Genomic DNA, 57671 nt, shown 5'->3' on the forward strand with positions numbered 1-57671 from the left:
CCCCAGGCGCTAACGGACCAGGGTGTGATTTGTTGCGGTTCAGCTTATTTAGGGTGAAGTAAATTAATCGGGTCGATTGATGGTAAGTCGCTTAATACATAGGTAGCAGATAATTTTTAAAGCTTTGCATTCCGCCGCCGATAGAGATTAGGCCAGCAGTAATGCTAATGGTTTTATTGTCATAACGTTACCCACTGCTATTTAAAGGAAACTGCTATGTCCCAGGTAATTAACACCAATATTCTTTCTATCACCGCGCAAAATAATCTGAATAAGTCACAAAACTCGCTGAGCACCGCCATTCAGCGGCTGTCGTCCGGGCTGCGAATTAATAGCGCCAAGGACGATGCCGCCGGTCAGGCCATCAGCAACCGTTTTACATCGCTAATTAACGGTTTAACCCAGGCATCGCGCAACGCCAATGACGGTATTGCCGTGGCGCAGACCGCGGAAGGGGCCATCAATGAAGTGAATGAAAACCTGCAGGCGATTCGCCGCTTAACGGTGCAGGTAAAATCCACCGCTTCGATTTCCGATGCCGATAAAAAATCCATCCAGGATGAGATCGGCAAGCGTTTGGAGGAAATTGACCGTATTGCTGAACAAACGGAGTTCAACGGTATAAGAATATTAAGTAAAGATCAGAAACTGGCTATTCAGGTCGGCGCCAATGATGGCCAGACCATTGATATTGATCTGTTTGATATGGGCATTGAAAAGCTGGGCATGAAGGATTTTAACGTCAATGATTCTGTTGAGATTCCCGGCAAATTAGGCGCAGAAGTAACAACCGTAACGGGTAAATTAACGCCTTCGCTCAGCGGAGAAGATGCGGAGATAAATAAAACTGACAAAAAAGTTTATGTTGATGACGACGGTAAAAATTATGTTAAGGCAGGGACTAAGTTTTATGAAGCGAAACGTGTAGGTAATACGAGTCATTTTACCTTCGACTTAACCGGTGCTGAGGGCAAGCCAACAGGAACCCCTACGGAATTAACTGAAATTAATGCCACCAATTCGGTAACAGGCTTGGAATCGGGTGAAACCCTCTATAAGTATACCGCAGAGAATGGTGCTGAGGGCTACGCAATCAAAGGTTTGGATGACAAGGGTAATGTGGCTTATTTTACGGCGACATTGAATGAGAAAACCGGCGCTGTGACCAAAAATAGCCAAATTCCCTCTGAGGGCGAACCTGCCACGGCCGATCCGTTGAAAACCATCGACCAGGCCATTGCCATTGTCGATGAAGCCCGCGGCGCCCTGGGCGCGACCCAGAACCGTCTGGGTTCGGTTATCAACAGCCTGAGCACCACCGTGGCCAACCTGAGCCAGTCGCGTTCTAATATCGAGGATGCTGACTTCGCCACCGAAGTCTCCAACATGAACCGCGCCAATATCCTGCAGCAGGCGGGTACCGCGGTATTGGCGCAGGCCAATGCGGTACCTCAGGGTATTCTGTCGCTGTTGCGTTAATCGTTGCCCCCTCTGTATGTGCCAACCCCGGCTTGCCGGGGTTTTTTGCGTTAATTCACGCCAAATAACCGCATATTCACCGTATTTTGCCCCCTTTAACCGCCGACGCGCGGCTGATAATGACGTTTCACCGAACGGCCCGCGCGAGGTAAATGTGGAAGTCATATACAATCACCAGGGAAGACTGGCCGACGATCGCGGCCTGTGGCAGCAGTATGCGCCCATCATCCGTCATGAGGCGCTGCGATTACAGGTTCGTCTGCCGGCAAGCGTAGAACTTGAGGATCTTATCCAGGCGGGGATGATCGGTTTATTGGCGGCTATCGACAGCTTCGATGCCACGCAGGGCGCCAGCTTCACCACCTACGCCCGATCGCGTATCCGCTGGGGCATGCTGGACGAACTGCGGGAGCGGGATTGGGTGCCGCGCAGCGTGCGGCGCAATGCGCGCGAGATCGCGGCGGCCATCCAGCGGCTGGAGCAGCGGCTGGGCGCCAGCGCCAGCGAACAGCAAATCGCCGACGAACTTGGCGTGCCGCTGTCGGCCTACCAGACCATGCTGCATGAAACCAACTGTAGCCAGCTGTTCTCGCTGGATGAGTTAATGGCGCAGGAAGCGCAGGGCACCGGTCCGGCGCTTCCCGCCGACGCGGATCAAGATCCTTTCCAGCGACTACTGGCCGGCGGGTTGCGCAAGCGGGTGAAGGATGAAATAAGCCGGCTGCCTGAACGTGAACAGCTGTTGCTTAACCTTTATTACCAGCAAGAGCTGAATCTTAAGGAAATCGGCGAGGTCCTGGGGGTTGGCGAATCAAGAGTGAGCCAGTTGCACAGTTTGGCGATAAAACGGCTGCGCGCGCGGTTACAGGAAAGCGTCTGACTAGGGTTAATCTGATAAAGGACCGCGGCGGGGCGCATCGCTATTTTTTACCGGACATATAGCGTAAGGTAAAAGCGCTAAACGACCGTTTAAACGGTTATCCGCCCCGAGGTCTGGCAGCATTTTACCCTGCACAATGGGCGAGATCGCCACATTACCGTTCATATATTCGCCATTCGGAAAGAAAGTTTTTTAGTTTTTTAGCAGTATAACCGACCATTAAAATCTTGTTACATAGTGTAAAGATGCACTGTAGTCCCTTCTTGCCTGCCGATCGTGCTTTATTTTCGCCTCGGTACCTCACTTTTATGTTCGTTTGCCGGCTCACAAAAAACATGTAAATCCCCACGGGTTATATTGACGTCTTGGCAAACTGTTGCCAAATTGGGAGCCTCGGAAGTCAGGGAGGCAAAGGATTGTTTGAATGTTTTTGCGCATTCAACCCGCCGGTCAATGCTTTTCCAACGGCAGTCCGTTTTGTCTCCTCCCATTTCCTACTGATGCCGCAGGGCATACTGCACAGACCGCAGTCCCAAAAAAAAACAGCGTCTGGCCGTGCAACACACAACATCACATCACATATTGGAGCAGAATAATGACAATTTCCTTGACGAAATCAGGGATTCTGAAGGTCGGTATCAGCCTGGCGGCATTAGCCGTGGCGGCCAGTGTGCAAGCGAAAACGTTGGTGTACTGTTCCGAGGGGTCGCCGGAAGGGTTTAACCCGCAGCTGTTCACCTCCGGCACGACCTTTGACGCCAGCTCGGTGCCCATTTATAACCGTCTGGTAGAATTCAAGCTGGGTACAACGGAAATCACGCCCAGCCTGGCGGAAAAATGGGACGTGAGCGACGACGGCAAGGTGTATACCTTCCATTTGCGCCACGGGGTGAAATGGCAGGACAGCAAAGATTTCAAACCGAGCCGTGATTTTAACGCCGACGATGTCATCTTCTCCTTCACTCGCCAAAAAGACGCCAATGCGCCTTATCATAAAATCTCCGGCGGCAGCTACGAGTATTTTGACGGCATGGGCATGGGTGATTTGATCGCCAACATCGAGAAAGTCGACGACTACACCGTCCGCTTTACCCTGACCCGCGAAGAAGCGCCGTTTGTCGCCGATTTGGCCATGGACTTCGCCTCTATCCTGTCGGCGGAATATGCCGATAAAATGATGAAAGCCGGCACGCCGGAGAAGCTGGACCTGAATCCCATCGGCACCGGCCCGTTCCAGCTTTTGCAGTATCAGAAAGATTCCCGCATCCTGTATAAAGCCTTCCCGGGCTACTGGGGCACCAAGCCGAAAATCGATCGTTTGGTGTTCTCCATTACCCCCGATGCCTCAGTGCGCTATGCCAAAATGCAGAAAAACGAATGCCAGGTCATGCCTTATCCCAACCCGGCCGACATCGCGCGCATGAAGCAGGACAGCACCATCAATCTGCTGGAGCAGCCGGGGCTGAACGTCGGCTATCTGGCCTATAACGTTGAGAAGAAGCCGCTGGATAACGTTAAAGTCCGTCAAGCGTTGACCCTGGCGGTAAATAAAAAAGCCATTATCGACGCCGTTTACCAGGGCGCCGGTCAAGCGGCCAAAAACCTGATCCCGCCGACAATGTGGAGCTACAACGACGCGGTACAGGATTACCCTTACGACCCCGCCAAGGCAAAAGAGCTGCTGAAAGAAGCGGGCTTGCCTGACGGCTTCACCATCGACTTGTGGGCAATGCCGGTGCAGCGTCCTTACAACCCCAACGCGCGCCGCATGGCCGAGCTGATCCAAGCCGACTGGGCGAAAATCGGCGTGAAAGCCAATATCGTGACCTACGAATGGGGCGAATACCTCAAGCGCGCCAAGGCCGGCGAACATCAGACCGTGATGATGGGCTGGACCGGCGACAATGGGGATCCGGACAACTTCTTCGCGACCCTGTTCAGCTGCGACGCGGCCAAAGACGGTTCCAACTACTCTAAATGGTGCTCCAAGCCGTTCGAGGATCTGATCCAGCCGGCGCGTAGCGAGTCCGACCACGCCAAACGTATCGACCTGTACAAGCAGGCCCAGGTGGTGATGCACGACGAAGCGCCGGCGCTGATAATCGCCCACTCGACGGTGTATGAGCCGGTGCGTAAAGAGGTGAAGGGCTACGTGGTTGACCCGCTCGGCAAACACCATTTCGATAACGTTTCTTTAGACTGATGATCTATTAACCCCCTTTATCCCTGCAGGGAGCTTCCGCCAGCCAGGCGGAAGCGGGAGTATTCCCCGGTGCCGCATCGGGGAACGGCCGCGCGCCAGCGGGGCCACGGGGGGAAATCCTGAAGACATGAGCGTTAATCACCCGGACGATATCCACTGCGTCCGGGTCAATTTTTTACAGAAACAGAGATTACGGAATATGTTGCAGTTCATACTCCGACGTTTGGGTCTGGTGATCCCGACGTTTATTGGTATTACCTTGCTGACCTTCGCCTTCGTGCATCTGATCCCAGGGGATCCGGTGTTGATCATGGCCGGGGAGCGCGGTATTTCCCCCGAGCGCCATGCGGAATTGATGGCCCAGATGGGGCTGGATAAGCCGCTATTTCAGCAATACTTTCATTATATCGCCGGGGTGCTACAGGGGGATCTGGGCACCTCGCTTAAAAGCCGGCTGCCGGTATGGCAGGAATTTGTCCCGCGTTTCCAGGCGACCTTGGAGCTGGGGATTTGCGCCATGATTTTCGCCGTGCTGGTAGGCATTCCCGTAGGGGTGCTGGCGGCGGTGAAGCGCGGTTCGATTTTCGATCATACCGCGGTGGGTATCTCGTTGACCGGCTATTCGATGCCCATTTTTTGGTGGGGCATGATGTTGATTATGCTGGTGTCGGTGCATTTGAACCTTACGCCGGTGTCCGGCCGGGTGGGGGATACGGTGTTTCTCGACGACAGCCAGCCCCTGACCGGTTTCATGCTGATTGATACGCTGATTTGGGGCGAGCCGGGGGATTTTAAAGACGCCGTCATGCATATCATCCTGCCGGCCATCGTACTGGGTACCATTCCGCTGGCGGTCATCGTGCGTATGACCCGTTCGGCGATGCTGGAGGTGCTGAGCGAGGATTATATCCGCACCGCGCGTGCCAAAGGGCTGAGCCGCCTGCGGGTGATCATCGTCCATGCGCTGCGTAACGCGCTGCTGTCGGTCGTAACGGTTATCGGCCTGCAGGTGGGGACGCTGCTGGCGGGCGCTATCCTGACCGAAACTATCTTTTCCTGGCCGGGCATCGGCCGCTGGCTGATTGAGGCGCTGCAGCGCCGCGACTACCCGGTGGTCCAGGGCGGCGTATTGCTGGTGGCGACATTGATCATTTTGGTCAACCTGCTGGTGGACGTCCTGTACGGGGTGGTGAACCCGCGTATCCGGCATAAGAAATAGAGGAACGGAAAATGACTCAAGTCACAGAGCCGGTGACGCTGACCGGCGCGCCGAAGCCGATGACCCCGCTTCAGGAGTTTTGGCACTATTTTAAGCGCAATAAAGGCGCCGTTATCGGGCTGGTCTATATACTGCTGATGTTCATCATAGCCGCCGGCGCCGGCGTGCTGGCGCCCCACGGTCCGGCGGAGCAGTTCCGCGACGCGCTGCTGCGGCCCCCGGTCTGGATGGAAGGCGGCAGCTGGCAGTTTCTGCTCGGCACCGACGATGTGGGCCGCGATATTCTCAGCCGCCTGATGTACGGCGCCCGCCTGTCGCTGCTGGTGGGATGCCTGGTGGTGGCGCTGTCGCTGCTGCTGGGGGTGATCTTCGGCCTGCTGGCCGGCTATCTCGGCGGTATGGTGGACACTATCATCATGCGCGTGGTCGATATCATGCTGGCGCTGCCGAGCCTGCTGCTGGCCCTGGTGCTGGTGGCGATCTTCGGCCCGTCCATCGTTAACGCCTCGCTGGCGCTTACCTTTGTCGCCCTGCCACACTACGTGCGTTTGACGCGCGCATCGGTGCTGGGGGAAGTCAACCGCGATTACGTGACCGCTTCGCGGGTGGCCGGCGCCGGTACGCTGCGGCAGATGTTCGTCAATATTTTGCCCAACTGTCTGGCGCCGCTTATCGTTCAGGCCTCGCTGGGGTTCTCCAATGCCATTCTGGATATGGCGGCGCTCGGCTTCCTGGGTATGGGGGCGCAGCCGCCTACGCCCGAGTGGGGCACCATGCTGGCGGACGTGTTGCAGTTCGCCCAGAGTGCCTGGTGGGTGGTGGCGTTCCCTGGATTCGTCATTCTACTCACCGTGTTGGCGTTCAATTTAATGGGGGACGGCCTGCGTGACGCCCTCGACCCCAAACTCAAGCAGTAACGAGGATGCAATGGCGTTATTATCCATAGACAAACTGTCGGTCCATTTCGGCGATGAGGGTACCCCGTTTCGCGCCGTTGACCGAATCAGCTACCAGGTGGAACAGGGCCAGGTGCTGGGCATCGTCGGCGAATCCGGCTCGGGTAAATCGGTCAGCTCGCTGGCCGTGATGGGATTGATTGATTATCCCGGCAAAGTGATGGCCGACAATCTGGTGTTCAACGGCCGCGATCTGCAGAAAATTTCCGACAACGAGCGCCGCCAACTGATCGGCGCCGATATGGCCATGATTTTCCAGGATCCGATGACCAGCTTGAACCCCTGTTACACGGTGGGCTTCCAGATCATGGAAGCCATCAAAGTTCACCAGGGCGGCAACCGCCGGACCCGCCGCCAGCGCGCCATCGATCTGCTGACGCTGGTGGGCATTCCCGATCCGGCCTCCCGGCTGGACGTGTATCCGCATCAGCTATCCGGCGGTATGAGCCAGCGCGTGATGATAGCCATGGCCATCGCTTGTCGGCCCAAGCTGCTGATTGCCGATGAACCGACTACCGCGCTGGACGTCACCATCCAGGCGCAAATTATCGAGCTGTTGCTCGATCTGCAACAGCGCGAGAACATGGCGTTGGTACTGATTACCCACGATTTGGCGCTGGTGGCGGAAGCGGCGCACCATATTATCGTGATGTACGCCGGACAGGTGGTGGAAACCGGCAAGGCGACGGAAATTTTCCGCGCGCCGCGTCATCCCTACACCCAGGCGCTGCTGCGCGCCCTGCCGGAATTTGCCGCCGATAAGGCGCGTCTGGCGTCGCTGCCGGGCACCGTACCGGGCAAATATGATCGCCCGTCGGGCTGTCTGCTTAACCCGCGCTGCCCCTATGCTACCGACCATTGTCGCCAGTCGGAGCCGGCGCTGCGCACCTTGCCGGACCGTCAGTCCAAATGTCACTATCCGCTGGATGATGCCGGGAGGCCCACCCGATGAGCGAAATCATTATCGATAACCGGTCCACCTCGCTACTGCATGCCGTGGATCTGAAAAAATATTATCCGGTCAAGAAAGGGCTGTTTGCCGAAGAGAAACTGGTGAAAGCGCTCGACGGGGTCTCTTTTACCCTTGAGCGCGGGAAAACCCTGGCGGTGGTCGGCGAGTCGGGTTGCGGTAAGTCGACCCTGGGACGTTTGTTGACCATGATCGAAACGCCGAGCGGCGGCGAGCTGTATTACCTCGGGCAAGATCTGCTCAAGCCTGACCGTACCGCCGAGCATCTGCGCCGCCAGAAGATCCAGATAGTTTTCCAGAACCCCTATGGATCGCTGAATCCGCGTAAAAAAGTGGGACAAATTCTGGAGGAGCCGCTGCAGATCAATACCTCGCTTAGCCGGGCGGAGCGCCGGGAAAAAGCGCTGGCGATGATGGCGAAAGTGGGGTTGAAAACCGAACACTATGATCGCTATCCCCATATGTTTTCCGGCGGCCAGCGGCAGCGCATCGCTATCGCCCGCGGTCTGATGCTGGATCCGGATGTGGTCATCGCCGACGAACCGGTGTCCGCGCTGGATGTTTCGGTACGGGCGCAGGTCTTGAATCTGATGATGGACCTGCAGCAGGAGATGGGGTTGTCCTACGTGTTTATCTCACACGATTTATCGGTGGTAGAGCACATCGCCGACGACGTGATGGTGATGTACTTGGGCCGCTGCGTCGAGAAGGGCAGCAAAGACGCGATTTTCAACAATCCGCGTCATCCCTACACCCAGGCGCTGCTGTCCGCCACGCCCCGGCTCAATCCCGATCTGCGCCGCGAGCGGATAAAGCTGACCGGCGAGCTGCCGAGCCCGCTAAACCCGCCGCCGGGCTGTGCCTTCAACGCACGTTGCCGGCGCCGATTTGGCTCCTGCACCGTGCTGCAACCGCAGCTGAAAGGCTACGGCGATCAACTGGTGGCGTGTTTCGCCGTTGATCAGGATGAAGCCCAAACGGGCCGCTAACCACCGACTCAGGGGACCCTGTCCCCTGATATACCGCCTGTGTCCCCCCGTGAGATAAACAAGCGCCCGTCTCCCTCAGGGCCAGAATAGCCCAGATACCCCGTCGTTCCGCAACGAACCGAACCGGGCTACCTTGGCGCCCTTATCGCTGGTTGGCTAGTCGATCAATTGCACTCCTTTGCGGATAAAATCCAAAGGTATGTATTTATCAAGGCCGGTATGCCGGCAATATTCAATAAGCTGAACCAGACTGTGCACGCCGGCCTTGTTGTAAATATTCATGAGGTGCACTTCAACCGTTTTATAGGAAATAGCGAGTCGTTTAGCAATTTCTTTGGCGCTAAGCCTCTGTTGCGCCCAAAAGATAATTTCAAGCTCCCTTTTGGTGAAAAGTTCATTGTCAGCATCTATTTGAATGGTCTTTTTATTAAGCCGATTCATATAATAAAGTAATTCAGGTACGTCAAGACGCCTTCCATGCGTAACGATACCAATGAGTTTGTTATCGTCATCATAAAGCGGTGCTCTTTCAGCATAATGTGGCACAAGCGTAGTGGTATTACCTTTACCATAATGATGAATGGCTATAGATATTATTTTTCTATTTTCTTTGATCACCTTTTCGTCGCTGGCGATAAATTCGGGCCAGAGTTCTTGGCAAATATCTGTAGGAACTTCTTTATCTGTCCTTCCTTCCGCATTGAATTTCTTGGGAAATCGAAAGAACTCAGTGGCTGAATCGTTTACGAAGACGTATTTTGCCTCATTGTCTTTAATCAGCCAATGATCCGAGCTGTTTTTAATGAAGGAGATCAACGACTGAGGTGATTTTAAGTATGATTTTAAATGATTCTTACGATTTCCCATGATATTAATTTCCTCGTGAAGCTTAAAGAGAAAAGTGTTGAAGTGTGAAGCATATAGAATAATGACCTGCAAAAACATCAAGAACAGTTCTCGATAAATGGGTTCAATGCAAGAGATAAATCTGTTCAAGCTTATAGGATAGTCTTTCCGTCAGCAGGATTTTGTCAAGTTTAATCATCACAATTAACCGTTTTATCTTGTAGAATGAAAATGAAATCAAAAAAGGAGAGATTATTTCATGGAAGAAAATAAACGTGATGCCTATGCTTTCAATAGAGTGCCAATAAACGAAAGAGTTAGTTTATTTAATGTGACCCTTGTTCGTATGGGCATGGCGACATCTCTAGCACAATTCATGCTGGGTACCACATTGGGTCATGGCATGACATTCTTTCAGGCCATGCTGGCGACGACTTTAGGCAGCATCATTTTGGTTTTTGTCAGTTTCGGTCTCGGGTATGCCGGTATGCGAGAAGGTCTTTCCACCAGTGTCTTATCCCGATGGTGCGGCTTTGGGAAGTCAGGATCCATGCTTATCGGACTCGCCATTTCAATCAGCCTGTTAGGCTGGTTTGGCGTAAACATCGCACTGATTGCCCAAAGCTTGCTCACCGTGCTAGGAAGTCATATCAATTATTTCTGGTGCTCAGTAATAAGCGGACTCGTATTTTCTTTGCTAGTGGCTTTTGGTTTCAACGCACTAAGCATCACGGCAAAGATTGCGGTTCCGCTTTTTTTGGCAGTAATATTTTATATGTGTTATCACGAGATTGTGAAACACACTGGCGAAAGTTTATATTCTTCCTCTCCCCTGGGTGAGGGTATTTCGATTGGAGAGGGGGCAACCATGGTTGCGGGTCTGTTTATCGTAGGCGCCTTGATAACGCCTGATACAAGCCGATATTGTAAAAACGGTAAACACGTATTTTGGATGATAACGTCCTCGGTGATTATCGGTGAATTCTTTATCAATGGAATAGCTATATTAGTCGCTCATGCGTTGGGTACCTCGAATGTTGTAGAGATCATGATTCATACGGCGGGTTGGATTGGCGTTCTTACGGTTATATTATCCGCCATCAAGGTTAATGACACCAATTTATACTCCGCCTCTATTAATATCATTGGCTTTCTTGAAATGCTGACCGGTAAGAGATTCAATTATACCGCCGTAACGTTGCTGATAGGCTTGCTCGGCACATTATTGTCATTGTCAGGCGTTTTGGAGGCTTTCATTCCCTTCTTGATGGCGCTTGGTTTAATTTTTCCTCCCATCGCGGGTGTGATGTTGGTTGACTATTATATTTTACGTACGAGTCGACATCATCTGGAGAGATCACGTAAACTGGGCAAACTCCCTAATGACGTATCAATGCCAATCACTCATTTAGTCGCTATTATCTCCTGCGCTTTGGGCAGTACCGTGGGGGTGTATCTCAAAAATGGGATCCCTTCTGTGAATTCTATTTTTGCGGCTGGCATAATTTATTGGCTCTTGATGACCATAAAATCCGCACTTAGGAAATAGAACGGTTTCGTTGGCTTGAGCCTTGACCCATCAGGCTCAAGCTTAAGTCTGAAAGCATCTAAAAAAACTCGCATTTTAGACCACTTTGGTCTAGGAATAGGGGCGCCAGAGAGTGCGCAGTTAACCGCTGAAAATTTGGCTGACGATGATGGCTTTCATGGCAACACGCTTCGCATTACTTTAGTAAGGTTATTAAAAACTGCCAACAGTAGTGTTTCGCGATAAATTAGGCATCTGCATGATCCACCTAGGTAAGCCGATCCAGTTAACATGCTATCTTCGCCCTGTCAATAAGGGAAATTCAATGATGTAATTTTATCCCGCCGTCGTCAATACTGACCACTCCTTAATAGTATGCTTAATTCTCAAGGATGATGTTTGATGAGTGGTCTATGTATCCCCCTCAAACGGGAAAATATCTCCAGGCAGCTTATTTATCTTTATGAAAATCAAGATGATGCTTGTTTTATTCGCGATAACGAGGCGCGGTATGTTTATATTAATCCAGCGATGTTCGCACTCCTCGATTTGCCTGCATCATTCAGTATTGAAGGGAAATCACTCGCACAAGTCCCTCACTGGATAAATGTTTTTGAGGATGAGTTTAAACATTATGATAAAATAGTAATGGAAAAGAGCGTTTCGCTATCGTTAGTTGTTACATCAGCATTCGGCAGAGAAAACTGCATCCAGCCTTATATTTTTGATATAAAACCTTTTTTTGATGAGCAGGGCAACGTTGTAGGCACCATTTCTGAAGCCAGACCCTTACTCTTTTTCTCAGCCATGAATTATATCAACGGTAAATCGCCGGTTAAGTTAACGACGCATTTGTCGGATAACACTTTTACGGAGCGAGAGCTCGAAATTATCTTCTTTTCTTATCAAGGGTTGAGCAGCAAGGAAATAGCGCTCCGCCTGGGAATTTCACATCGCACGGTAGAAAATAGGCTTTGCGGGCTGTATCAAAGGGCAAATGTTCATAATATTCAGCAATTCAGAGAGTTTTGCAAAGATTTAAGCTTTGATTATTATATTCCCGAATCTTTTTTGCAGCCGAAAATTATCGTCATAGAGGCTGTTAATGCCTAATATTTTTGTGATATTGGTCAGAATTGATACGCCAAGCCTGTCCAAGGCTGTTTTTTTTTCGTTCATATTGCATGATTTTGTGTTTAACCAATAGGCTTTAATTCGCGGCGTTGATAGATAAATACACCACGATGACAGTCGGTGTGTCGCGCCGCAAGCCACGTTTACACGTTTACACGTTTACACGTTTACACATTTACACATTTACTTATTTACACGCTTACACGCTTACACGCTTACACGCTTACACGCTTACACGCTTACACGTTTAAACGCTTCCCTGCTTTGGCTTTGGCAAATTGCGCCGCCTGGTAAATGAATCCCACTAAAGCAGGGCCGTTTAAAACGAGCGGCAATGACCTGTTATGCGCTTGCGCTACCAGCGCAAACGTATAAGCTCAACGGCACGCTGCAAGGGGCGACCTTCTGCTGCGCGAGCGGCCATTCGTGCAACAGCGGTTGGCGGAGGTGAGCAACGTTCCCGGTGCCGGGACCGGGTAGCGGCATTTCAATTGTGGATTGAATACCGTTTGCCGCTGTGCCGAATGAACGCGCGCGACGTGCCGGTAGTTGAAGGCACGTCACCCGCAACGGAACGATCTTCGTCGCCGCGATTTTGATCAGCGCCTGCGCTGAAGGTGACCGGTACCAGGGGCGCGTCCTGGTCATTTTTGTTACTCTCCGCTTAGCCTCTGTTAAATAAAGATCCCTTTCCGTTTAGCTTCCATTTAAATCAAGGTTGTGGAATTTGACATATATCATGCAAGAGACTTTTTTGTAATGTTAGCATTTCCATAATTAATCGGCTTAGGCGTTTATCAGCTTTATAGCGCGGTTATTTTACTCTTATGCCGGTCGCTTGCGCTGTTTCGTCGTTTCATTAACAAACCAGCGCAATAAGTAGAAAAGGGCCTGCTGAAACGGCGTTATTAAGCCAATAGCCATGGCAAAGGCCCTTATTTTAGCGCGTAACGGACACGTTATTGCCCGTGCGAGTGTCTGTGATATGGCCGAAGCTTTATTGCCGGCGTTAAAAATAGCACCTGCTGTATAGGCCATAATGGGTGGGTTGAAATGCGAGGCGGTTATTTTCTCCTGTGTTAGCCTCTTAATTAAACCACTGTTTTGTAGCGGTTCGGCTTATTTTATGCACCTCATTCATTTATTTGGCCGGTGCTCAGAGCACATGTCGGGAAGGTGATTATCATTTCAGCGCGCGGCGGAGTTATTTAAGCTGCCACTCTTGCTACCGCCTGTCCCTTAGCGGTGGCTGAAATGGAGGGGCGCATAGTACCGGCAATATTGCACGCGGAATTGGCGCTAGCGCCTTCTTGCGCGGCCGGACCTGGCTTGGCTGAAAACGGCAAGGCTCGACGCCGGGCACCCTAAGCGGGTTGCTTGCTACACCCTACAGCGCTGCGCGAATCATCGGGGTTCGACGATGGCGGGCGAGAGGACTTACCCGTTGCCGACATCGGCTGTGCATTAATGATCTCTCAAGGCCATTGCGCCGTCAGCGAAGCACCCTGCGTCTTGGCAATGAAGTCATCTGACGGGGCTTGCGCCCTTACTGGAGAAGCGCCATGAGTAAACTCCTTGACCGCTTTCGCTATTTCAAGCAGAAAGGGGAAACCTTTGCCGCGGGTCATGGGCAGGTGTACCACACCAATCGTGACTGGGAAGACAGTTATCGCCAACGCTGGCAATACGACAAAATGGTGCGTTCTACCCACGGCGTTAACTGTACCGGCTCCTGTAGCTGGAAGATCTATGTCAAAAACGGTTTGGTGACGTGGGAAACGCAGCAAACGGATTATCCGCGTACCCGGCCGGACATACCCAATCACGAGCCGCGCGGCTGCCCGCGCGGTGCCAGCTATTCGTGGTATCTCTACAGTGCCAATCGCTTAAAATACCCGTTAATTCGCCAGGCGCTGCTTGAACTGTGGCGGGAAGCGCGCTGCCAGCATCACGATCCGGTGGCGGCCTGGCAGTCAATCATGGCCGATGAGCAAAAATGTCAACACTATAAAGCGCAGCGTGGCCGCGGCGGGTTTGTCCGTTCCAGCTGGCAGGAGCTTAATCCGCTGATTGCCGCGGCCAATATCTGGACGATTAAAAACGTCGGGCCGGATCGCGTGGTGGGGTTTTCGCCCATCCCCGCCATGTCGATGGTGTCTTACGCTGCGGGGACGCGCTATCTGTCGCTGCTTGGCGGAACCTGTTTGAGCTTTTACGACTGGTATTGCGATCTCCCCCCCGCATCGCCGATGACCTGGGGTGAACAGACGGACGTGCCGGAATCCGCCGACTGGTACAACGCCAGCTATATCATTGCCTGGGGGTCCAACGTACCGCAAACGCGTACGCCGGACGCGCATTTTTTTACCGAAGTGCGTTACAAAGGGACCAAAACCGTTGCGGTTACGCCTGATTATGCCGAAGTCGCCAAACTGAGCGACCAGTGGCTGGCGCCAAAGCAAGGTACCGACAGCGCCTTGGCCCTGGCGATGGGGCATGTGTTACTCACCGAGTTTCATTTGCAAAATCCCAGCGAATACTTCCTGAATTATGTCCGGCGCTATACCGATATGCCGCTACTGGTGGTGCTTGATGCACGTGAAGACGGCAGTTTCGTCCCGGGCCGCCAGCTGCGCGCGGCCGATTTGGTGAATAACCTCGGCGAGGAGAATAATCCGCAATGGAAAACCGTCGCCTTCGACAGCGCGGGTGAATTAGCGGTGCCGAATGGCTCGATCGGTTTTCGCTGGGGGGAAACGGGGAAATGGAATCTTGAACAGAAAGCCAACGGTCAGGCGACCGAGTGGCTGCTCAGCCTGCTTGAGCAGCGCGATGACGTGCTGGATGTGGCTTTTGCGTATTTTGGCGGGCTGGAGAACCCGCATTTTCGTCATGTGAAGCAAGACGCCATCCTGGTGCATAAACTGCCGGTAAAATTTCTGCGGCTGGCCGACGGTTCCCGGGTGCCGGTCACCACGGTTTATGATCTTACCCTCGCCAATTACGGCGTCGATCGCGGTCTTGATGACAACAACTGCGCGCGCGGCTATCACGAGATACGCGCCTATTCACCGGCATGGGCCGAGCAGATTTGCGGCGTCCCGCGTGAGCAGATCGCGCAAATCGCCCGTGAGTTTGGCGCCAGCGCCCATAAAACCCATGGCCGGGCGATGATCATCCTCGGTGCGGGCATCAACCACTGGTATCACATGGATATGAGCTACCGCGCGCTGATCAACATGCTGATTTTTTGTGGCTGCGTCGGCCAGAGCGGCGGCGGCTGGGCGCACTATGTCGGTCAGGAGAAACTTCGGCCGCAAACGGGATGGCTGCCGCTGGCCTTTGCGCTCGATTGGCATCGTCCGCCGCGTCAGATGAATAGCACCTCCTTTTTCTACAATCACGCCAGCCAATGGCGTTATGAGAAATTGCAGGCGCAGGCGCTGCTGTCGCCGCTGGCGGATGCCGGGGACTATGCGGGTCATTTGCTCGATTTTAACGTGCGCGCCGAGCGCATGGGCTGGTTGCCCTCTTCGCCGCAGCTCAATGTTAATCCGCTGTACATCGCCGCCAAAGCACGGCTGGCCGGGCAATCAGCCGAAGATTGGACCGCGTGTGCGCTTAAATCGGGCGAACTGCGTATGGCCTGCGAACAGCCGGAGAGCGGCAACAATCATCCGCGCAATATGTTTATTTGGCGCTCCAACCTGTTGGGTTCCTCCGGCAAAGGGCATGAATACATGCTGCGCTATCTGCTCGGTGCCGAAAGCGGCATACAGGGTGAACCGCTGACGGATGAGGCGCTTATGCCTAAGGAAGTGGAGTGGCGCACGGCAGCGCTTGAAGGGAAATTGGACTTGCTGGTCACGCTCGACTTCCGCATGTCGAGTACCTGCCTGTTCTCCGACATCGTCCTTCCTACTGCCACCTGGTATGAAAAAGACGACATGAACACCTCCGACATGCATCCGTTTATCCACCCGCTTTCCGCCGCGGTCGATCCGGCGTGGGAGTCGAAAAGCGATTGGGAGATTTACAAGGGTATCGCCAAAACCTTTTCGCAGCTGTGCGTCGGCCATCTCGGTGTTGAAACCGATGTCGTGCTGCAACCTATTCAGCATGACACCCCGGCCGAACTGGCCCAGGGCGGTGACATCCGCGACTGGAAAAAAGGGGAGTGCGATCTGATCCCCGGCCAGACCGCGCCGCATATCATCAGCGTGCAGCGTGATTATCCGGCGACCTATGAACGCTTCACCGCCGTCGGCCCGCTGCTGGAACAGCTCGGCAACGGCGGCAAGGGCATACGCTGGAATACCGATAAAGAAGTCGAGCTATTACGCCAGCTGAATCATGTCAAATCAAACGGGCCGGCCAAGGGACAACCGCAGCTCAATAGCGCGATTGATGCCGCCGAGATGATTCTCACGCTGGCGCCGGAAACCAACGGTCGGGTGGCGGTAAAAGCCTGGCGGGCGCTGAGTGAATTTACCGGCCGCGATCACGCGCACCTGGCGCGGCCAAAAGAGGAGGAAAAAATCCGCTTTCGCGATATTCAGGCGCAGCCGCGCAAAATCATCTCTAGCCCAACCTGGTCGGGGCTGGAAGCTGAGCACGTCGCCTATAACGCCGGCTACACCAACGTGCATGAATTGATACCGTGGCGCACGCTAAGCGGTCGTCAGCAGTTGTATCAGGACCATCCGTGGATGCGCGCCTTCGGTGAAAGTCTGGTGGCTTATCGTCCGCCGGTGGATACGCGCAGCCTGGCTGGTCTACAGCATATTCCCGCCAACGGATTCCCGGAGAAGGCGCTGAACTTCCTGACGCCGCACCAGAAATGGGGCATCCACTCCACCTACAGCGACAACCTGCTGATGCTGACGTTGTCGCGCGGTGGGCCCATCGTCTGGATGAGCGAGAGCGATGCCCGTGAACTTGGCATAGCCGACAACGACTGGATTGAAGCCTTCAACGCTAACGGCGCGCTGACGGCGCGTGCGGTGGTCAGTCAACGCATACCGGCGGGAATGACGATGATGTACCACGCGCAGGAGCGTTTAATAAACCTCCCCGGTTCGGAAGTCACCGGCATGCGCGGCGGGATCCATAATTCGGTGACGCGCGTCTGCCCGAAACCGACCCACATGATAGGCGGCTACGCGCAACTGGCATACGGTTTCAATTATTACGGTACCGTCGGGTCCAATCGCGATGAATTCATCATGATACGCAAAATGAAGCGGGTGAACTGGCTGGACGATGAGGGCCGCGATGGGGTCCAGGAGGCGACGAGATGAAAATTCGCGCGCAAATCGGCATGGTGCTTAATCTCGATAAATGTATCGGCTGCCACACCTGCTCGGTCACCTGCAAAAACGTCTGGACTAGCCGCGAGGGAGTGGAGTACGCCTGGTTTAACAACGTCGAAACCAAACCCGGCATCGGTTATCCGAACGCGTGGGAAGATCAGCAAAAATGGCGGGGGGGCTGGCTGCGCAAAATTAACGGTCGACTCCTACCGCGCCTGGGGCATCGCGCATCGGTGCTGTCTAACCTCTTCGCCAACCCGGTAGTACCGGGCATAGATGATTATTATGAGCCGTTTACCTATGACTACCAAACGCTGCACAACGCTAAAGCCGGCCATGCTCAGCCGACGGCGCGCCCGCGGTCGTTGATTAGCGGTGAGCGCATGGACAACATTGTCGGCGGCCCCAACTGGGAAGAGCTGCTGGGTGGCGAGTTTAGCCAACGTGCGGCGGACAGTAACTTTGCCCGGCTGCAAAAAGAAATCTACGGCCAGTTCGAGCACACGTTCATGCTGTATCTGCCGCGCCTGTGTGAACACTGTCTTAACCCCAGCTGTGTCGCCACCTGCCCGAGCGGCGCCATCTACAAGCGCGAAGAAGACGGAATCGTGCTCATCGACCAGGATAGATGCCGTGGCTGGCGTATGTGCATCAGCGGTTGTCCGTACAAGAAAATCTACTTCAACTGGAAAAGCGGCAAGTCTGAAAAATGCCTTTTCTGTTATCCCCGCATTGAGTCCGGCATGCCAACCCTCTGCGCGGAAACCTGCGTTGGCCGTATTCGCTATCTCGGCGTGTTGCTGTATGACGCGGATAGCATTGCCGACGCCGCCGGCACCGAAGCAGAGCACCGACTGTATGAGCGCCAGCGCGAGATATTTTTAGATCCCGGCGATCCCGCCGTGGTTGCACAAGCGCGCAAGCAGGGCATTACGCAAAATGTGATTGACGCGGCGCAGGCGTCGCCCGTCTGGAAATTGGCCGTGGACTGGCAGTTGGCGCTGCCGCTGCACCCGGAATATCGCACGTTGCCCATGGTGTGGTATGTACCGCCGTTATCGCCCATCCAATCGGTGGCCGATAGCGGCGGGCTGCAGCACGCCAACGGCGTCCTACCCGACGTCGAAAGTTTGCGCATTCCCGTGCAGTATCTCGCCAATATGCTGACCGCAGGGGATACCGTCCCCGTGTTGCGTGCTCTAAAGCGCCTGATGGCGATGCGTCATTACAAACGCTCACAAACCGTGGACGGCGTGACGGATACGCGCGCGCTGCAAGAGGTGGGTCTAAGTGCAACGCAGGCGGAGGAGATGTACCGCTATTTGGCCATTGCGAATGACGAAGATCGTTTTGTCATCCCCAGCAGCCATCGTGAGCTTGCGCGCGACGCCTTCTGGCAACGCAACGGCTGCGGTTTCAGTTTTGGCGACGGCTGTCACGGCAGCGACAGTCGATTCAACCTGTTCAACAGCCGGCGGATTGATGCCATCGATGTAAGCGATAAAAGCGGAGGTGGCGGATGAGAATCTTAAAATTCTTCAGCTTATTGCTTGATTACCCTGATGAAAGTCTATGGGCGCATCAGGAAGAACTCCTGGCGCTTGCGGTGCAACAACAGCCGTCCCTATTGCCGTTTCTTCAGCGTTATCTTACCGCCCGACCGCTGGATAAGCAGGCCGACTGGTGTGCGCTGTTCGAGCGGGGCCGTGCAACGTCGCTGCTTCTGTTCGAGCATGTGCACGCACAATCACGCGACCGCGGCCAGGCAATGGTCGATCTGCTGGCGCAGTATGAGCAAGCGGGGTTGGCGCTCAAGCGCCGCGAATTACCCGATTATCTGCCGCTGTATTTGGAGTATTTAAGTCTTCGTCCTGCGGGCGAGGCGCGGCAGGGATTACTGGATATCGCGCCGATTCTGGCGCTGGTCGGCGGCCGCTTGCAACAGCGTCAAAGTGACTACAGCGCGCTGTTTGATGCGCTATTGACCCTGGCCAACAGCCCGCTTAGCAGCAATGGCATGGCGCAGCAAATCGCCGGCGAGCCGCGCGATGATACGCGCGATGCGCTGGATGCCGTGTGGGAAGAAGAACGCGTAACCTTCATGGATGACAACCCTTGTAACAGGAGTGCGGTGCGGCAACATCAGCGGCGCTGTCGTGATGATGTGCAGCCGTATTATCTCCATCCCACCGCGGGGGGAAAACGCTGATGCACTATTTAACGATGTGGTTTTTCGACATTTACCCCTATCTGTGCGGCACGGTATTCCTGATAGGCAGCTGGCTACGCTATGACTACGGGCAATATAGCTGGCGCGCCTCGTCAAGCCAGATGCTGGATAAGCAAGGTATGCGGCTGGCCTCCAACCTCTTTCACCTCGGCATTCTCGGCATCTTTTTTGGCCACCTCTTGGGACTACTGACGCCGCACTGGGTTTACCAGCCCTTCCTGTCGATTGCCGTCAAGCAGCAAATGGCGATGGCGGCCGGCGGCGTCTTTGGCATCATGACGCTCATCGGCGGATTACTGCTGCTGAAACGGCGGTTGACGCACCCGCGCATACGCGCCACCTCCACCCTGATGGATAGCGTGATCCTGCTGATGCTGGTGACGCAATGCCTGCTGGGGCTGTTGACCATTCTGTTTTCACGGCGTCATATGGACGGTCACGATATGATGAAACTGGTTGACTGGGCGCAGGCGATTGTGACGTTTCACGGTCATGCGTCTGACCATCTGGACGGCGTGGAGTGGGTATACCGCGTGCACTTGGTGTTGGGTATGACGCTATTTCTGGTTTTCCCTTTCACCCGGCTGGTGCATGTATGGAGCGCGCCGGTGGGGTATTTAACCCGGCGTTATCAGATTGTGCGTTCGCGTCGTTAACCTCGCATACTCGGCCGGGGGGCGAGGCCTTGCCGGCACCGCGCCTGGCCGCGATTGTTAAGCATCGACGGCGTCTTTTTGCGCAGCGGCCTCCCTGTGCCTGCTGATGGCCTTCCCTGCCCCGTTGAGCGGCTTAAACGGTGCCGAGCGCCGTTATTGGCGCTGTAGCGACCAGTAGGTGAGGAGATGCAGGCTGGCGGAATAATAGTCCTCATTGTTCTGCAAACGGTCGGTTACCTGAGCGCCGTTGGCCAATATGGCGTCTCGTATGGCCAGCATGCCCGGCGGTAGCATGTAGTCGGCTTTTTCGCCGCTTTGCACGTCAACCCAGGCCGGCGTACTAAGTCTGTCGTACTGACGCCAATAGGCGATATAAGGCCCCAAGGCCTGGTTGTCCGGCTGCGCCCAATGGAGGTAAAGCGGAATACGCACCGCGTCGAAACTGAACCGCGCCGGCCAGCGATCGCCGGGGGCTACGCCGCCGTTCGCGTCCAGACGCACCCAGTCGGTGGGCAGCCGGGACGTGCCGAAACGCATTTTGCTCAATAATTGCCGGGCGTCGCTGCTGAGTTCATTCCAAATCGGCAGATGACTCTGTTGATAAAACGCCTGCCAGGCGGGAAAAATAAAGTAGGAGGGGTTAAGGGTCAGCGCGTCGGCCTGCTTAAAGCCCTCCACGCCGGGCAGCAACACTTTGAGGCCGGCGAACTCCACCACGGTGCGCTGCACAATCGCCTGCTGTAGTGCCTCAGAGGCCTGTAGGTAGTCGGGCTGTCGCCATTTTTGCCCTGCTTGCAGCAATGCCCAGGCAATCAGCGTATCGCCGTCGGTAGCGTTATTGCGATCCGCCACCGGCGGGGTGCTGGCGGGATCAAAGCGCCAGGCATTCAGGCCGCTATCCTGCTGGTACAAATGCGCCCGGGTCCACTGATAGAGCAAATCGAATGTCGGCCGGTCGTTATTGTAGACCGCCAACAGCATGCCGAAGCCCTGTCCTTCCGAATGGCTGACGTTATGATTGCCGGTATCGATAATCCGGCCCTCCGGCAGCAAAAAGCGGTGTTTATATTGCGCCCAGCCGGCGGATTCCGCACGGGCGCCGCCGGCCAACAGCGTTAGCGTGAGACCGAGCAGACAGGTTAATTGACCGAAACGTTTCATCACGCCATCACATCCTTAGCGACTGTTTTCATAGCAAAAGGTCATCTCGCCGCCGGCGCTGTCCTGCTGCCAGCGCAGCGCGACGTGCCGCTGCCCGCCCTGATCCAACAGCCAGCGCGCATAGGCGCCTTCCAGAACGGCCGCCAGACCGGCAACCCAGACCGGTTCGCTTTGCCCGGCGGGGGCGGCGGGGGTGGCGCAGTGGCGCAGGCTTAGCGCGGTGGCTTCGGGCGTCAGGCGGACATAGCCCCAGTGAAAGCAGGACCAAAGCCGATTCAGTCCGTCCTCCAACTCGCCCACCGTGGCGGCGGCAGGCTGCGGGAAACGGCAGGCCAACTGCTCCCCCACCAAATTCAGAAACTGACGCTTGTCCTCATCGCCGGCGTTATCGCTGATGCCCGCTATCAGCAGACCCACCAGATCCTGCCAGCCGGGCTGAGTTTGCCGCTGGCGGTAGTAGTCCAGCGTCGTGGATGTCTGCAGATCTTCCTGCTTCATTATGGGCCACCTAAAAGATATTTTAAAAACAACTGCGCCGAACCTTCGGAATAATCGCCAAAAGTGTCATAACTTAACTGCCCGCCGACGCTCATTTGCGGGTTGATTTTATAGACCCCTTTAGCATGGACGTTATAGCCGACGCCATGTTCGCTACTGCCGCTGTAATAGGCGTCATCGGCATAGCCATTGGCCACCAGCGACGCCATTTCCGCCTGCATGTCGGGGTCGTTGGGATAATAGTCGCTCTTATCCTGATTATAGGATTGATAGCCGATAGCGCCGCCCAACGTCAGATTCCAGTCGTCGAAGGTCTGGATATAGTCAACCGGCAGCGAGAGGCTGATGTAGTTTTGCGGGCTGAAGTAGCCGCCCTGACCATAGCTGAAATAGCTCAGATTGCGATCAAACGCCATCCAGGTCAGGTTTACTCCGCTGCGCAGTTCGCGGCCGTCGGCGCGATAGGGACGGAAATAGACCCCCGACGAGGCGTTGATACCGGTGTTGCTTTTGACGTTGTCGCCCAGGTAGCTGTAGGCGCCCAAACCGGCATATAGGCCAATATCGCCATCGTCATAGGCGTACTGTACGCTGCCGCCGTTGCGCGTTACCTGGCCCCAATGTTTCCCGCTAATCGCGTCGCGCGCGCCGACGTAGGCCAGCAGACTGTCCGTGACCGCCCGCCGTTCGGCGCGAAAGGTCAACTGGCTGAAGTTCGACAGCCGGGGCGACCATTCGACGCCGCCCACCCAAGAGGCCAACTCGTTATCGGTGCCGAGCGGCGTCGACCCCACGTCGACTTTGTAGCGTTCGCCCTTTAACGCCAGATTGACCTCGGTCCCCGTCGCTTTCTGCGCGCCGGAAGAATCGGCGACGTAATCGCCGCTGTTGATGCTATCGCTGGTGGACGTATTGGTCGTGGTGGTCGTGGTGCTGGTGGCGCCATCGGATCCGGTGGTGGTGGATGTCGTGGTGGTAGAGGTTGTCGCGCCCGCGGCGGCGGTGGCGTTGGCGACCCGCTGGCCCTGCTGTAGCGCGCCGGTGCCGAAACGATTATTGGCGGAGCCGGAAGAGCTGCCCGCATCCAGAGAAACGGGCGTCACCGTTAGGCTAAGCCGGGCGTTATCGACCGGCGCGCCGGAAATCGTCAGCGGGGCTTTGACTTCGGTCAAATTGCTCAGGCCGTTTTCGCCGTCGCGGCTGCGCATCGCCACTTCGCCCTCCGCCCAAGTGGCGGTTTTCTCTCGGACCTGGTTCATCAGATCGTTAATTTGGGTCAGCGTCCGGGTCTCCGGCGTAGCGGTCGGCGTCAGGGCCAGCCTTACTCCGACCGGCGCCGTGGTGGCGCCGTCGGCCTGCTGCCAGGGCAGTACCGTACCGTAGTTTGAGCCGGTGCGCGCGCTTGCCGTCGCCGCGCGGCTATCGTCGCCAAAAGGATTATCGGCGCTTTGCAGACCGCCGACCAGCGGCACCGCGCCGTTGCCGGTGTCGGCCATGCCGATGATCCGGCCTTTGGCGGAGCGCAGCAGCGCCATGGCCTGGTCGTGATCCCCTTGCGCCTCGGCCACGCGCGCTTCCAGGATCAAGCGGTCCACCGATCGGGGCCCTTGCATGCCGTCGAGCAATTGCCGGGCGCGCGCGATGTCGCCCTGGGCCAGAGCCGTATTGACCGCGCCTTCCCGCGCGTCGGTATTCTGCGGTTCGCGCGTCAGGACATAATTGAAGACCTTTGCCGCCTGGGCATTCATCTTACCGCTCTGATACAGGCGCGCCATCGCCAGCATCAGCCCGGTATTCTGCGGGTCGTTTTGCAGCGCGACGATCAATTTATTGTAAGCGGCGGCATATTGACCGCGTTCGCGCAGCGTATCCGCTTGATTAATCACCGCGCCTTGACGCAGGCGGCTTAACTCAGCCGGTGTACTGGCGGCGACAATGGCGGGGTCATTGAGGAAGGCGGCGGCTTCATCGGTCAGCCCCGCCTGGTTCAATACGCCGATTTGCGCGGCGTAATCGCCGATGCCGCCGTGGATCGGCTGGCGCAGGTTGGTACGTACCAGCGAGACCGCGGTGGTGTTATCCCCCAGCGTTTGCAGACGCTGCGCCAGATTGCCGACGTCGGCCGGCGCCGAAGGGGGCGTTTGCGCCAGCACGCGCAATGTATTGAGCGCCGCGGTACGATTTCCCTGGGCCCTATAATCGTCGGCATCGGCCATCTGTTGATGAAAGCGCACCCGGTCGGCCAGATCGCGCACGGCGCGGTTGCGGCGACCCTCCGGGATCCAGGCCAGCCATTGGGCGGCGGTGGCCATACGCCCGGTTTCGCTGGCAAACAGCGCCGCGGCATACAGATTGTCCACCGGCGCGCCACGCTGGGCAATCGCGCTCATCAGCCCCTGCGCGCGGGCGCTGTCGCCCTGTTGTTGCAGAATACGCGCCATATCCAGCCGCACCCAGACATTGGTCGGCTGTTTTTGTAGCGCCTCATTCAGCCGCGCCAGCGCCTGCGGCGTATTACCCGCCTGTAACGCCTGCTGTGCCTGCCTGCGCAGCGGATCCACGCTATTGCCGGCAACCTCGCGCGGGCGTTCATCGGCGGGCAGGGTTTGCAGCAACTGTTGAGCGTCGCGGGGCTTATTTTCCTGGCGCAGCGTGTAATACAGGCCCAGCTTGGCATCCTTGTTCTGCGCGTCGTGGCTGAGGATAGTACGATAGGTCTGCTCCGCGCCGCTGAGATCGTTTTGCCGGCGCTGTACGTCAGCGCGGAACAGCGCCGCCGCCAACCCCTTATCGCCCTCCGCCTGGGCGAGCGGCGCGCTGAGCGTCAGCGCCTGACTCAGATTGCCGGCGGCGGCGGCCGCCTTCGCTTGATTCAAGGCGCCATAGAACTTGGCGTCCTGCGCCAGCGAGGCCCATTGGGCGCTGTTGGCGCCGCCCTGTTTGGTGGCCTGATTAAGGTAATTTTCGGCGCTGGTGAAATCATTGTTGCGCAGGGCGATATAGCCTAGCCCGGCGAGCGCGTCGCCATCGTTGGGATTGGTGGTGAGTACCGCCTCGAAGCGGCTACGGGCGGAGGCGATATCGCCGCTATTCAAGGCGGCATAGCCGGCGCCTTTCTCCGTGCCGCCGACGCTTTGCTGGAAATGCTGCCATAGGGCGCTATCGCCGGGATGGTGCTGGATATAGCGGTCATAGTCCGCCTTGTCGGCGGCCTGCGGCGCCAGCCATAGCAGCGCCTGGCGCAGAGCGGCGTCGGCGTTGCGGTTGGTGCCCGCCAGCGGCGTCAGGGTGGCGATGCCTTCGCGGCGGCTCGCCTCGTCGTAGGTCAAAATCCGCCCCAGCGCCAGCCGCGCGGCGCTATCGTTCGGCTGCGCCTGGAGTCGGGCGCGCAGGCCGGCTATCGCCTGCGGTCGGGCAGAGGGAATGCCGGCCAGGGTGTCATAGTATTCCACCGCCAGACTGTCCGGCGGCGCGGCATCCCGAAACAGCACGCGGTAGCTTGCCACCGCCTGCGCGGCACTGCCGCTGGCCGCCAACCGGCGGGCGTTGTCCAACTGCTCAGGGGGGATGGCCTGTACGGCGTTGGCGCTGTCCAGGCTCCCCAGGCGCGTATCGTTGGGGGAAACTGCCGTTAAGCGGGCGCGCCATCTCGCCGCCTGCGCCTGATTGCCGTCTTGCAGAGCATAGAGCGCCAGCAGGTAAAGGGCATCGGCATTATTCTCGTCCACCGCCAATACTTTTTGCAGCGATTCCCGCGCCAGATCGTCATGGCTTTTATCGTGCCAATAGGCGGCCTGCTGCAACAGGGCGTTAATCGCCGGACTGTTGTCGGCGGCGCACGCCGCGGCCGCATACAGCGACAGCCCCGCGGCGCACCAGGCGGCAAAGATGGGTTTAGCGACCCGTTTCATAACCGATACCCATAACACCCACTCCACAATGCCTCATTTACTGATCCTGATGAGGGTTGGCGCTGTTGGCCAGCCGTTTGGCGGCATGGCGAGCCAGCAGAAGATAAACACCGCTGCCGACCAGCAGGGCACATAACAGCCCGCACAGCGCGAGCAGGATGATGTGCTGATTGGCGTACCACAGCACCCGCATGTACCAGGGCATTTCACCGCGCGGGAACAGCGCGCCGACGCTAAAGCTGCGTACGCCATTCTCGTTATTAATCACCGCCACATCGCCGCGAATGCCGGCGTTGATGGCGGCGGATTGCAGATCGTGATTTAGTCTGACCAACTGGTCATCGTTGGTGGCGGTAACCAGCACCACCACCCGCTTCGCGGTCCAGGGCGACTCGAAGCTTACAAAGCCGCGCCAGGCATCGGTGGAGGCCAGATAGCGATCCGCCTCCCGATCGTGGCTGAACATATGACCGTTAAGATAATTATTCAGACGGTCCGTAAGGCGCTGCTCTCGCACCGACAGCAGGCCGTTGCGCAAGGTAAAACGCGATTTGGCGGCTAACGGCTGCACAAAAGCCGCCTGTTTCAGCGATGCCACCGCCAGAATATCTTTGCCCGCCAGCAGTTCGGCCTCGCCGGCACCGGTCGGAAGACCGAAACGGACCGTTACGCGGTTAAGCGTAATGCCGGTGGCATTGCCGGCGCGGGCCGCCATCGCCATCAGCGTGGCGATTTCCGCCGCCTGCGGTTTGGCCGGCAGCAGCATCACCGTCTGGGAAAAGTCGGCCATACGGGTAAAAGGAAACGAGGCGCCCACATAATAGGAAAGATTCGGCAGCAGGCCGAAATGATAGGTGCGGCTCAAATCAATATACGAGTCCGGATCGATGCGGCTTTTGATGGTATTGCTGGTGAGCAGGCTACAGGGGGCATTCGGCTTCGGCCGCAAAGAGAAATAGAATTGCATCTGGTTATCGCCATAAATCAGATAGGGCGCCAGTTGCAAGGTATAGCGTTCCTGACGGGAGTCGCCGCCCAGTTTACGCCACAGCCCTTCCAGCAGGCCGCGCTTGTTCACCGGCAGGCTGTAAAGGAAGGTGCCGTTGAGGGTGACATCCAGTTTGGAGTGATCTTCATCGATTCCGCTGTCGGCGGGAAAGCGGTAACCAACGTTGACCGGAATGTGGTCGCCGTCCCACATAAACAGATCCGGCGCGGCGCGAAAGCCAATGCGGATGCCGTCGTGATACAGCCCGCTGGCGGTCAGTGATTGGATGTCCTGCGTCAGTTCCTTCAGATAGACCGGACGACTGGTGTCTATCCAGCGCGGCGCGTCATACGGCTGGCGTTCAGGTATGGCTTGCTCCTGCACCTGGATGACATCCTGTTTTGCCGGCAGCGGCGTCGAAATCAACTGCCAGGCAGCCTGGCGCAGCTCGGCGCCGTTGCGTCCCACCACCAGCAGCAGTTTATAAACCGGGTTTTGCGGATTATTGATGACCTGCAGCGTCGGGCCCGTTACCTGCGGCAGGGTCAGCGCGCCGATTTTGTCCCCCGGTTCGCCGAACAGGATGCCGTTTTGCGCCGGCAGCGCGTCGAGCAATACGGCGAAATCGACGCTGCGGTAGCTGGAATGCAGGCCAAAATAGGAGGCCAACATACTGGCGGCTTCCACCGCATCCGGCTTAAGCGTCCGGGAAAATAGAAAGGCCAGCGAGGAGCCTTTCATCGATTGCGGATCAAAGAACGGACGGGGAAAATGAGATAAATCCCTACCGGTATCTAGGATTTGGCTGCTCAACTGCATATGGGTGTCGGGCAGGAGGGTGACCCAATATTTGTCGGTCAGATCCCGCTCGCAGGTAAGCGTATTATCATCGCTGACGCTGAAGCTTAAATTGTTTTTCCCCACCACCATCGCCGACGGGACGTCCAGCCGATAGACGTTATTGCCGCTCGCCGTTTGATTCAGGCGGATATCGCCCAGATCTTGGCCGTTGAGCATCAAGCGCAGGCGGGTATCCCGCGCCGCCAGCGCCGGCGACACTTTAAGCGCCAAAGAGAGATGGGCATTGGTGACTACCTGATTTTGCGCCAGGGTGAAGATAATCCCCGATTGCAACTGACCGCCGCTGAGGGTCAGGCCGTTGGGCTGGCCCATTTCCGCGATGCTAATGGTTTCATCATCAATCGGATTCATCGGCGCCAGGGGAAAGCCGGCCGGCTGCGCGCCGGCGTCCGGGGCGACGTCCACCGTGGGCGGCGGAAAGTCGAAAGGCAGCTCGCCGTTGCCGGTGGCCGCCGCGCCGCCGGCGTTATCACCGCCGCTGCCGGTTGCCGCCGCGCTGCCCGCGCTTTTGGCCGCCGCTTCGGCGTCAATGTTGTCGCCGTTGTCGCTTGACGTCTTATTGCCCGTGTCGCTTGCCGCGCCGCCGGCGTTATCACCGCCGCCGGTTGCCGCCGCGTTGCCCGCACTCATGGTCGCCGCTTCGGCGCCACGGTTGTCGCCGTTGTCGCTTGACGCCTTATTGCCCGTGTCGCTTGCCGCGCCGCCGGCGTTATTACCGCCGCTGCCGACGGGCGCGTCTTCTTTGCGCGGGGCAGCGTCCGATGCCATTGCGTCATCCCCCGTCATGCCGTCGCCAGCCGGGGCCGGCAGCGGTGGCAAACGGTAAAGCGGCGCGGCGCTATCCTGGCCGGCACCGTTGGCCGGCGTCGCGGCCGCGGCCACCGATGCCGACAACAGCGCCGCCGCCAGAGAAACCATCATCCTGAAATGACATGACATATGTTTGATTCCGCCTGTCCTTATGCCGTCTCACCTGGCCCGGCGGACCGGGCGTGCTTTTTCTTCTGACCGCGTTCTTTCCAAGTGTTATAGAACAACTCGAAGACGCAGCGCACAATGCTGGCAAATGAGCGCAAAGGACGATCGCGCGGATAGGGGGGCGCCAGCCAGGCATCGGCGCGCGCCATCACCACCCGTACCAGCTCGCGCCGCTTATCCAGAGGCATCTCTTTAAACATGAGCCGAATCACGTCCGGGCCGGTGTGGATCACGCTGACCGGAATGCAGACGCTTCCTGATTGCAGCCGTAGCTCCACCTCTTCAAGCGTGTCGTGAAGATAGCGATCGTCCGGCGTCACCAATTTCACGCCGCCCATGGAGAGATCCCGCGTTTCGCTGACCACGGAGATGCCGCTGGCGTAATGAATGATGGCCGGAATCGTCACTTCGACGCGGATGGTTTTGCGCACCTGGCGCGTTTCTTTGGCCACCGCGATGGCCGCCAGCAAAATAATAACGCTGAGCGTCGCCCACACGACGTTGAACACGATGACGCGCGGGTCGACGTTGAAATAGTCATACATGACCGCCCGCGCTATCCCCGCGATAATGCCCAGCACCAGCAAACAGGCCACGATGATATGCGGGCGCACAATGTGGGCGTCGAAAAACCCCTCATCCAACAAGCCACCCTTATCCGTCACGTTAAATTTGCCATGCTTGGGGGAGATGAGGGTCAACAGGGTCGGGATGATCAAATGAAACGCCATCACCGTTTCGTAAATCTCACCCCAGAAGGTGTAACGGTAACGGCCGTTCATGCGTGAATTCAGCCAGATGGCCATAAACAGATGCGGTAGCACATAGGCGAAAATCGTACTGGCCGACGAGGCGATAATATTCTGGTTGAAAAGGAGATACGCCAGCGGCGCGGTTAAAAATACCACCCGCGGCAGGCCGTATTGAAAATGCAGCATGGCGTTGAGATAGCACAATCGCTGTTGCCATTTCAGCCCGCGGCCGAATAGCGGGTTATCCATGCGCAAGATTTGCGTCATGCCGCGTGCCCAGCGGATACGCTGGATGACATGCAGCCCCAGACGTTCGGTGGCCAGGCCGGCCGCCAGCGGGATCGCCAAGAAGGCCGAATTCCAGCCCTTACGCTGCAGTTTGAGCGCGGTATGAGCATCTTCGGTGACGGTCTCCACCGCAAAGCCGTGGGTTTCCTCCAGCGCCGTCCGGCGAATTACCGCGCAGGAGCCGCAGAAGAAGGTCGCGTTCCAGTTATCGTTGCCCTGCTGCACCGGTCCGTAAAACAGCGCGCCCTCATTCGGGTTATGCCGCGCCGCCGAGAGATTGCGCTCGAACGGGTCGGGAGAATAAAAATAGTGCGGCGTTTGCAGCAGCGCCAGCCGCGGGTCAATGAGAAAACTGCCGACGGTGGCTTGCAGGAAACCGCGCGTCGCGACGTGGTCGCAGTCAAAGACGCAAATCAGTTCGCCCCGGGTCAGGGTCAGGGCATGGTTAAGGTTGCCCGCTTTGGCGTGTTTATTATCGTCGCGGGTGATATAGCCTACGCCGACGTCGGCGGCAAACACCGCAAATTCGCTACGCTTGCCATCATCGAGAATATAGATACGCATTTTATCGCGCGGGTAATCAATGCATTGCGCCGCCAATACGGTATCGCGCACCACATCCAGACTCTCGTTGTAGGTGGGGACATAAATATCTACCGTCGGCCACAGGGAGAGATCATCCGGCATGGGTTCAATGCGGCGTTTTAGCGGCCAGGTGGTCTGCAAATAACCCAAAACCAGAATGACCCAGGCGTAAAGCTCGGCGATAAACAGCCCGATGCCCAAACAGGCTTCAAATGTGGTGTAAAAGTGCAGCGTTTCGCTGGCGCGCCAGTAGATATAGCGCGTTGACATCAGGCATGACATGACCACCAGCACGACATTCACATAAGGGCTTTTACTGATGCCGAGCACCAGCATCAGTCCCAGGCTGATCAGACCGAAAAAATACTGTTTATCGCTGTCCATCGGCGTAATCACTACGATTGTGGCGATGGGGAGCATTAAAAGTAACAGCAGATAAAACAGCGGTTTATTCATATTCTGACCTGCGATAATGTCAAATGCCCGGATTGGGCATGGCGTAGAATTCGCCATCGCCCACTTTGACCCCGACTATAGCGGCGACTTTTTTACTGATCAGTTCGATATCGAAGGCCGCCGCGGACACCGGGCTGAATCCGATAATAGAACGCTGGGACGCGTTGGCCTCCGGCACGCATTCATCGCGATGGATCATGCCCAGCAATTTGTCCCCCAGCCGCTGCTCAAAAAAATGCGAGACGTCCCGGCTGAGATTTCGGCGCATATCACTCTGATTAACGACGTAATATTCCCCCAGGCGCTGGTTAAGCGGCGCGCCAAGAAATTTATGATTTTCGATCTGCGGCAGCAGCGACAGCGAAGCGGTGTCCGCCAGCATCATGACGATATGCAGATCGGCGAAGCGTTGTACGGCCTTCAGCGCCGGTACCGGCCCCGGCGGAAAATCGGCGATGACCACCAGACCTGGATAATTCAATACCGTATTCAGACCGCGCTGCAGAAAGTGCGGGTCGTGGCTGATGGCATTTTCAAACGCCAGCCGTTGCTCCTCATCCGCTTCGCCGTAGGGCAGGACGAAGAGATTGGCGTCCGCCTTCAGAATAAATTGGCTCCAGTCCATGACCGTGGTGGCCTGTGCGACATAGCCGCGGGTGTCGGAAATCGGCACGCCGAAATGCAGCCGGAGGGCGTTTTGAACATCGAAATCAATAACCAGCACTTTGCTGCCGCTGCGGGCCAGGGCATAGGCTAAATTGGCGCTTACGGTGGTTTTGCCCACGCCGCCCTTGGGCGAACAGACGCAAACTAACGGCATAAAGCGATATTCTCTAGAAGAAGTGAAAGGGGGATATCGCGGCCGACGGCGGTGTCGGCGAGGGCCGCGGGGCTACGGTTAAATAAATTTTTGAAGCGCATACCGGCGACGTCCTGCGCCGGCTCACGGCCTTGGGCCTGGGCGAACGGCGATGAGGTGGGTGCCGCATTCGGCGTCGTAAACGGGTTGCCCTGCGGCGGCAACACGCCGCTGGCGCGGCCCGGCGCCTGTGGCTGGGCGAACGGCGACTCGACGAGGGTTTTCCCGGGACCGTCAGTGGATTGGCCGGGCTTTGGCGGCGCAGCCATCAGCGCCGCGTGGCCCTGTAGCGCGGATGCGCCGCCCGCGGTTGGTAGCGGGGTAGGGGTAGCCCCAGACGTGCCGGGGGCGGATGCCGCCCGCTGCGTCAGCTGATCGAATACCGATCCCGGCCCGGTGGCGCGTGAGCCGCCGTCTATGGCGCGAAAGGGTGGTGCGCCGGTGGCCGGCTGCGGCGGCATGGCTTTTTCCACCGCGTTAAAGAGCGGCGATAAGACCGAGGGGCCATAAGCCGGGCCCGCGGCGGCGTTAGCGGAGGGCAACGGCGCGGGTGCAACGTCCGACGCCGCCGGACGGGCGCTGAACTCTTGTTGCGATATCGGCGCCGGCGACGGTAGGGTCGAATGCCCTTGCTCTAGGGGATGGAACGGCTTATCGGCATTAACGATCTGCTTGATGATTGTCCAGCTGGAAGCGGAACTATTAGGATTATTTTCAGCGATTTCTTTATAATCAATAGCTTCCATATTCAGCTTTTCTTTGAATCGCTTAATGTCATCATAATTATTCATGGCTCACCTTAGGAATGGCGTGTGGCAAAACCGTACCGGCGCGTTGTCGCTAGAAGGCAAGCGAAACGGCGCTATAGGGCAAAATAAGCTTTGGGCGTGTATGAAAAAAAATGACGAAATCTATAAGATAGGCTAATACAAGTCGCATTTATTTACCAATCTTAATCGGCACACGCGCCGCGATAATAGCGATAAGTCGTCATCGCGCCTGCGAGATTCCACCCTTTGGCGACCTGCTCGCGCGCGACTTTAAACATAGACCATATTATTGGAAATACCGGATAATTTTGCCGGGGAATCCTGTACCAAATGCCGTTTGCTGCTGCTTTTTAAATAAAAGCCTATTAAAAGGCAATATTTTTTTTTCCGCGCGTTAATAATAGTCAAAACCCCCGCTTTTTTGAAAAAACGGCCTATTTTCTACGACCGGGAGAACGCTTTATAGTGAAGTCATTGCCCCTGGGTATAGGTGAAGTTAGCGTAATGGCCTTAACGATTACTTTACAAAAACTGATCATTTCGGCGAAAACCAAAGTTAGGCATAATGAAAGCCATTTCACTCGGGCGTCGCTATCGCATAAGATTTGGTTGAATCGCCTGTTTTGAGGCATAAAACGCGCTGCCAAATCGGTTATATTAGGCAGGATAATCGATGCGGCCGGACGGTGGGCCGTGCCGCGTTACCCCGATGGCGTTTTCGGGTAAGTGGCCAGCGAGGGCGACGCCCGCGTTTGCCTCCGTCAGCAAGAAATGGAGAAAAGTTTGCGGATCAGACGTTCTTTAACGATCAAACAAATGGCAACGGTGTCCGGCGTGGCATTGGTGACTATTTGTCTATTCATCGTGATCCAGCTTTTCCATTTTGTTTCGCAGCGCCGTGAAGACTACACCCAGCAATTGCAAAATATCGCCATGTCGGTCCGCCAGCCGCTGTCCAGCGCGGTGCTCAAAGCCGATATTCCTCAGGCGGAACAGATTCTGGTCACCCTTAAACGCGGCGGCATACTGAGCCGCGCGGATGTGGTGCTGCCGAATAATGTTCAAGTGTTGCACGGCGATTTTCCGCCCGAGCGGCCGGTGCCGGCGCTGATAAGCCGCCTGTTCCGCCTGCCGGTTGAGGTGCAGGTGCCGCTTTATTCCCTGCCGCGGCCTTCTCATCCGCAGGCGCTGGCTTATTTGGTACTACAGGCCGACTCATATCGTCTGTATCAATTTATCGTCAGCGCGATTGCGACGATGATAACCACGTATTTGCTGTTGGCGCTTATCATGACGGTCGCCATCACCTGGTGCATCAATCGGCTGATGGTCCATCCGCTGCGCGCGATTGCCCGCGAGCTGGAAAACCTGGCGCCGGAGGACATGGCTTCCCACCAGCTTACCCTGCCGAATATGCATCGGGACGATGAATTGGGGGTGCTGGTGCGCAGCTACAACCGCAATCAGCATGTCATCAGCCGCGGCCGGCAGGATCTCGAGCAGCGGGTGACACCCCTCGCTGCAGCCGGTTTGCCGACCCGGGCGCGGTTTCTCGCGATGCTGGACGCCCCTCTTGCAACGCATGTGGAAACCGGGTCGTATTGCCTGTTGGTGATTGCGGTTACAACGTTGCCGGAGGCGACGGGCGTTTTGACCGAATCGCAGCGTGACCTGCTGTACACCAGCCTGGCAAACCGGTTAAGACGGGATTGTGGCGCCACCAGCCTGCTGGCACAGTTGCACCCGCATGAATTCGCGCTGTGCCATTGGGCCACGGAACCGCCGTTTCAGGCCATGGCGCTGGCGCAGCGCGTGTTATCCATTATTAACGGGCCGCTGACCATCGGCAATCTGGCCTTGCGCCCCGCCGCCGGTATCGGCGTCGCTTTCGGGGCGCTTGAGGACAAAAACGCCGAGAAGGTCCTGAACCACGCCGCGCTGGCCGCATCCTCTGCGGCGGCGCGGGGTCGAAACCAGATTCTGTTTTTCGAGCCCGCACTGGCGGTCGCGGCGACCCGGCGGTTGACGTTTGCCCATCGTCTGCTGGAGGGGATCGCGCAGGGCCGCTGCGCGCTATTCTTCCAGCCGCAGGTCGATATGCGCGACCAGCGGCTTTTGAGTGCCGAAGCCCTACTCCGCTGGCGCCAGGACGACGGCAGTTGGAGCCTGCCGGAGGATTTCATTTGCCAGGTGGAGGCGGCGGGCGTCATGGTGCCGCTGGGCAATTGGGTGCTGGAGGAGGCGTGCCGGGTACTCGGCGAATGGCAGGGGCGCGGTATCGCCGTGCCGCTGGCGGTGAACCTGTCCGCGCTACAATTGCAGCAAAACGACCTGGTGTCGTCGCTAAAACAGAGCCTGGCGCGTTTTCAGGTCGGATGCTCGCAATTGGTATTGGAAATCACCGAGACCGCCCGCATTAACGAATTCGCCTCCTCGTTCCAGGTGCTGCGCGAGCTGCACGACCTCGGCATCGTCATTGCGCTGGACGATTTCGGCATGGGTTATTCCAGCCTATATTGCCTCGATCGCCTGCGGCATCTGCCTATTGATATGGTGAAAATCGACCGCAGTTTTATCGCCACCTTGCCCGAGGACGCCATCATGCTGCGGGTAGTGAGCGCCATTGCCGACGTGCTTGACCTGCCGGTTATCGCTGAAGGGGTGGAAAACGCCGCTCAGCGTGATTGTCTGCTGGCGCACCACATTCATCGCGGCCAGGGGTATCTCTTCGCCGAACCGCTAACCCAGCAGGCGTTTGAACACCGCTTCTTCAATCGACCCTGCTCCTAATTCCCTATCGCTTACGCCAGGTCCGCCGCCGGCGTCCATTTTTTGCCCTGCCGCGCCCGCCGAAGGTAATATTTTCTGCTACAGGGTGACATCTGCAAAGGTCCGCTGTCTAACAACATGGTACACTTTGCGCCACACTTTTTCGGCGGAAAAGTAAAAACGATGCAAAGCACAGTCAACCGTCAAAGTGAGATTTACGTTTTTCATTGGTATTGATTGAGTAGGGGTTCACATGCAGGGCACCGGAATTCGTCTTTTCATAGGTGGTGTATTACTGGTGACGTCAGGCGGGTGGGCACGGGCCGAAGCATTACAACCCGATGCCGCCTGGCAGCAGGGAAAACTCGGCAACGGCTTCGCCTGGCAGGTCCTGACCACGCCGCAACGACCCAACGATCGTATTGAATTGCGGCTGATGGTCAATACCGGCTCATTGGCGGAAAACGCCCAGCAGACCGGTTTTGCGCGCCTTATTGCCCGCCTGGCGCTGACGCACGGCGAAAACTTTACTACCGCACAGCTGACTTCCTTATGGCAGCAGGGCGCGAATGAACAACGGCCGCAGCCGCCGGCGCGCGTTTCCTATGATACGACGCTGTACAGCCTCAGTTTGCCGAACGGTCGGCCGGATTTATTGAAAGAAGCGCTTAAGTGGATGGTGAATACCGCCGGCCACCTGTCTATTACCCCAGCGGCGGTGCAGCAGGCGCTGGCGGCCGCGGATCCGGTAGCCACGGTGCCGGAAAAACCGCGCAACAGCTGGTGGCATTACCGCCTGAAAGGGTCGCAACTGCTGGCGCACGGGCCGGATGCGGCGGCGAAATCGCCGGTGGATGCCGAGCAGGTGCAACATTTCTATCAACGCTGGTATACCCCCGACGCCATGACGCTGTATGTGGTGGGTAACGTCGATGGTCGCGCCCTCAACGAACAGATTGTCAAAACCTTCTCCGCACTGCAGGGCAAACGCGATACGCCGGCGACCGTGCCGACAATGTCGCCGCTGCCTCATCAGCCCGTCAGTCTGTTTAGCGACGAAGGCGATTACGACAGTCTTAAACTCGTTTGGGATAATCCGTGGCAGCCTATCCGCGATTCACAGTCATTGAATCGTTATTGGCGCGGGGATTTAGCGCGCGAGGCGCTGTATATGCATTTGCAGCAGGCGCTAAAGGAGAGCGACCTGAAGCAAACCAATCTGCGCTTTGACTGTAATGTGAATTATCTGCGCGCGCAGTGCGCGATTCACATTGATACACAGGCGGACAATTTGACGCCGTCGCTGACCTTCGTCGCCCATGAGCTGGCCAACGTGCGCAACAATGGCCTGAATCAATCGGAGTTTGACGCGCTGATGGCGCGTAAAACCGCTGAGCTGAGTACCTTGTTCGCCACTTACGCCCGCACCAGCACCGATGTTTTGATGAGCCAGCGTCTGCGCTCACAGCAAAACGAGGTGGTGGATATCGCGCCGGAACAGTATCAGAAGCTGCGCAGCGCGTTTCTCGGGGGGCTGTCGTTACAGATGCTTAATCAGGAATTGCGCGCCCAGCTGTCGCAAAACGCCACGCTGGTGCTGATGCAGCCAAACGGCGAGCCGGAGGTGAACATGAAGGCGCTGCAGGAGAGTTACGAGCATATTATGGATCCCGGCCCGCTGCCGGCGACCATAGACGAGAGCAAGCCGGAAGTGACAGATATTCCGCCGGCCTCCTGACGCCGGCAGGAACGAATAATGCCGTGTCGCGCGCCAGATCTGGCGGCGCAGAAGTCCTACCGGGCCGTTATTCGGCGCATCAGTGATGTGCGCCGCGTCTGCGGTGTATTCGCCCTGGCGGGCCATCCTTCAGCGCACCAGGCTATCCGTGAACCGTTAGCCCGCGCGGGCCGGCATTGCGTCGCGCGGGATAATGGCGCCGCGGTACTGGATAACCGTACTGGCGGTACGATGCCCGCTCTCGGCTGCGGCGCCGCCGCTGCCGCCGGTCAGACGGACCGCCAGATAGCCGGCGCTGAAAGAGTCGCCGGCGGCGGTAGTGTCGACCACCTTCTCTTTCGGCAATTTCACCGCGGGCACTTCCTGTAACTCCCCACTGGCTTCCGATACCAGGCAGGCATCGGCGCCGCGTTTGATGACAATTTCACCAACGCCCAGCGCGCGGGTGCGATCCAGTACCGCGTCTACCGGTTGTTTTCCCCACAGCATATCCTCGTCGTCCAAGGTCAGGAAGGCGATATCGGTACAGGCGAGGATGTCGCGATAGGCCGCCTGGGTCTCTTCCCGGCTCTGCCACAGGCGCGGGCGATAATTGTTGTCAAAAATGACTTTGCCGCCGTTGGCGCGGCAGGCCCGCAGCAAAGCCAACAGCCGCTCGCGGCTCTGCGGCGATAGGATGGCGATACTGATACCGCTCAGATAAAGATAATCAAAGCCCGCCAGCGTTTGGCAAATCTGATCCGATAACGCGCTTTCCAGCCAATAACGGGCGGCCGCCTCGTTGCGCCAGTAATAGAAGGTTCGCTCGCCGTGGGCATCGGTTTCAATGTAATACAGGCCGGGCAGCCGGTTTTCCAAGCGCTGGATGAGGGAGGTATCCACCCCTTCTTGTTGCCAGGATTGCAGCATGTCGTCACTGAAGCTGTCGGTGCCCAGCGCGGTAATGTAATGCACCTTGAGCTGGGCCGCAGGAACCAGACGCGAGAGATACACCGAGGTATTTAAGGTATCGCCGCCGAATCCGCGTTTAACGTCGCTGCCCTTTTGCGACAATTCGATCATGCATTCGCCGATAACGGCGATGTTTTTGGTTGTCATTGCTTGGTTGCCCGTCATTAAAAAAGAGAAAGCTGATATAGGCACCTAGTCTCAACAGAATGGCCGGTGCAGTCAATAGCCGCTGAAACGTTGTTTTACTTTATCATGACCTGGATCGTCACTGCGGCCATTTTCCCGGCGATTGCCCGTTAGGCGGGGGAGACGGCGTCTTGGCGCAACCGCCTAATGCACGCGAGATCCCCGCCGGCGCCGTTGCGTTTTCTGCCGCGCGCTTCACCCGGCGGGCCCGTGTTATCGCCGCGAGCGCAGCGGCGCCAAGGCCCACCCAAAACGCCGCGCCGTTGCCGCTTCGGTGTAACCCACTGGCGACACGTTACTTTTGTGCGCGCAATACCGCCCATTCCCGCCGCTGAGTCTGGCAGGCGTGTAATCCTCAACTATGATTAATGCATCGGGGAAGCCTAACGAGGATATCGACATTCATGACACGGACCAAGAAAGTGATAGGTGGGATCGTGCTGTTTCTGCTGCTGCTCATCGTGGCGATCGTGATTTTTATCGCCACTTTTGACTGGAACCGCCTCAAACCGACCATCAATGAAAAAGTCTCCACTGAACTTCAGCGTCCCTTTGCGATTAATGGCGACTTGGGCGTGCAATGGTCCCGGCATCGCGAAGAGCGCGGCTGGCGCAGTTGGGTGCCGTGGCCGCATATCCATGCGGAAGATATCTCGCTGGGCAACCCCCAGGACGTTCCGGGCGACTACACCGCCCGGCTAAAACGTATTGAAGCCAGCATCGCCCCTTTAGCACTGCTGCACCGCGAAGTGTATCTGCCGCGAATCACGCTGGTCAGCCCGGACGCGTCGTTAAAACGATTGGCGAACGGTAAGAATAACTGGACCTTTAATCTGGCCAACAGCGACGATAAAGATAGCCAAAAACCCGTTTCGCCGTGGTCCTTCCAGGTGGACGATATCGTTTTCGATCGGGGTAAGATCGATTATCAAGACGCCATCGCCAAGGCGGATATCCATTTGACGGTAAACCCGCTCGGTAAACCGGTGGCCTTCGCCGAACTGACCGGCAGCGGCGACGATAAACAGGCGGCGGCGAAAACTGCCGACAACTACATTTTCGGCTGGAAAGCGGAGGGAACCTACAACAATGAACCCCTTAGCGGCTCGGGCAAAATTGGCGGCATGCTGGCGCTACGTAACGCCGGCGCTCCGTTCCCGCTACAGGCGGACGTACGATCGGGGAGAACCCGCGTAGCGTTTACCGGTACGCTGGAGGATCCGCTCAATTTCGGCGGTCTGGATTTGCGCCTGCGGCTCGCCGGAGAGAATCTCGGGGATCTGCAAGGCTTGACGGGGGTGGTACTGCCGGACTCACCGCCCTATAACACCGACGGCCATCTGGTTGCCTCCTTCAAAGGCAAAAACGCGGGTCGGTATCGTTATGAGAAGTTCAACGGCAAAATTGGTCAGAGCGATATTCACGGCACGCTGGAATACCGCCAGGGCAAACCGCGGCCGTCGTTAACCGGCGAACTGGTGTCCAATCGGCTGCGCTTTGCCGATTTGGGGCCGCTCATCGGCGCCGATTCCGGCACCGCATCCGGCAAACAGGCGGCCAAAACCAAGTCGATACAGCCGTCTGATAAGGTGCTGCCGTATGATAAATTCGATACCGCCAGCTGGTCCAAGATGGATGCCGACGTCAAGTTTACCGGCAAGGATATCGAGCATGGCGATGCGCTGCCGTTAAGCGATCTTTATACCCATCTGAAGTTGGATAATGGCGAACTGTTGCTCGATCCGCTGCGCTTCGGCATGGCGCGCGGGACGCTCAACTCCACCATTCGCCTTGAAGGGCAGCGTACGCCGATGCGCGGCCGCGCGGATCTTCATGCTCGCGGCCTGCAATTGAAGGCGCTGTTTCCAAACGTCGAGGCGATGCGCAGCAGTATGGGCCAGCTCAATGGCGATGCGCAATTCAACGGCACCGGTAACTCCGTGGCGGCGCTATTGGGCAGCAGCAACGGCAATCTGCGCCTGCTGATGAACGATGGCATTATCAGCCGCAATTTAATGGAAATTGCCGGTCTTAATGTCGGCAATTACGTGGTCGGCAAGCTGTTTGGCGACGATCAGGTGAAAATCAACTGCGCCGCGGCGGACGTCAATGTGAATAACGGCCTGGCGCAGCCGCGGCTGTTCCTGTTTGACACTGAAAATGCGGTGATACATGTCGATGGAACCACCAATTTTGGCACCGAACGGCTGGATTTGTCGATCAATCCCGACAGCAAAGGCGCGCGCATCGTTACGCTGCGATCGCCGCTATACGTGCGCGGCACGTTTAAAAATCCTTCCGCCGGTGTGAAACCGGGGCCGCTTATCGCCCGCGGCGCTGCGGCCGTGGTGCTGGGGGCGGTGGTGACGCCGGCCGCGGCGCTTCTGGCGCTTATTTCACCGAGCGGCGGCGATGATAATCAGTGCGGGCCGATTTTAAGAGAGATGAATATTAAAAAGTAACCGATGACCGGCGGCGGGGCACTACCGCCGCCGGACCGGTCAATGACCCTTGAGAATGACGCAGCTATGGTCCTGGATCTCTTCAATCGAGCCGGTATTTCGGTGCAGTAAGCTGCGCTGGCTGGCCAGAAGTACCAGCGAGCCATCGGGCAACGGCGTCAGCGCCATACCGAATTCTCCCATTTCCTCGGACGCTTCAGGCACTTCGCGCGCCAGCAGCAAAAACGGGCTTTGCGCCGCCAGCCCCGCCGCGGAAATGCGCTTGGCCAGATATTCATGGCCGAGCACCGGCTGCGCCAGCGGTTGCCAATCGGTGCTGATGCTGGCGGCATCGTTATCCAGCCGTTCGCGAATATCGGGCCGCAGGCAGGAGATATGAATATGCAGCTGATTTTGCGTCCGCCCGTAGGCGGAATTGATCGCCAGCGACAGAAAACGATCGCCTATCGCCTGACCACGCCGGTCGGATAAAAAATGTCTGGCCTGCCAGGCAAGATAAAAGAAATTGGGCGTCGAGGTGGACAACAAGCGCGGGCTTTCGATACCGCTGATTTTTTCGGTGGGCATCAGTAAGAACTGCAGCGGCCCCACCAAATCCTTAAGCACCACATAGCCGGCGGCGGTATTCACTTCGCTGCACGGCGAAGGATCCCCGCGCTGCAATTGGTGCGGCACGCACTCTTCGCTCACTATCCGCCACAGCGCGTCGGGATGTTTCGGCGAGGAGGTATCGTAATATTGCCAGGCGCCGAGCGCCGCAACCAGAATAACAATCACCAGCAGCAGCGCATATTTGATCTGTTGCCACGTCATGGGTCACCCTCTTAATGTTCTCTACGCCGCATTAAAAAACGGGCCGCATCCGCTGGGATGACAGCCCGCCATTACCGTTATTTTACCGGCAGGTCGCTTAGCCGCGCAATTTACAGCGCCCGGTGCCGTGTTTCATGCGCCGCCAGCAGCGCCAGTAATGTCAGGCAGGCCATCGTCGCCAGGTAGATACCCACGTAGAATAATCCGTAATTGGCGGTGAGCCAGGCGGCAATATACGGGGCGACCGATGCGCCGATGATTGAGGCCACATTATAGGAAAAAGAGGCGCCGGTATAGCGAACTTCGGTAGGAAATAACTCCGGCAATAGCGCGCCCATGGGGCCGAACGTGAGGCCCATTACCATAAATCCTATCAACAAAAACGCCATGACGACCCAGATATTGCCGGAACCCAAGAGCGACGGGAACACCAGCGCAAAGGCCATAATCAATACCGTAATGGCTATCATGGTATGCCGGCGGCCGAATTTATCCGCCAATTGACCGGCGACGGGGACCATCAGGCCAAAACCAATGACGCCAATCATCAGCATCAACAGAAAGTCGTTGCGCGAGAAACCCAGACCGCGCGGCAGGGGAGCCGTTCCATAGGTCATGGAAAACACCGTCATGATATAGAACAGGGTGTAGGTGGCGACCATGATAAACGTAGCGATAACGGTGACTTTCAGATGCTGTTTCAGTAGGGTGCCGATGGGCATGCGCACCTGCGCCTTCGCCTTGGCGATTTTGGCGAAAACCGGCGTTTCGTGCAGCGAGACGCGCACATAAAGCCCAATCAGTACCAATACGGCCGACAGCAGGAACGGCACCCGCCAGCCCCAGCTCATGAACTGTTCATCGGTCAGCAGCCAGGAAAGCAGTAGGAACATGCCGTTGGCGAAAAAGAAACCAATAGGGGCGCCCAACTGCGGGAAGGAGCCATACAGCGCGCGTTTATGCGCCGGCGCGTTTTCCGTCGCCAGCAGCGCCGCGCCGCCCCATTCGCCTCCCAGACCGAGACCCTGGCCGAAACGGGCCAGCGCCAGCAGCAGCGGGGCCAGCACGCCGATGGTTTCATACCCCGGCAGGAGACCGATCACCACCGTTGAGATGCCCATGGTGAGCAGCGAGGCCACCAGAGTGACTTTGCGGCCGGCGCGATCGCCAAAATGGCCGAACAGCGCCGAGCCAATCGGCCGGGCGATAAACGCGATGGCGAAGGTGGCCAGCGATTGTAGCGTCGCGGCGGTGGCGTCCCCCTGCGGGAAAAAGATATGGGGGAAAACAATGACCGCGGCGGTCGCGTAGATATAGAAATCGAAGAATTCGATGGCGGTGCCGATCAACGAAGCAACAATCACTTTGCCCCGCGAATTAACGGGGGGCGCTGCTGCGTCGGAATCCAGAGTCGGTGCTGCTGAGACTTGCATAATTGTTTCTTATTGGTCAACTACGAAAAGATAGGCATCTTAGACAGAGAAATAAGGCATTTCAATGGCTGAATTTTGACCAAATAGTCATTTCCGGCGGCCAGTAGCAGATTATCTTTCGCCCTACTGTTCTGACAGGGAAAGCCACGGGGGAAAACGCTTGCAACAGAGTTATTTTCTGTAAAAACCCGCAAGAAAAGTTATCAACCAGATATAAATGCTGGTTTATGGTTATGAAAATGTAAAAGTTGGTAGAATGAGCTGCTTTTTTAGCGAAATCGCAGCGCAGTGTATTGTTACGGTCGTGAATGCCGACATATTCGCTAGGGTCCGGGCGCCACGACGGCCCCTATTCTTGACCACAAGAACTCGGTTTGGCCCGCATGCGAGGTGATTTCGACGCGCCGGGCCTTCTTACCCTCGGCGGCGAACGTCCTAAACTCCAGCGGCACCCCTCAGCCGGGCGGAAGGCATATTCCCGCCGGCGTTGAGCCGGTCACCGGGCGGAAGGCATATTCCCGCCGGCGTTGAGCCGGTCACCGGGCGGAAGGCATATTCCCGCCGGCGTTGAGCCGGTCATTGGCCGGAAGGCATATTCCCGCCGGCGTCGAGCCGGTCACCGGCCGGAAGGCATATTCCCGCCGGCGTCGAGCCGGTCACCGGCCGGAAGGCTTATTTCCGCCGGCGTCGAGCCGATTGTCGGCGGCGGCGTGGCGATTATCGGCGGCATCCTGAGGAGGGAGACCCGTTTCCTCTCGGTTATCCTTTTCGCCGGCGTAATCGGCGGTGCCTATCCATGCGGCACAGAACAGCGTGAGACGGGCAAAGAAATAGAAGAACGCCATGAGCCCGATGACCGAGCCGAAGGCGGCACCAGAGGGCGATTTGACCAGTTGCGGTAGCGTCATGGTCATAATGATTTTGATCACCTCGAAACCGAACGCCGCCAGCAGCGAGCCGCGGAAAATGGCTTTATTCCGCGGTTTGTGCCGCGGAATGACCCAGAATATCCACAGGAATAACAGGAAATTAGCCAGCATCGAAAGCGTCATGCCCGTCACTACCATCACCGGCCGCAGCCAGGTGACGGTGTCCAGCCCCATCGCCCGAATAATGGCATCCTGTGCGCCGGCGAAAACAGACGTCAGCGACAGCGTGACGATGAGCGCTACCACCAACCCTATCAATGAAACCAGGTCGCGCAGGTATTTCAGGTAAAATTTCTCCTGCTCCTGGGGATTGCGCTCCCATTCGTCACGCAGCTGGGCGCGGATGGCTTCGCGCAGGTTTCCCATCCAGTTCAGACCCGAATAAAGCGCCACCAGTAAACCGGTTACCCCCACCGTCGTGCGCTGTTGCACGGCGGTTCGGACCGTGTCCTTCAGCGTGCTCGCCAGCGTTTGCTCGCTGATGCTGTCGGCAATTTTATTAATCAAATCGGTGAGGATATCCGGATTGGACGCCAGAAAAAAACCGACGCCGGCAAACGACACCATCAGTATGGGAATCAGGGAAAGGAACGAAAAATAGGTGATTGCCGCGCCGAATTGGCTGCCCATCCGATCGCTAAACCGTTCCGCGGCGCGGATCATATGCGCCACCACCGGATAAGCGCTGATCTTTTCGATAAGCCGTCCGGAGCGGTGTGCAACCTTATCAATCGACTCATGGCCGGTATGTAGCGTGGTCAGCGGCGTGGTAATTTCCGGTTCACGGGCGGTGGCGGCATGCGGTTTTTTTTCGGCCATAATCCCTCTCAACGTCAGCCCATAAGTTATTGTCGTAGTGAAAATAATTATAGCCAATGATCTCAACTGAGGGGCCGGCATGCCGCCGACGTCTTGCGCGCAAGGCCACTGTCCCGGCCGTAGTGTAGGAGGTCGACCCCTTCACGCCACGGCAATCAGGGGGTAAGGCGGAACACGGCCAGCCAGGCTGGCCCGTGCGGGGGCGATAAACGGTTTACCGCATCGTCACCAGTTCTTCCGCCGCGGTCGGGTGAATCGCTACGGTATTGTCGAAGTCCTGTTTGGTGGCGCCCATTTTAATGGCGACCGCAAAACCCTGTAGTATTTCATCCATGCCGAAACCGATACCGTGCAGGCCCACAATCTTCTGTTGCGGACCGGCACAAACCAGCTTCATTCGACACGGTTGACGATGCTGGGTGACCGCCGTATACATGGAAGTGAAGGAGGTTTTATAGACCTTGACCTCATTTTTACCATATTTTTCAATGGCTTCCGGCTCGGTTAGGCCAATGGTGCCGATGGGGGGATGACTGAATACCACCGTCGGTATGAGCGTATAGTCCAGATGCTCTTCCGGCTTATTGTTAAACAGCCGCTCCGACAGCCGGCGACCGGCGGCAACCGCCACCGGCGTAAGCTCTACCGCGCCGGTATTATCGCCGACGGCGTAAATACCCGGCACGTTGGTATTTTGATATTTATCCACCTGGATATGGCCCGTGCTGTCGGTTTCGACCCCCGCCGCCGCCAGATTAAGATTATCCGTGGCCGGTTCGCGACCAATGGCCCATATCAAGGCATCGACGGTGAATTGCTGGTCATTGTGCAGCGTCAGAGTCAGGCTGCCGTCCTGGTTTTTCGTCACCGAGCGCGGCACCGAGCCGGTATGTAACGTCGGCCCTTCCGCCTGCATGACCTCGACCAACGTCTCGACAATCAGCGGATCAAAGGTACGCAGCGGCGCGTGTTTGCGGACAAACAAATGGGTCTGGGCCCCCAGCCCGTTTAGCACACAGGCGATCTCTACCGCGATATAGCCGGCGCCCACCACCGCTACGCGCTCCGGCATGGCGTCCAGCGCGAAAAACCCATCGGAATCAATGCCGTATTCCGCCCCGGGGATGGCGACTTTACTGGGACGGCCACCGGTGGCGATTAAAATGTGATCGGCGGTGATGCGTTCGCCGTTGACCTCCACGGTATGGGCATCGACGAAACGGGCAAAGCCGTGGATGACGTCCACGTGATTATTGCCCAGCACCCGGTCGTAGGATTGATGGATGCGATCGATATAGGCGCTGCGGCTCTCGACCAGGGTGCGCCAGTCGAATTTTTCCACGGTCGTGCTAAACCCGTAATCGGGGGCATACAACCTCACTGCTTCGGCGATTTGCGCGGCGTGCCACATTACTTTCTTCGGGACACAGCCCACATTGACACAGGTGCCGCCGAGGTATTTGGCTTCAATCAGCGCGCATTTACGGCCGTATTGGGCGGCGCGGTTGATTGACGCAATGCCGCCGCTGCCGCCGCCAATGGCGAGGTAATCGTAATGTCGGGTCATTCGGGCGTTTCCTTCAGCAAAATCGTTGGCACAAGTGTAACGTGCAAACGCGCGTTGTCGCAAAGATTGCATCAATCCCTTTGATAGGCCGCCTGATTTACTCCGGCACCAGCCAGCGCGCGAAAGCGTGACCCTGGCCAGAAGGCACCAGCGTTTGGTGCAGCCACGGCAGCAACGCGTTCATCTGTTGTTCCAGTTTCCAGGGGGGATTGATGACAATCATGCCAGAGGCGGTCATGCCGCGCCTGTCGCTATCGGGACGGACCGCCAGTTCAATTTGCAGAATACGGCGGATACCGCTTTGCTCCAGCGCCGACAGGGTGCGCTTTACCTGCTGGCGCAGCACCACCGGATACCACAGCGCATAGACGCCGGTAGCGAAACGTTTATAGCCTTTCTGAATCGCGCTGACCCCGTCCTGATAGTCGGTTTTCAACTCATAAGGCGGATCGATCAGCACCACGCCGCGACGGGAGGCCGGCGGCAGTTGGGACTTCAATTGTTGATAACCGTCAGCCCGCAGCACCGAGGCCCGAGGATCTTTGTGAAATTCGCTGCGCAATAGCGGATAGTCACTGACGTGCAGCTCGGTCAAATGTAACTTATCCTCGCCGCGCAGCAGTTGGCGGGCCAGCAGAGGCGAACCAGGATAATAGCGCAACTGGCCGGCGCGGTTGAAATGACGGACCACCTCCAGATAAGGGGCCAGCAAAGCCGGGGCATCGTCACGTTGCCAGATCCGGGCGATGCCTTCCAGATATTCACCGGTGCGCTCGGCCTGTTCGCTGGAAAGCAAATACCGGCCCGCGCCGGCATGGCTGTCGAGATAAAGGAAGGGTTTTTCCTTTTCCTTCATCGCGCTCAGGATGAGGCTGAGCACGGTATGTTTGAGCACATCGGCGTGGTTGCCGGCGTGAAAGCTGTGGCGATAGCTGAGCATAGGTTTGATATCTACTTGAGATTGAATGAGTCTTTTATTAATGCCGATGCTGTCGTTCGCCCCTGCCGGCCCCGGTATGTTTCAAGGACCCGCGCACATCACCAAAGAACGAACAGCATCGAAACACCAGGCCAGAGGGACGATTATATCAGGATGAGGGTGAAAGGGGTTAGAAGCTTCCCTACGCCTCGGCGCTTATAGCATGAAGCGCAGAAAGGCGCACCCGCCCTCATCGTGATCCCGCGCCGGGCGCGAAGGTTTTCAGCCGTCATCGCCGCGCGGGGCGCAAAAAGCGCGCCAATACAGGGCGTGCAGATGCGGGAAAAAGGGAGGTTTGCGAGGGTTAATGGCGGTATTCCCTTGTCTTGGAGGGATTATGATAACGGTAAACGACACGCATTATGGTGAACTCTGATGCCAGGAGAGCGTGCCCGCCTCGCCCCTCGGTGGCTGGGGTGGCGATCGGTCATTTGTCATCAGGCACCAGGCATCAGGCATCAGGTATCAGGTATCAGGCACCAAGCATCAGGCACCAGATATCAGGCATCAGGTATCAGGTATCAGGCACCAGGCATCAGGTATCAGATATCAGGTATCAGGTATCAGGCAGCGATGGTCGGACGCCAGCTCCAAGCGGGAAGCCACGGGATAAAACGGCTTAAGGCCTGCGCGTTACCTTCTTTTTGCGCCAAATGTGAGAATCGCTTGCGACAACGTGACGGCGGTGGCTTGATAGGGGGGAGGCACACGCCCTGGTTAAGCCGATCGTTAAATGTCGTGTTCGTTTATTGTGGCATTATCTATTTTAATATAGATGTCATTACGTCGCGGCTAACTGAGTCGTGTTCAGGAGTTGAAATGCGCATTAATGTGTTTCATTATGATCCCGTCGTCGCTTCAAATATCAAATCATTTAATATTCATATTATTTAGTGCATGTGATGCCAGACCGCTTCAGGATACCAGGCGGTATTTAATAAAAGGGAGGATTATAATGCAGGGAGCAGATATTAATAAAAATGACCATGCCTATAATCGGGTGCCGACAAGTTCCCGGGCGAGTCTGTTAAATGCTACGCTGGTGCGAATGGGGATGATGACGTCCTTATCGCAATTTATGGTTGGCGCAACCTTAGGCCACAGCATGACTTTCGGGCAGGCCATGCTCGCGACGGTCCTCGGCAGCCTGATATTGGAAATCGTCAGCCTGGGAATGGGGCTGGTCGGGATGAAAGAGGGATTATGCACCAGCCTGCTGGCCCGCTGGTGCGGGTTCGGGCGCATCGGTTCGGGGATCATTGGCATATTTATTGCCCTAAGCCTAATAGGCTGGTTTGGCGTGCAGAATTCGGTGCTGGCCGATGGATTGCTGCACGCTTCTCAGGGCATGCTCAATTATCCTGCCGCCGCCGTTGTGTCCGGATTGATCATCACGCTGTTGGTTTTATACGGTTTTTCCGCACTCAGTTGGACGGCGAAAATCTCCGTCCCATTATTTTTCTTGGTGGTGCTGTATATCTTATACGATATTGTCAGCGGCCCCGATGTGATTAATTTTTGGGATGGCCAGCCAAATGGCCCAGCGATGTCATTAAGTCAGGGGGCCACCATGGTGGCGGGTGGCTGCATTGTCGGCGCGTTAATTTCTCCCGATATCAGCCGCTATTGTAAAAATAAGAACCACGTTTTGTTTATGATTACTTCATCTATTGTTGTTGGTGAGATAATTATAAATTGCATGTCCATCATCGTCGCCCACGCGCTCGGAACGGCGGATGTGGTCACTATTATGTCCCATAGCGCCGGCTGGATTGGTTTAGTTACCGTGATCCTTTCCGCCATCAAAGTGAATGACGTCAACCTGTACTCCGCAAGCCTTGGTCTGGCGACGGCGCTGGAGGGACTGAGCCGCCGCAAATGGCGCTACCGCTGGCTGACGCTGCTATTGGGGCTGACCGGCACGATGCTTTCGGTTCTGGGCATCATTGGTCATTTTGTCGACTTTCTCATTTTTCTCGGCGTGCTGTTCCCGCCGATCGCCGGCATCATGCTGGTGGATTATTACGTGTTGCGCACCCACCGCACGCTGCTGGATGCCACGCGCGAGCGCCACGTGCTGCCAGATGCGGCGTCGACGCCTGCGATCGGCTGGTCGGGTATCGTGGCCTGGCTAAGTGGCAGTATGGTGGGTTTCGCTTTTCATCTGGGGATCCCGTCGCTGAATTCGCTGTTGGCGGCCGGCCTGATTTATTGGCTGCTGGCGGAAGTGAAACAGAAATTAGCGATGCGATGTCGGTCTGATGCGTAATCGCCGGCGGGTGGGGAGAGGCATGAGCGGTGCGGCGGTTGCGGCACTCGCATGGCTGATACCGCGAGCAGCAACGCCGCTCCGGGCTGTTGGGCGCTCATCGAGCGCGGGATCCTGCGCCGTTCGCCGCTAGCGCCATCAGGCATGATAATCGGCAATGATCTCCAGTACGCCATTAATAACAAACTGAACGCCCATACACACCAGCAAAAAACCCATCAGCCGTGAAATCGCCTCGATACCGCTGGCGCCGACCACATGCATAATGGCGCCAGAACTGCGCAGCGCGATCCAGACAATCACGCTGATGGTCAGAAATACCAGCACCGGCGCCAGGGCGGTGATCCAGGGCGCGAAATAGACATCCTCGTTAACGGTAGACACCCAACTGATGATCATGGCGATAGTACCCGGCCCTGCCGTACTCGGCATCGCCAGCGGCACAAAGGCGATATTGGTGGTTTTATGCTTATGCATTTCGCGCGCCTTACTTTCGGCGATACCGGAGTCATCATCGGTCTGTGCGGGAAACAACATGCGAAAACCGATAAAGGAGACGATAAGCCCACCCGCAATTCGCAGCCCCGGAATGGAAATCCCGAAGGTATTCATCACCAGCGTACCGGCATAAAAGGCGACCATCATAATGGCGAAGACATAGACCGACGCCAGCCGCGCCTGCTGATTGCGCTCCTCCACGGTCATGTTTTTACTGAGGCTAAGGAACAGCGCCACGGTGGTGAGCGGGTTCACCAGCGGCAGCAGCACCATCAGGCCCAGGCCGATTGCTTTGAAAAGTTCAAACATACACGCTGTCTCCTGACCGTTTTGCTGACCGCCTCGGTGCCAAAACCGACGACCAGAAAGCAATAAGTCATTAATTTTACAGGCGTTGACCCACCCTAGCCAACTGTTAAATTGTCAGTTCTCATAATAAGAATGATTCAGTCATTTTCGCCTAGCCCGCAGCCAAGGAAAGCACATGAATTTTGAATTGTTCAATTCTCTCAAAGGCGCGCCGGATCCCGCCCGCGCGCTGAGCCTGTTCCCGACATTAATCCCCTTTTATCAGGCGTTGGGCAATACGCCCTTGCAACCGGTTCCCAGCCCCCCGGGAGGCGCTCAAATTTTGGCGAAATATGAATTCGTCAATCCGTTCGGTTCGGTAAAAGATCGTGCGGCGTTCGGTATGTTCTGTGAGGCGATAAATCTTCATGATTTTAGCCGCGGACCGCTAAAGCTGCTGGACGCCTCCGGCGGCAACATGGGAAAAGCCCTGGCGAAACTGGGCCAGCTGTGCGGCATACCGATACATTTGATCATTCCCGATAGTTCGCCGCCGCCGCTGGTGGGCTTCCTGCGCGAGGCCGGCGCTGAACTAAGCACCGTGGAAAGCCGTTATTTTCTGCTGGGTCTTATCAGCCGCGCTCAGGCGATAGGGTTGCGCGATCCCGGCTGGACATTGCTATCACAGCACCTGAATTTGGTGAATGTGGCGGTGCATCAATACCAGACCGGGCAAGAGATCCGCCGCCAGCTGGCAAATGAGCAAGCGGACGGCTGGGTGGCGGCGGTGGGCACCGGCGGCACCTTAAGCGGCGTTTATAAAGCGCTTGTTCAGGATAACCCGGCGCTTGTGGTGCGCGGTACTACCCCCAGCGAATTGCCGTTTGGAACCTATGATCCCCCCAATGATAGGGATAAATTCGGCGGCGCGGGCGGCATGGGGTTCGGTTTTCGGCAACCCTTTATCGCCAATGCGGGGCTGGACGCTGTGCCGTTTGATCACATCAATTGGCAGGAATCGCTGAGCGCGATGTATGAATTTTATCGTTTGACCGGGATCCGTATTGGCGCTTCCGCCGCGGCCAATTGGCGCAGCGCCTATCGACTGGCGCAGGCGATGACGCCGGCGCAGCGCGTTATCACGCTGTTCGCCGATGCCGGCAGCGATGACGAGCGTGATCGGGGAGAGCGTTATTTCCATGAGCTGGGTGCGCTGCATCCGGCTTCGGCTACCTGATCGGGACGTCAATTAGCGGGCGGCGTTAACGCCTGCGAAGCCCCGTCCCGGCGACACTTATTCTGTTTTGCCGCGAGCGGAGCGGCGCCTCGCTTTCCCTTGACGCGCCAGGCCGTCTCTCTGGCGCCACCCACTCGACCATCCGGCTTCGCCGGCGGACCCGTCCTGCGCGGTGCGGTCGGTCCGCCTTGCGCTCTTACGGCGCCAGGTTCACGAGCGTCGATCCTTATCGCCAGGCGGGATTTCGCATCACGCTATAACGGCCGCAGCCCAACAGTGCGATGGCCAGCCCGGCAAAAAGATAAACGGCGATATTTTCCAGCCCCCAGGCGCCCACATTTGTTAGGGTAAAAATGATGCCGGGTTCGGTAATCAGCCAGGCAAACAGCATGGTGAAGGCGAAAATCAGCGCGGCGGGTCGCACCAGAATGCCGAAAATAAACATCAATGGCACAATGATCTCCCCCAGGAATACACCATAGGCGACGATGGCGGGCATCCCGTGGGCCTGAACCATCCCGATGATGCCAGTGATGCCGAATAACAGCTTGTGTATGCCGTGAAACAACATCATGGCGCCAAAGGTAAACCGTAGCAGCAATTTCCCCAGATCCGGCTTGTCCAACATTCGGTTAAAGGCAGTTAGCATGGTGATACCCGTCCTCAGATAACGCGAGATGCGTATTTAGGTGTTAATAATAACTATTCAACTCCTAATTACTGAACATTTACCTGCACCAGATCAAGCAATTAATCGCTAAACCGCGACAAAGGCTGGAAACCGCCGCTTAATCACGCCGGGGTCGGTACCCGGCGGAGGGAAAATGACCAGTCGCGCCGCGCGGCGGCCGATACGCTTCGCTCACCATTGATTTTCGCTATAGTTAGCCTCATGTTAATCCTATTGGCTCTTCACGAACATCAGGACTGCGCTATGACTAATCCGTTACTGACCTCGTTTTTATTGCCCCCTTTTGCCGCTATTCGTCCTGAGCACGTCGTGCCGGCGGTGAAAGCCGCGCTTGAGCACTGCCGCCACACCGTTGAGGAAGTCGTGGCCCAGCCCGGCCCGTTCACGTGGGAAAATCTCTGCCAGCCGCTGGCGGATGCGGATGACCGTTTGAGCCGGATTTGGTCGCCGGTGGGCCATTTAAACGCGGTGAAGAACAGTCAGGAACTGCGCGAAGCCTATGAACAAAGCCTGCCGCTGCTGTCTGAATACAGCACCTGGGTGGGGCAACATAAGGGTCTGTATCAAGCCTATCGGAATCTGCGCGACGGCCAGCATTATGTACAGCTGAGCGTAGCGCAGAAAAAAGCGGTGGATAACGCGCTGCGCGATTTTGAATTGTCCGGTATCGGACTGCCGGCGGGAAAACAGCAGCGCTACGGGCAGATCGTCGCCCGTCTGTCGGAGCTGGGTTCGGCCTACAGCAATAATGTGCTGGACGCGACCATGGGCTGGAGCAAGTTGATAACCGATGAACAGGCGCTGGCCGGCATGCCCGAAAGCGCGCTTGCCGCCGCTCGCGCCCAGGCGCAGGCCCGCGAGCAGGAAGGCTGGTTGCTAACGCTGGACATCCCCAGCTATCTGCCGGTACTGACCTATTGCGACAACGCCGCGCTGCGGGAAGAACTCTATCGCGCCTATAACACCCGAGCCTCCGATCAGGGGCCGGATGCCGGCAAATGGGACAATGGCCCCCTGATGAGTGAAATTCTGGCGCTGCGCCATGAGCTGGCGCAATTGCTGGGATTCGCGAGCTATGCCGATAAATCGCTGGCCACCAAAATGGCGCAGGATCCCCGGCAGGTGCTGGATTTCCTGACCGATCTGGCCAGGCGCGCGCGTCCCCAGGGCGAGCAGGAGTTGGCGCAGCTGCGCGCCTTTGCGCAAAGCCAGTTAGGCCGCGATCGGTTAGAGCCGTGGGATATCGCCTATTATGGTGAAAAACAAAAACAGCACCTGTTCTCCATTAACGACGAGCAGTTGCGCCCCTATTTCCCTGAGCCGCAGGTCGTCAGCGGTCTGTTTGAGGTGGTTAAACGCATTTACGGCATCACGGCCAAAGAGCGTAGCGATGTGGACACCTGGCACCCGGATGTCCGCTTCTTCGATCTGTTTGATGAGCATGGCGAGCTGCGCGGCAGTTTTTATCTCGATTTGTACGCCCGCGACAACAAACGGGGCGGCGCCTGGATGGACGATTGCGTAGGCATGATGCGCAAAGCCGACGGCGAGTTGCAAAAGCCGGTGGCTTATCTCACCTGTAACTTCAACCGGCCGATAAGCGGGAAACCGGCGCTATTTACCCACAATGAGGTCACCACGCTATTTCATGAATTCGGTCACGGGCTGCACCATATGCTGACCCGTATCGATACCCCGGGAGTAGCCGGTATCAGCGGCGTACCCTGGGATGCGGTGGAGTTGCCGAGCCAGTTTATGGAAAATTACTGCTGGCAGCCCGAGGCACTGGCGTTTATCTCCGGCCATTATGAAACCGGTGAGCCACTGCCCGATGAACTGTTGAACAAGCTGCTGGAAGCAAAAAATTATCAGGCGGCGCTGTTTATTCTGCGTCAGCTGGAGTTCGGCCTGTTCGATTTCCGCATGCATTATCAATACCAACCGGAGCAGGGCGCGCGCGTGCTGGAGACCCTGGCGGAAGTGAAAAAACAGGTGGCGGTAGTACCGACGGTGGCCTGGGGACGTTTCCCCCATGCCTTCAGCCATATTTTTGCCGGCGGCTATGCGGCAGGGTATTACAGTTACTTATGGGCGGATGTCCTGGCGGCGGATGCCTGGTCGCGTTTCGAGGAGGAAGGTATCTTCAACCGGGACACCGGCGAATCCTTCCTTGATACCATCTTGTCGCGCGGCGGTTCCGAGGAGCCGATGGTACTCTTCGCCCGTTTCCGCGGCCGCGAGCCGCAACTGGATGCCATGCTGCGTCATTACGGCATCCGGGAATAGGGGGCTTGAGCACGGTTGTTTTGCAAAGCGAGGCCGGCGTTGATCCTTCGTGTTTGCAGACGCTGGCCGCGCGCTGGGGGGTGATAAGCGATCCTCAGGCCGTTATGGCGCTGGTGATGACGTCTGAACGGCTGGAATTGCGCAAGCGGGACGAGCCGAAACTGGGCGCAATTGCCGTGGACTTCGTTACCGGCGCCATGGCGCATCGGCGTCGCTACGGCGGCGGGCGCGGCGAAGCGGTGGCCAAAGCGGTGGGCGTCAAAGGCCAATGGTTGCCGGATGTGGTCGACGCCACCGCCGGACTGGGGCGCGATGCTTTTGTGCTTGCCTGTCTGGGCTGCCGGGTGCGAATGTTCGAGCGTCATCCGGTGGTGGCAGCGCTGTTGGACGACGGCCTGCGCCGCGCGTATGCCGATCCGGAATTGGGTCCCTGGCTGGAGGCGCGTCTGACGCTGCATCACGGCTCCAGCCTGAACGCGCTGGCGCAGCTGCGCCCCGCGCCGGATGTGGTCTATCTCGATCCGATGTTTCCGCACCGGCAGAAAAGCGCGCTGGTGAAAAAGGAGATGCGGGTATTTCAACTGCTGGTGGGTGCCGATGAGGATGCCGACGGGCTGCTGGCGCCCGCGCGGGCGCTGGCGATGCGCCGGGTGGTGGTGAAACGGCCGGATTACGCGCCGCCGCTGGCGGGGGTGGCGGCGCAAGCGTCCATCACCACCAAGAACCATCGTTTTGATCTGTACCCGCCGCAGGACGGTACCCCCCGATGAAGGGCTAACGGCCAACAATACGCGACGCTGGCCTTCAGGGACATTTAAGCGCCCCTGTAATAGGCACACCCCTGCGTCAGACTAGGTCGCCGCCGTCGCTGCAGGTAACTTAGAGGTCTACGTAAGCTTATAGGCGTTTGCACCGGCCCCGACCAGGCGTCCGCCGTCAACAATCAAATACGCCTTACGGATAGGTTTACCGTCAATGAAGTTTTGCAGAATCTCCAATGTTCCGGCTGCGTAACGCGCTTGTGCTGATAGCGAGGTACCGGAGATATGTGGCGTCATGCCGTGATTCGGCATGCTGCGCCAGGGATGATCAACCGGCGCCGGTTGGGGAAACCATACATCGCCGCCGTAGCCGGCCAGTTGCCCCGAGGTTAATGCCCGGGCGATGGCGTCGCGATCGCAGAGTGCGCCCCGCGCGGTATTCACCAAATAAGCCCCTCGTTTAAACTTGGCCAAAAAGGCGTCATTGACGAAACCCTGAGTAGAGGGATAGAGCGGTGTCTGAAGGTTGACGACGTCGCAGACCTTGACCAGGGATGCGGGCGTTTCGTGGTAAGTCAGGCCGAGTTGTTTCTCCAGTTCATCCGGCAGGCGATGGGGATCGTAGTAGTGTAACGTCATATCGAAAGATTTGAGCCGACGGAGAACCGCTTGGCCGATGCGCCCGGCACCCAATGTGCCAAAGTGCATACCTTCGATATCGTAGCTGCGGGCCACGCAGTCGGCGATGTTCCAACCACCGTTTTTGGCCATCAGGTGCGCGGGAAGATAGTTTCGGACCAGCGCCAGAACAGTCATCACCACATGCTCCGCCACGCTAATGGAGTTTGAAAAGGTGACCTCGGCCACGGTAATACCCCGGCTGGCCGCGGCCTTAAGATCGATATGGTCCGAGCCGATGCCGGCGGTCAGGGCCAGTTTGAGCCTGCGGGCTTTGGCAATGCGCTCGGCGGTGAGATAAGCGGGCCAGAACGGTTGTGAAATCACGACATCGGCGTCGGGGAGGTGGCGATCAAAAACGGAGTCCGCCCCCTCTTTATCGCTGGTGACGACCAGCTCATGACCGTGGCTTTCCAAGTAACCTCGCAGACCCAATTCACCAGAGACACTTCCTATTAATGCCCCGGGTCTAAAACCCAGCGGCCCCGATGGCGTTGGTGTGGACTGACCGCTCGGATAGGCGTGGATCGCCGGAATAGCGTCACGGGCGTAGACGGGGGGATAGCCGGTCACCGGATCGGGGTAAAGCACACATAAAATCTTCGACATAGTCCATCCTTAGGCTAATGAAAGCGCTTGAATTGCGTTGCTTACGCGCTATCTACTCTGATCCATGGCGACGAAATCGTCTAATCGTTTGCTACCATCCCGTGATAGCTACCCCCTATCTGGCGTGGCGGGTTATCGCCTGGTCGAGCGCCTGCTGAAGATGACATTGCGGGGTCATAGCCCAAATGCTGCAAAGGAGCGCCGGCTGATTTTCCTGACGCAAGCGCAGCAGGCTTATTTCCGGCGCGGGTTGCGGCATGATGGGATGAATCCCTATGCCATGGGTGAAAAAACAGGCGGGTACCGCGCTAATAGGGGCAATGCTGCAAACCCGGCCGCGGCTTACCATCTCATAAAGCACGTCGAGCGCATTGGTTTCAACGACAACCGTGGGGCTCACGCCCGCCTGCTGGAAGGCGTATTCAATGATCCGGCGATTGTGCATTTCGTGATTGAAGAGGCACAAAGGGAATTGACCGACCTCCGCCCAGCTCAAAACCTTGTTGTCGGGCAGCGTCGCGCCGACGCCGGTCAGAAGCACAAAGCGCTCGGAGAAAAGCGGCAGGGCTTCATAGATATCGGCCGGACACTGCTCCGTATAAGCGATACCGACGTGGAGTTCATGCTTTTTTAGCCGGCCCAGTATGTCATGGGTGCTCAACGCAAACACTTTCAGGCTCAGCCGCGGAATTTCGCGGCGATATTCGTTGATTAACAGGGATACTACGCGCATTGCCGAAGGTATGGCGCCTATCGCCAGAACGCCGCCCGCCACCGTTTGTGCCAGCGCGGCTTCCTGCCTCAGGCCATCTAAAGACGCGAGCGTTTGTCTTGCCCAAGCCAGCACGCGTCCGCCCTCAGGCGTAAACCCCTGGAAGTGGTGGTCGCGCTGAATGATGGTGATCCCCAGTTCCTGTTCCAGCTGGCGAATCGCGGTGGATAAAGAGGGCTGTGAAACACAACAATGCTCGGCGGCTTGGGCAAAATGGCGGTGCTCCGCCAGCGCTATCAAATAGTGAAGTTGTCGAATGAACATAGAGTAATTCCTTTTGGTAAGCGATCCCTGTGGCCAATGTTCCCTACGGCAAAGGGCCAGGCATATCCAGCAATGACAATGTCAAAGAGAGTAGCGATGCGTCCGCGTGCCAACTCTTCCCTCTCACCCCACGGCCGCAATAGGTTTTTCCACGACGAACATA

38 protein-coding genes are annotated in these 57671 nt (G+C 57.1%); 20 read left to right on the plus strand and 18 right to left on the minus strand.

Annotated features, from left to right (window positions below; genetic code table 11):
- Positions 1 to 216 precede the first annotated feature (216 nt).
- From SANT_RS00800 to dppF, 7 genes are all read left to right on the plus strand, one after another.
- A complete protein-coding gene (locus tag SANT_RS00800; protein ID WP_025420427.1) occupies positions 217 to 1479 on the plus strand; it encodes a FliC/FljB family flagellin in 1263 nt (420 codons plus the stop codon).
- A 154-nt stretch (positions 1480 to 1633) separates the two neighbouring features.
- A complete protein-coding gene (locus tag SANT_RS00805) occupies positions 1634 to 2359 on the plus strand; it encodes an RNA polymerase sigma factor FliA (RefSeq protein ID WP_025420428.1) in 726 nt (241 codons plus the stop codon).
- A gap of 595 nt (positions 2360 to 2954) precedes the next feature.
- On the plus strand, positions 2955 to 4562 hold the full coding sequence (dppA, locus tag SANT_RS00810; RefSeq protein ID WP_025420429.1) for a dipeptide ABC transporter periplasmic-binding protein DppA: 1608 nt from the start codon (positions 2955 to 2957) through the stop codon (positions 4560 to 4562).
- Positions 4563 to 4761: 199 nt separating this feature from the next.
- On the plus strand, positions 4762 to 5781 hold the full coding sequence (gene dppB, locus SANT_RS00815; RefSeq protein WP_025420430.1) for a dipeptide ABC transporter permease DppB: 1020 nt from the start codon (positions 4762 to 4764) through the stop codon (positions 5779 to 5781).
- 11 nt (positions 5782 to 5792) lie between these two features.
- Entirely contained in the window at positions 5793 to 6698 is a 906-nt protein-coding gene (dppC, locus tag SANT_RS00820) for a dipeptide ABC transporter permease DppC (RefSeq protein WP_025420431.1), read from the plus strand.
- 10 nt (positions 6699 to 6708) lie between these two features.
- Complete coding sequence (gene dppD / locus SANT_RS00825; RefSeq protein WP_025420432.1) at positions 6709 to 7689, plus strand: dipeptide ABC transporter ATP-binding protein; 981 nt, start codon at positions 6709 to 6711, stop codon at positions 7687 to 7689.
- The gene (gene dppF, locus SANT_RS00830; RefSeq protein WP_051440066.1) at positions 7686 to 8696 is read left to right on the plus strand and encodes a dipeptide ABC transporter ATP-binding subunit DppF; all 1011 of its coding nucleotides are present in this window, start codon (positions 7686 to 7688) and stop codon (positions 8694 to 8696) included. Before dppD ends, dppF begins: the two co-directional genes overlap by 4 nt.
- Positions 8697 to 8852: 156 nt before the next feature.
- Here the strand turns inward: dppF and SANT_RS00835 are convergent, their stop codons facing one another.
- Positions 8853 to 9563, minus strand: coding sequence for a PAS and helix-turn-helix domain-containing protein (locus SANT_RS00835; protein WP_158500141.1), 711 nt, complete (start codon positions 9561 to 9563; stop codon positions 8853 to 8855).
- Positions 9564 to 9801: 238 nt separating this feature from the next.
- On the opposite strand from SANT_RS00835, the gene SANT_RS00840 reads away from it, so the two are divergent.
- The 6 genes from SANT_RS00840 (at position 9802) to narI (ending at position 20402) form a co-directional block, all read left to right on the plus strand.
- Positions 9802 to 11091, plus strand: coding sequence for a purine-cytosine permease family protein (locus SANT_RS00840; protein ID WP_025420435.1), 1290 nt, complete (start codon positions 9802 to 9804; stop codon positions 11089 to 11091).
- A 381-nt stretch (positions 11092 to 11472) separates the two neighbouring features.
- Positions 11473 to 12183 carry a helix-turn-helix transcriptional regulator gene (locus tag SANT_RS00845; RefSeq protein WP_038668062.1) on the plus strand — a complete coding sequence of 237 codons (711 nt, stop codon included), beginning with the start codon at positions 11473 to 11475 and terminating at the stop codon, positions 12181 to 12183.
- Between the two features lie 1583 nt (positions 12184 to 13766).
- Positions 13767 to 17504 (plus strand): nitrate reductase subunit alpha, encoded by a 3738-nt coding sequence (locus SANT_RS00855; RefSeq protein ID WP_025420438.1) that lies wholly within the window; start codon positions 13767 to 13769, stop codon positions 17502 to 17504.
- The gene (narH, locus tag SANT_RS00860; protein ID WP_025420439.1) at positions 17501 to 19039 is read left to right on the plus strand and encodes a nitrate reductase subunit beta; all 1539 of its coding nucleotides are present in this window, start codon (positions 17501 to 17503) and stop codon (positions 19037 to 19039) included. The genes SANT_RS00855 and narH overlap by 4 nt, the downstream gene beginning before the upstream one ends.
- Complete coding sequence (gene narJ, locus SANT_RS00865; protein WP_025420440.1) at positions 19036 to 19725, plus strand: nitrate reductase molybdenum cofactor assembly chaperone; 690 nt, start codon at positions 19036 to 19038, stop codon at positions 19723 to 19725. Before narH ends, narJ begins: the two co-directional genes overlap by 4 nt.
- The gene (narI, locus tag SANT_RS00870) at positions 19725 to 20402 is read left to right on the plus strand and encodes a respiratory nitrate reductase subunit gamma (protein ID WP_025420441.1); all 678 of its coding nucleotides are present in this window, start codon (positions 19725 to 19727) and stop codon (positions 20400 to 20402) included. The genes narJ and narI overlap by 1 nt, the downstream gene beginning before the upstream one ends.
- Positions 20403 to 20555: 153 nt before the next feature.
- Here narI and SANT_RS00875 read toward each other — a convergent pair whose 3' ends face one another.
- From SANT_RS00875 to bcsO, 7 genes are read right to left on the minus strand one after another with little or no spacing between them, the layout of a single operon-like run.
- On the minus strand, positions 20556 to 21563 hold the full coding sequence (locus tag SANT_RS00875) for a glycosyl hydrolase family 8 (protein WP_025420442.1): 1008 nt from the start codon (positions 21561 to 21563) through the stop codon (positions 20556 to 20558).
- 15 nt (positions 21564 to 21578) lie between these two features.
- Entirely contained in the window at positions 21579 to 22061 is a 483-nt protein-coding gene (gene bcsD, locus SANT_RS00880) for a cellulose biosynthesis protein BcsD (RefSeq protein ID WP_025420443.1), read from the minus strand.
- On the minus strand, positions 22061 to 25972 hold the full coding sequence (locus SANT_RS00885; RefSeq protein WP_025420444.1) for a cellulose biosynthesis protein BcsC: 3912 nt from the start codon (positions 25970 to 25972) through the stop codon (positions 22061 to 22063). The genes bcsD and SANT_RS00885 overlap by 1 nt, the downstream gene beginning before the upstream one ends.
- Before the next feature lie 37 nt (positions 25973 to 26009).
- Positions 26010 to 28742, minus strand: coding sequence for a cellulose biosynthesis cyclic di-GMP-binding regulatory protein BcsB (gene bcsB / locus SANT_RS00890; protein ID WP_025420445.1), 2733 nt, complete (start codon positions 28740 to 28742; stop codon positions 26010 to 26012).
- 38 nt (positions 28743 to 28780) lie between these two features.
- Positions 28781 to 30880, minus strand: coding sequence for a UDP-forming cellulose synthase catalytic subunit (gene bcsA, locus SANT_RS00895; RefSeq protein WP_025420446.1), 2100 nt, complete (start codon positions 30878 to 30880; stop codon positions 28781 to 28783).
- Between the two features lie 19 nt (positions 30881 to 30899).
- Complete coding sequence (gene bcsQ / locus SANT_RS00900) at positions 30900 to 31700, minus strand: cellulose biosynthesis protein BcsQ (RefSeq protein ID WP_025420447.1); 801 nt, start codon at positions 31698 to 31700, stop codon at positions 30900 to 30902.
- On the minus strand, positions 31691 to 32530 hold the full coding sequence (gene bcsO, locus SANT_RS22795) for a cellulose biosynthesis protein BcsO (RefSeq protein ID WP_025420448.1): 840 nt from the start codon (positions 32528 to 32530) through the stop codon (positions 31691 to 31693). The genes bcsQ and bcsO overlap by 10 nt, the downstream gene beginning before the upstream one ends.
- Before the next feature lie 762 nt (positions 32531 to 33292).
- On the opposite strand from bcsO, the gene hmsP reads away from it, so the two are divergent.
- Together hmsP and SANT_RS00915 are read left to right on the plus strand one after the other, a co-directional pair.
- Positions 33293 to 35299: a biofilm formation regulator HmsP gene (hmsP, locus tag SANT_RS00910; RefSeq protein WP_025420449.1), complete on the plus strand. Its 2007-nt coding sequence runs from the start codon at positions 33293 to 33295 to the stop codon at positions 35297 to 35299.
- Between the two features lie 232 nt (positions 35300 to 35531).
- A complete protein-coding gene (locus SANT_RS00915) occupies positions 35532 to 37016 on the plus strand; it encodes a M16 family metallopeptidase (RefSeq protein ID WP_025420450.1) in 1485 nt (494 codons plus the stop codon).
- 156 nt (positions 37017 to 37172) lie between these two features.
- Here SANT_RS00915 and SANT_RS00920 read toward each other — a convergent pair whose 3' ends face one another.
- On the minus strand, positions 37173 to 38114 hold the full coding sequence (locus SANT_RS00920) for a sugar kinase (protein ID WP_025420451.1): 942 nt from the start codon (positions 38112 to 38114) through the stop codon (positions 37173 to 37175).
- Positions 38115 to 38557: 443 nt separating this feature from the next.
- Here SANT_RS00920 and SANT_RS00925 point away from each other — a divergent pair, with 443 nt between their 5' ends.
- Positions 38558 to 40615 carry an AsmA family protein gene (locus tag SANT_RS00925; protein WP_025420452.1) on the plus strand — a complete coding sequence of 686 codons (2058 nt, stop codon included), beginning with the start codon at positions 38558 to 38560 and terminating at the stop codon, positions 40613 to 40615.
- A 39-nt stretch (positions 40616 to 40654) separates the two neighbouring features.
- Here the strand turns inward: SANT_RS00925 and SANT_RS00930 are convergent, their stop codons facing one another.
- From SANT_RS00930 to SANT_RS00950, 5 genes are all read right to left on the minus strand, one after another.
- Positions 40655 to 41428: a CDP-diacylglycerol diphosphatase gene (locus SANT_RS00930; RefSeq protein ID WP_025420453.1), complete on the minus strand. Its 774-nt coding sequence runs from the start codon at positions 41426 to 41428 to the stop codon at positions 40655 to 40657.
- 110 nt (positions 41429 to 41538) lie between these two features.
- Positions 41539 to 42861, minus strand: a complete 1323-nt coding sequence (locus tag SANT_RS00935) for an MFS transporter (RefSeq protein WP_025420454.1) — start codon at positions 42859 to 42861, stop codon at positions 41539 to 41541.
- 656 nt (positions 42862 to 43517) lie between these two features.
- Positions 43518 to 44609: an inner membrane protein YhjD gene (yhjD, locus tag SANT_RS00940; RefSeq protein WP_025420455.1), complete on the minus strand. Its 1092-nt coding sequence runs from the start codon at positions 44607 to 44609 to the stop codon at positions 43518 to 43520.
- Positions 44610 to 44823: 214 nt separating this feature from the next.
- Positions 44824 to 46176, minus strand: coding sequence for a glutathione-disulfide reductase (gene gorA, locus SANT_RS00945; RefSeq protein WP_025420456.1), 1353 nt, complete (start codon positions 46174 to 46176; stop codon positions 44824 to 44826).
- Positions 46177 to 46273: 97 nt separating this feature from the next.
- The gene (locus SANT_RS00950; RefSeq protein WP_025420457.1) at positions 46274 to 47116 is read right to left on the minus strand and encodes a 23S rRNA (adenine(2030)-N(6))-methyltransferase RlmJ; all 843 of its coding nucleotides are present in this window, start codon (positions 47114 to 47116) and stop codon (positions 46274 to 46276) included.
- Between the two features lie 994 nt (positions 47117 to 48110).
- Between SANT_RS00950 and SANT_RS00955 the strand changes: the two genes are divergently transcribed.
- On the plus strand, positions 48111 to 49424 hold the full coding sequence (locus SANT_RS00955; RefSeq protein WP_051440071.1) for a purine-cytosine permease family protein: 1314 nt from the start codon (positions 48111 to 48113) through the stop codon (positions 49422 to 49424).
- A 138-nt stretch (positions 49425 to 49562) separates the two neighbouring features.
- Here the strand turns inward: SANT_RS00955 and SANT_RS00960 are convergent, their stop codons facing one another.
- Entirely contained in the window at positions 49563 to 50231 is a 669-nt protein-coding gene (locus SANT_RS00960; RefSeq protein WP_025420459.1) for a MarC family NAAT transporter, read from the minus strand.
- Positions 50232 to 50406: 175 nt separating this feature from the next.
- Here SANT_RS00960 and SANT_RS00965 point away from each other — a divergent pair, with 175 nt between their 5' ends.
- On the plus strand, positions 50407 to 51447 hold the full coding sequence (locus tag SANT_RS00965; protein WP_025420460.1) for a pyridoxal-phosphate dependent enzyme: 1041 nt from the start codon (positions 50407 to 50409) through the stop codon (positions 51445 to 51447).
- A gap of 226 nt (positions 51448 to 51673) precedes the next feature.
- On the opposite strand, the gene SANT_RS00970 is transcribed toward SANT_RS00965, so the two are convergent.
- Complete coding sequence (locus tag SANT_RS00970) at positions 51674 to 52096, minus strand: DoxX family protein (RefSeq protein WP_025420461.1); 423 nt, start codon at positions 52094 to 52096, stop codon at positions 51674 to 51676.
- 285 nt (positions 52097 to 52381) lie between these two features.
- Here SANT_RS00970 and prlC point away from each other — a divergent pair, with 285 nt between their 5' ends.
- Together prlC and rsmJ are read left to right on the plus strand one after the other, a co-directional pair.
- On the plus strand, positions 52382 to 54424 hold the full coding sequence (gene prlC / locus SANT_RS00975; protein WP_025420462.1) for an oligopeptidase A: 2043 nt from the start codon (positions 52382 to 52384) through the stop codon (positions 54422 to 54424).
- A gap of 5 nt (positions 54425 to 54429) precedes the next feature.
- On the plus strand, positions 54430 to 55194 hold the full coding sequence (gene rsmJ, locus SANT_RS00980) for a 16S rRNA (guanine(1516)-N(2))-methyltransferase RsmJ (protein WP_025420463.1): 765 nt from the start codon (positions 54430 to 54432) through the stop codon (positions 55192 to 55194).
- Positions 55195 to 55311: 117 nt separating this feature from the next.
- Here the strand turns inward: rsmJ and SANT_RS00985 are convergent, their stop codons facing one another.
- On the minus strand, positions 55312 to 56472 hold the full coding sequence (locus SANT_RS00985; protein WP_025420464.1) for an NAD-dependent formate dehydrogenase: 1161 nt from the start codon (positions 56470 to 56472) through the stop codon (positions 55312 to 55314).
- A 115-nt stretch (positions 56473 to 56587) separates the two neighbouring features.
- Positions 56588 to 57508: a LysR family transcriptional regulator gene (locus SANT_RS00990; RefSeq protein WP_025420465.1), complete on the minus strand. Its 921-nt coding sequence runs from the start codon at positions 57506 to 57508 to the stop codon at positions 56588 to 56590.
- Positions 57509 to 57671: the final 163 nt, after the last annotated feature.

The sequence above is a fragment of the Sodalis praecaptivus genome, assembly GCF_000517425.1.
GTDB classification, from domain to species: Bacteria; Pseudomonadota; Gammaproteobacteria; order Enterobacterales; family Enterobacteriaceae; genus Sodalis_A; species Sodalis_A praecaptivus.

Excerpts from the sequence above, each read along its gene's own strand:
- SANT_RS00800 (WP_025420427.1), top strand. The coding sequence starts at position 217 with ATGTCCCAGGTAATTAACACCAATATTCTTTCTATCACCGCGCAAAAT.
- dppA (WP_025420429.1), top strand. The coding sequence starts at position 2,955 with ATGACAATTTCCTTGACGAAATCAGGGATTCTGAAGGTCGGTATCAGC.
- dppB (WP_025420430.1), top strand. The coding sequence starts at position 4,762 with ATGTTGCAGTTCATACTCCGACGTTTGGGTCTGGTGATCCCGACGTTT.
- dppC (WP_025420431.1), top strand. The coding sequence starts at position 5,793 with ATGACTCAAGTCACAGAGCCGGTGACGCTGACCGGCGCGCCGAAGCCG.
- dppD (WP_025420432.1), top strand. The coding sequence starts at position 6,709 with ATGGCGTTATTATCCATAGACAAACTGTCGGTCCATTTCGGCGATGAG.
- dppF (WP_051440066.1), top strand. The coding sequence starts at position 7,686 with ATGAGCGAAATCATTATCGATAACCGGTCCACCTCGCTACTGCATGCC.
- SANT_RS00835 (WP_158500141.1), bottom strand. The coding sequence starts at position 9,563 with ATGGGAAATCGTAAGAATCATTTAAAATCATACTTAAAATCACCTCAG.
- SANT_RS00840 (WP_025420435.1), top strand. The coding sequence starts at position 9,802 with ATGGAAGAAAATAAACGTGATGCCTATGCTTTCAATAGAGTGCCAATA.
- SANT_RS00845 (WP_038668062.1), top strand. The coding sequence starts at position 11,473 with ATGAGTGGTCTATGTATCCCCCTCAAACGGGAAAATATCTCCAGGCAG.
- SANT_RS00855 (WP_025420438.1), top strand. The coding sequence starts at position 13,767 with ATGAGTAAACTCCTTGACCGCTTTCGCTATTTCAAGCAGAAAGGGGAA.
- narH (WP_025420439.1), top strand. The coding sequence starts at position 17,501 with ATGAAAATTCGCGCGCAAATCGGCATGGTGCTTAATCTCGATAAATGT.
- narJ (WP_025420440.1), top strand. The coding sequence starts at position 19,036 with ATGAGAATCTTAAAATTCTTCAGCTTATTGCTTGATTACCCTGATGAA.
- narI (WP_025420441.1), top strand. The coding sequence starts at position 19,725 with ATGCACTATTTAACGATGTGGTTTTTCGACATTTACCCCTATCTGTGC.
- SANT_RS00875 (WP_025420442.1), bottom strand. The coding sequence starts at position 21,563 with ATGAAACGTTTCGGTCAATTAACCTGTCTGCTCGGTCTCACGCTAACG.
- bcsD (WP_025420443.1), bottom strand. The coding sequence starts at position 22,061 with ATGAAGCAGGAAGATCTGCAGACATCCACGACGCTGGACTACTACCGC.
- SANT_RS00885 (WP_025420444.1), bottom strand. The coding sequence starts at position 25,972 with ATGAAACGGGTCGCTAAACCCATCTTTGCCGCCTGGTGCGCCGCGGGG.
- bcsB (WP_025420445.1), bottom strand. The coding sequence starts at position 28,742 with ATGATGGTTTCTCTGGCGGCGGCGCTGTTGTCGGCATCGGTGGCCGCG.
- bcsA (WP_025420446.1), bottom strand. The coding sequence starts at position 30,880 with ATGAATAAACCGCTGTTTTATCTGCTGTTACTTTTAATGCTCCCCATC.
- bcsQ (WP_025420447.1), bottom strand. The coding sequence starts at position 31,700 with ATGCCGTTAGTTTGCGTCTGTTCGCCCAAGGGCGGCGTGGGCAAAACC.
- bcsO (WP_025420448.1), bottom strand. The coding sequence starts at position 32,530 with ATGAATAATTATGATGACATTAAGCGATTCAAAGAAAAGCTGAATATG.
- SANT_RS00915 (WP_025420450.1), top strand. The coding sequence starts at position 35,532 with ATGCAGGGCACCGGAATTCGTCTTTTCATAGGTGGTGTATTACTGGTG.
- SANT_RS00920 (WP_025420451.1), bottom strand. The coding sequence starts at position 38,114 with ATGACAACCAAAAACATCGCCGTTATCGGCGAATGCATGATCGAATTG.
- SANT_RS00925 (WP_025420452.1), top strand. The coding sequence starts at position 38,558 with ATGACACGGACCAAGAAAGTGATAGGTGGGATCGTGCTGTTTCTGCTG.
- SANT_RS00930 (WP_025420453.1), bottom strand. The coding sequence starts at position 41,428 with ATGACGTGGCAACAGATCAAATATGCGCTGCTGCTGGTGATTGTTATT.
- SANT_RS00935 (WP_025420454.1), bottom strand. The coding sequence starts at position 42,861 with ATGCAAGTCTCAGCAGCACCGACTCTGGATTCCGACGCAGCAGCGCCC.
- yhjD (WP_025420455.1), bottom strand. The coding sequence starts at position 44,609 with ATGGCCGAAAAAAAACCGCATGCCGCCACCGCCCGTGAACCGGAAATT.
- gorA (WP_025420456.1), bottom strand. The coding sequence starts at position 46,176 with ATGACCCGACATTACGATTACCTCGCCATTGGCGGCGGCAGCGGCGGC.
- SANT_RS00950 (WP_025420457.1), bottom strand. The coding sequence starts at position 47,116 with ATGCTCAGCTATCGCCACAGCTTTCACGCCGGCAACCACGCCGATGTG.
- SANT_RS00955 (WP_051440071.1), top strand. The coding sequence starts at position 48,111 with ATGCAGGGAGCAGATATTAATAAAAATGACCATGCCTATAATCGGGTG.
- SANT_RS00960 (WP_025420459.1), bottom strand. The coding sequence starts at position 50,231 with ATGTTTGAACTTTTCAAAGCAATCGGCCTGGGCCTGATGGTGCTGCTG.
- SANT_RS00965 (WP_025420460.1), top strand. The coding sequence starts at position 50,407 with ATGAATTTTGAATTGTTCAATTCTCTCAAAGGCGCGCCGGATCCCGCC.
- SANT_RS00970 (WP_025420461.1), bottom strand. The coding sequence starts at position 52,096 with ATGCTAACTGCCTTTAACCGAATGTTGGACAAGCCGGATCTGGGGAAA.
- prlC (WP_025420462.1), top strand. The coding sequence starts at position 52,382 with ATGACTAATCCGTTACTGACCTCGTTTTTATTGCCCCCTTTTGCCGCT.
- SANT_RS00985 (WP_025420464.1), bottom strand. The coding sequence starts at position 56,472 with ATGTCGAAGATTTTATGTGTGCTTTACCCCGATCCGGTGACCGGCTAT.
- SANT_RS00990 (WP_025420465.1), bottom strand. The coding sequence starts at position 57,508 with ATGTTCATTCGACAACTTCACTATTTGATAGCGCTGGCGGAGCACCGC.